General features: G+C 69.5%; 54 protein-coding genes and 1 pseudogene (1 of these 55 running past the window's edge). 17 read left to right on the forward strand and 38 right to left on the reverse strand.

All coding sequences use genetic code 11. The features are described 5' to 3' along the window. Nucleotides 1-27: 27 nt before the first annotated feature. The 4 genes from infB to rimP all read right to left on the reverse strand — a co-directional run bounded on the left by infB (nucleotide 28) and on the right by rimP (nucleotide 4,995). Nucleotides 28-2,886, reverse strand: a complete 2,859-nt coding sequence (gene infB / locus M4D77_RS03320) for a translation initiation factor IF-2 (protein WP_259935550.1) — start codon at nucleotides 2,884-2,886, stop codon at nucleotides 28-30. Between the two features lie 99 nt (nucleotides 2,887-2,985). Continuing rightward, on the reverse strand, nucleotides 2,986-3,270 hold the full coding sequence (locus M4D77_RS03325; RefSeq protein ID WP_058250131.1) for a YlxR family protein: 285 nt from the start codon (nucleotides 3,268-3,270) through the stop codon (nucleotides 2,986-2,988). Nucleotides 3,271-3,371: 101 nt separating this feature from the next. Next, nucleotides 3,372-4,382: a transcription termination factor NusA gene (gene nusA, locus M4D77_RS03330; protein WP_058250130.1), complete on the reverse strand. Its 1,011-nt coding sequence runs from the start codon at nucleotides 4,380-4,382 to the stop codon at nucleotides 3,372-3,374. A gap of 16 nt (nucleotides 4,383-4,398) precedes the next feature. Continuing rightward, nucleotides 4,399-4,995, reverse strand: a complete 597-nt coding sequence (gene rimP / locus M4D77_RS03335; RefSeq protein WP_259935551.1) for a ribosome maturation factor RimP — start codon at nucleotides 4,993-4,995, stop codon at nucleotides 4,399-4,401. A 96-nt stretch (nucleotides 4,996-5,091) separates the two neighbouring features. Between rimP and M4D77_RS03340 the strand changes: the two genes are divergently transcribed. Continuing rightward, nucleotides 5,092-5,655: a hypothetical protein gene (locus tag M4D77_RS03340; RefSeq protein WP_058250128.1), complete on the forward strand. Its 564-nt coding sequence runs from the start codon at nucleotides 5,092-5,094 to the stop codon at nucleotides 5,653-5,655. Further along, a complete protein-coding gene (locus M4D77_RS03345) occupies nucleotides 5,652-6,137 on the forward strand; it encodes a ferritin-like domain-containing protein (RefSeq protein ID WP_259935552.1) in 486 nt (161 codons plus the stop codon). Before M4D77_RS03340 ends, M4D77_RS03345 begins: the two co-directional genes overlap by 4 nt. Nucleotides 6,138-6,143: 6 nt before the next feature. Here M4D77_RS03345 and M4D77_RS03350 read toward each other — a convergent pair whose 3' ends face one another. Then, a complete protein-coding gene (locus tag M4D77_RS03350; protein ID WP_259935576.1) occupies nucleotides 6,144-7,874 on the reverse strand; it encodes a proline--tRNA ligase in 1,731 nt (576 codons plus the stop codon). Between M4D77_RS03350 and yaaA the strand changes: the two genes are divergently transcribed. Then, complete coding sequence (gene yaaA / locus M4D77_RS03355; protein WP_259935553.1) at nucleotides 7,873-8,655, forward strand: peroxide stress protein YaaA; 783 nt, start codon at nucleotides 7,873-7,875, stop codon at nucleotides 8,653-8,655. The two genes, M4D77_RS03350 and yaaA, sit on opposite strands and share 2 nt — an antisense overlap. Before the next feature lie 22 nt (nucleotides 8,656-8,677). On the opposite strand, the gene M4D77_RS03360 is transcribed toward yaaA, so the two are convergent. From M4D77_RS03360 to M4D77_RS03380, 5 genes are all read right to left on the reverse strand, one after another. Beyond that, entirely contained in the window at nucleotides 8,678-9,217 is a 540-nt protein-coding gene (locus M4D77_RS03360) for a pyridoxamine 5'-phosphate oxidase family protein (RefSeq protein WP_247451959.1), read from the reverse strand. Between the two features lie 29 nt (nucleotides 9,218-9,246). Continuing rightward, nucleotides 9,247-10,704, reverse strand: a complete 1,458-nt coding sequence (locus M4D77_RS03365) for a DHA2 family efflux MFS transporter permease subunit (protein WP_065629077.1) — start codon at nucleotides 10,702-10,704, stop codon at nucleotides 9,247-9,249. Between the two features lie 189 nt (nucleotides 10,705-10,893). Further along, nucleotides 10,894-12,198, reverse strand: coding sequence for a uroporphyrinogen-III C-methyltransferase (gene cobA, locus M4D77_RS03370; protein WP_247451958.1), 1,305 nt, complete (start codon nucleotides 12,196-12,198; stop codon nucleotides 10,894-10,896). Nucleotides 12,199-12,226: 28 nt separating this feature from the next. Continuing rightward, entirely contained in the window at nucleotides 12,227-12,493 is a 267-nt protein-coding gene (locus M4D77_RS03375; RefSeq protein WP_139104503.1) for a hypothetical protein, read from the reverse strand. 11 nt (nucleotides 12,494-12,504) lie between these two features. Next, nucleotides 12,505-13,512: an acyl-ACP desaturase gene (locus tag M4D77_RS03380; RefSeq protein WP_065628958.1), complete on the reverse strand. Its 1,008-nt coding sequence runs from the start codon at nucleotides 13,510-13,512 to the stop codon at nucleotides 12,505-12,507. A gap of 139 nt (nucleotides 13,513-13,651) precedes the next feature. On the opposite strand from M4D77_RS03380, the gene M4D77_RS03385 reads away from it, so the two are divergent. Next, on the forward strand, nucleotides 13,652-14,347 hold the full coding sequence (locus tag M4D77_RS03385; protein WP_065628959.1) for a response regulator transcription factor: 696 nt from the start codon (nucleotides 13,652-13,654) through the stop codon (nucleotides 14,345-14,347). Nucleotide 14,348: 1 nt separating this feature from the next. Here the strand turns inward: M4D77_RS03385 and M4D77_RS03390 are convergent, their stop codons facing one another. From M4D77_RS03390 to mqo, 6 genes are read right to left on the reverse strand one after another with little or no spacing between them, the layout of a single operon-like run. Next, the gene (locus M4D77_RS03390) at nucleotides 14,349-16,007 is read right to left on the reverse strand and encodes a GAF domain-containing sensor histidine kinase (RefSeq protein ID WP_065628960.1); all 1,659 of its coding nucleotides are present in this window, start codon (nucleotides 16,005-16,007) and stop codon (nucleotides 14,349-14,351) included. Continuing rightward, nucleotides 16,007-17,488, reverse strand: coding sequence for a cobyrinate a,c-diamide synthase (locus M4D77_RS03395; protein ID WP_259935554.1), 1,482 nt, complete (start codon nucleotides 17,486-17,488; stop codon nucleotides 16,007-16,009). The genes M4D77_RS03390 and M4D77_RS03395 overlap by 1 nt, the downstream gene beginning before the upstream one ends. Next, nucleotides 17,482-18,099, reverse strand: a complete 618-nt coding sequence (gene cobO / locus M4D77_RS03400; RefSeq protein ID WP_159370648.1) for a cob(I)yrinic acid a,c-diamide adenosyltransferase — start codon at nucleotides 18,097-18,099, stop codon at nucleotides 17,482-17,484. Before cobO ends, M4D77_RS03395 begins: the two co-directional genes overlap by 7 nt. 41 nt (nucleotides 18,100-18,140) lie before the next feature. Then, complete coding sequence (locus M4D77_RS03405) at nucleotides 18,141-20,114, reverse strand: VWA domain-containing protein (protein ID WP_259935555.1); 1,974 nt, start codon at nucleotides 20,112-20,114, stop codon at nucleotides 18,141-18,143. After that, nucleotides 20,111-20,614, reverse strand: coding sequence for a GNAT family N-acetyltransferase (locus tag M4D77_RS03410; protein ID WP_259935556.1), 504 nt, complete (start codon nucleotides 20,612-20,614; stop codon nucleotides 20,111-20,113). The genes M4D77_RS03405 and M4D77_RS03410 overlap by 4 nt, the downstream gene beginning before the upstream one ends. A 45-nt stretch (nucleotides 20,615-20,659) precedes the next feature. Further along, nucleotides 20,660-22,186, reverse strand: a complete 1,527-nt coding sequence (mqo, locus tag M4D77_RS03415) for a malate dehydrogenase (quinone) (protein WP_065628965.1) — start codon at nucleotides 22,184-22,186, stop codon at nucleotides 20,660-20,662. Between the two features lie 196 nt (nucleotides 22,187-22,382). Here mqo and M4D77_RS03420 point away from each other — a divergent pair, with 196 nt between their 5' ends. Both M4D77_RS03420 and mtr read left to right on the forward strand, forming a co-directional pair. Next, nucleotides 22,383-23,411 carry an alpha/beta hydrolase gene (locus tag M4D77_RS03420; RefSeq protein WP_068971265.1) on the forward strand — a complete coding sequence of 343 codons (1,029 nt, stop codon included), beginning with the start codon at nucleotides 22,383-22,385 and terminating at the stop codon, nucleotides 23,409-23,411. Next, nucleotides 23,408-24,805 (forward strand): mycothione reductase, encoded by a 1,398-nt coding sequence (mtr, locus tag M4D77_RS03425; RefSeq protein WP_159370646.1) that lies wholly within the window; start codon nucleotides 23,408-23,410, stop codon nucleotides 24,803-24,805. The genes M4D77_RS03420 and mtr overlap by 4 nt, the downstream gene beginning before the upstream one ends. A gap of 22 nt (nucleotides 24,806-24,827) precedes the next feature. Here the strand turns inward: mtr and M4D77_RS03430 are convergent, their stop codons facing one another. Both M4D77_RS03430 and M4D77_RS03435 read right to left on the reverse strand, forming a co-directional pair. Continuing rightward, entirely contained in the window at nucleotides 24,828-25,631 is an 804-nt protein-coding gene (locus M4D77_RS03430) for an alpha/beta fold hydrolase (protein WP_396266518.1), read from the reverse strand. Nucleotides 25,632-25,706: 75 nt separating this feature from the next. Further along, nucleotides 25,707-27,266, reverse strand: coding sequence for a cobyric acid synthase (locus M4D77_RS03435; RefSeq protein WP_259935578.1), 1,560 nt, complete (start codon nucleotides 27,264-27,266; stop codon nucleotides 25,707-25,709). A 155-nt stretch (nucleotides 27,267-27,421) separates the two neighbouring features. Here M4D77_RS03435 and M4D77_RS03440 point away from each other — a divergent pair, with 155 nt between their 5' ends. Beyond that, on the forward strand, nucleotides 27,422-29,647 hold the full coding sequence (locus M4D77_RS03440) for a protein kinase domain-containing protein (protein ID WP_396266505.1): 2,226 nt from the start codon (nucleotides 27,422-27,424) through the stop codon (nucleotides 29,645-29,647). A 42-nt stretch (nucleotides 29,648-29,689) separates the two neighbouring features. Here M4D77_RS03440 and map read toward each other — a convergent pair whose 3' ends face one another. After that, entirely contained in the window at nucleotides 29,690-30,553 is an 864-nt protein-coding gene (gene map, locus M4D77_RS03445; protein ID WP_058250111.1) for a type I methionyl aminopeptidase, read from the reverse strand. Nucleotides 30,554-30,673: 120 nt separating this feature from the next. On the opposite strand from map, the gene M4D77_RS03450 reads away from it, so the two are divergent. From M4D77_RS03450 to M4D77_RS03460, 3 genes are read left to right on the forward strand one after another with little or no spacing between them, the layout of a single operon-like run. After that, on the forward strand, nucleotides 30,674-31,696 hold the full coding sequence (locus M4D77_RS03450; RefSeq protein WP_065628969.1) for a hemin ABC transporter substrate-binding protein: 1,023 nt from the start codon (nucleotides 30,674-30,676) through the stop codon (nucleotides 31,694-31,696). Beyond that, the gene (locus M4D77_RS03455; protein ID WP_058250109.1) at nucleotides 31,693-32,829 is read left to right on the forward strand and encodes an iron ABC transporter permease; all 1,137 of its coding nucleotides are present in this window, start codon (nucleotides 31,693-31,695) and stop codon (nucleotides 32,827-32,829) included. The genes M4D77_RS03450 and M4D77_RS03455 overlap by 4 nt, the downstream gene beginning before the upstream one ends. Further along, on the forward strand, nucleotides 32,823-33,626 hold the full coding sequence (locus M4D77_RS03460; RefSeq protein ID WP_065628970.1) for a heme ABC transporter ATP-binding protein: 804 nt from the start codon (nucleotides 32,823-32,825) through the stop codon (nucleotides 33,624-33,626). The genes M4D77_RS03455 and M4D77_RS03460 overlap by 7 nt, the downstream gene beginning before the upstream one ends. 27 nt (nucleotides 33,627-33,653) lie before the next feature. Here M4D77_RS03460 and M4D77_RS03465 read toward each other — a convergent pair whose 3' ends face one another. The 5 genes from M4D77_RS03465 to dxr form a co-directional block, all read right to left on the reverse strand. Then, a complete protein-coding gene (locus M4D77_RS03465) occupies nucleotides 33,654-35,495 on the reverse strand; it encodes a penicillin-binding transpeptidase domain-containing protein (RefSeq protein WP_259935560.1) in 1,842 nt (613 codons plus the stop codon). A 57-nt stretch (nucleotides 35,496-35,552) separates the two neighbouring features. Beyond that, a complete protein-coding gene (locus M4D77_RS03470; protein WP_159370642.1) occupies nucleotides 35,553-36,389 on the reverse strand; it encodes a GNAT family N-acetyltransferase in 837 nt (278 codons plus the stop codon). A gap of 32 nt (nucleotides 36,390-36,421) precedes the next feature. Beyond that, nucleotides 36,422-37,609, reverse strand: a complete 1,188-nt coding sequence (gene ispG, locus M4D77_RS03475) for a flavodoxin-dependent (E)-4-hydroxy-3-methylbut-2-enyl-diphosphate synthase (RefSeq protein ID WP_078112440.1) — start codon at nucleotides 37,607-37,609, stop codon at nucleotides 36,422-36,424. 70 nt (nucleotides 37,610-37,679) lie between these two features. Beyond that, a complete protein-coding gene (locus tag M4D77_RS03480) occupies nucleotides 37,680-38,909 on the reverse strand; it encodes an RIP metalloprotease (RefSeq protein ID WP_259935561.1) in 1,230 nt (409 codons plus the stop codon). 51 nt (nucleotides 38,910-38,960) lie between these two features. Continuing rightward, a complete protein-coding gene (dxr, locus tag M4D77_RS03485) occupies nucleotides 38,961-40,136 on the reverse strand; it encodes a 1-deoxy-D-xylulose-5-phosphate reductoisomerase (protein ID WP_259935562.1) in 1,176 nt (391 codons plus the stop codon). Between the two features lie 140 nt (nucleotides 40,137-40,276). Here dxr and M4D77_RS03490 point away from each other — a divergent pair, with 140 nt between their 5' ends. Next, entirely contained in the window at nucleotides 40,277-40,579 is a 303-nt protein-coding gene (locus tag M4D77_RS03490) for a DUF2631 domain-containing protein (RefSeq protein WP_065628975.1), read from the forward strand. A gap of 101 nt (nucleotides 40,580-40,680) precedes the next feature. On the opposite strand, the gene rlmN is transcribed toward M4D77_RS03490, so the two are convergent. Then, on the reverse strand, nucleotides 40,681-41,787 hold the full coding sequence (gene rlmN / locus M4D77_RS03495) for a 23S rRNA (adenine(2503)-C(2))-methyltransferase RlmN (RefSeq protein WP_259935563.1): 1,107 nt from the start codon (nucleotides 41,785-41,787) through the stop codon (nucleotides 40,681-40,683). A gap of 30 nt (nucleotides 41,788-41,817) precedes the next feature. Between rlmN and M4D77_RS03500 the strand changes: the two genes are divergently transcribed. Next, nucleotides 41,818-42,225, forward strand: a complete 408-nt coding sequence (locus M4D77_RS03500; protein WP_058250101.1) for a lipopolysaccharide assembly LapA domain-containing protein — start codon at nucleotides 41,818-41,820, stop codon at nucleotides 42,223-42,225. Between the two features lie 25 nt (nucleotides 42,226-42,250). Here M4D77_RS03500 and M4D77_RS03505 read toward each other — a convergent pair whose 3' ends face one another. From M4D77_RS03505 to M4D77_RS03520, 4 genes and pseudogenes are all read right to left on the reverse strand, one after another. Then, nucleotides 42,251-43,102: a phosphatidate cytidylyltransferase gene (locus tag M4D77_RS03505; RefSeq protein ID WP_159370638.1), complete on the reverse strand. Its 852-nt coding sequence runs from the start codon at nucleotides 43,100-43,102 to the stop codon at nucleotides 42,251-42,253. Continuing rightward, nucleotides 43,099-43,656 carry a ribosome recycling factor gene (frr, locus tag M4D77_RS03510; RefSeq protein WP_058250099.1) on the reverse strand — a complete coding sequence of 186 codons (558 nt, stop codon included), beginning with the start codon at nucleotides 43,654-43,656 and terminating at the stop codon, nucleotides 43,099-43,101. The genes M4D77_RS03505 and frr overlap by 4 nt, the downstream gene beginning before the upstream one ends. Nucleotides 43,657-43,713: 57 nt before the next feature. Continuing rightward, a complete protein-coding gene (pyrH, locus tag M4D77_RS03515) occupies nucleotides 43,714-44,448 on the reverse strand; it encodes a UMP kinase (RefSeq protein ID WP_058250098.1) in 735 nt (244 codons plus the stop codon). Between the two features lie 99 nt (nucleotides 44,449-44,547). After that, a pseudogene (locus tag M4D77_RS03520) lies at nucleotides 44,548-44,838 on the reverse strand (esterase family protein); the annotation flags it as partial. A gap of 19 nt (nucleotides 44,839-44,857) precedes the next feature. On the opposite strand from M4D77_RS03520, the gene M4D77_RS03525 reads away from it, so the two are divergent. Next, nucleotides 44,858-45,655: a hypothetical protein gene (locus tag M4D77_RS03525; RefSeq protein ID WP_226513083.1), complete on the forward strand. Its 798-nt coding sequence runs from the start codon at nucleotides 44,858-44,860 to the stop codon at nucleotides 45,653-45,655. A gap of 54 nt (nucleotides 45,656-45,709) precedes the next feature. Here M4D77_RS03525 and tsf read toward each other — a convergent pair whose 3' ends face one another. Continuing rightward, complete coding sequence (gene tsf / locus M4D77_RS03530; RefSeq protein ID WP_058250094.1) at nucleotides 45,710-46,534, reverse strand: translation elongation factor Ts; 825 nt, start codon at nucleotides 46,532-46,534, stop codon at nucleotides 45,710-45,712. A gap of 55 nt (nucleotides 46,535-46,589) precedes the next feature. Further along, entirely contained in the window at nucleotides 46,590-47,411 is an 822-nt protein-coding gene (rpsB, locus tag M4D77_RS03535) for a 30S ribosomal protein S2 (protein ID WP_058250093.1), read from the reverse strand. Between the two features lie 337 nt (nucleotides 47,412-47,748). On the opposite strand from rpsB, the gene M4D77_RS03540 reads away from it, so the two are divergent. Further along, nucleotides 47,749-48,258 (forward strand): M23 family metallopeptidase, encoded by a 510-nt coding sequence (locus tag M4D77_RS03540; RefSeq protein ID WP_396266507.1) that lies wholly within the window; start codon nucleotides 47,749-47,751, stop codon nucleotides 48,256-48,258. A 6-nt stretch (nucleotides 48,259-48,264) separates the two neighbouring features. Here M4D77_RS03540 and M4D77_RS03545 read toward each other — a convergent pair whose 3' ends face one another. Both M4D77_RS03545 and M4D77_RS03550 read right to left on the reverse strand, forming a co-directional pair. After that, entirely contained in the window at nucleotides 48,265-49,149 is an 885-nt protein-coding gene (locus M4D77_RS03545; RefSeq protein ID WP_058250297.1) for a tyrosine recombinase XerC, read from the reverse strand. Between the two features lie 86 nt (nucleotides 49,150-49,235). Then, the gene (locus M4D77_RS03550; protein WP_137809347.1) at nucleotides 49,236-50,102 is read right to left on the reverse strand and encodes a siderophore-interacting protein; all 867 of its coding nucleotides are present in this window, start codon (nucleotides 50,100-50,102) and stop codon (nucleotides 49,236-49,238) included. Between the two features lie 172 nt (nucleotides 50,103-50,274). On the opposite strand from M4D77_RS03550, the gene M4D77_RS03555 reads away from it, so the two are divergent. Then, complete coding sequence (locus M4D77_RS03555) at nucleotides 50,275-50,853, forward strand: TetR/AcrR family transcriptional regulator (protein WP_065628982.1); 579 nt, start codon at nucleotides 50,275-50,277, stop codon at nucleotides 50,851-50,853. Between the two features lie 2 nt (nucleotides 50,854-50,855). On the opposite strand, the gene dprA is transcribed toward M4D77_RS03555, so the two are convergent. Continuing rightward, nucleotides 50,856-51,998: a DNA-processing protein DprA gene (gene dprA / locus M4D77_RS03560; RefSeq protein ID WP_137809372.1), complete on the reverse strand. Its 1,143-nt coding sequence runs from the start codon at nucleotides 51,996-51,998 to the stop codon at nucleotides 50,856-50,858. Next, nucleotides 51,998-53,506, reverse strand: coding sequence for a YifB family Mg chelatase-like AAA ATPase (locus tag M4D77_RS03565; protein WP_159370635.1), 1,509 nt, complete (start codon nucleotides 53,504-53,506; stop codon nucleotides 51,998-52,000). The genes dprA and M4D77_RS03565 overlap by 1 nt, the downstream gene beginning before the upstream one ends. Nucleotides 53,507-53,628: 122 nt before the next feature. Here M4D77_RS03565 and bluB point away from each other — a divergent pair, with 122 nt between their 5' ends. Further along, nucleotides 53,629-54,267 (forward strand): 5,6-dimethylbenzimidazole synthase, encoded by a 639-nt coding sequence (gene bluB / locus M4D77_RS03570; RefSeq protein WP_259935566.1) that lies wholly within the window; start codon nucleotides 53,629-53,631, stop codon nucleotides 54,265-54,267. Here the strand turns inward: bluB and M4D77_RS23820 are convergent. Further along, nucleotides 54,264-54,650, reverse strand: a complete 387-nt coding sequence (locus tag M4D77_RS23820; RefSeq protein ID WP_338857416.1) for a GIY-YIG nuclease family protein — start codon at nucleotides 54,648-54,650, stop codon at nucleotides 54,264-54,266. The two genes, bluB and M4D77_RS23820, sit on opposite strands and share 4 nt — an antisense overlap. Before the next feature lie 334 nt (nucleotides 54,651-54,984). Between M4D77_RS23820 and M4D77_RS03580 the strand changes: the two genes are divergently transcribed. Then, a complete protein-coding gene (locus M4D77_RS03580) occupies nucleotides 54,985-56,331 on the forward strand; it encodes a DUF4185 domain-containing protein (RefSeq protein WP_226513081.1) in 1,347 nt (448 codons plus the stop codon). Between the two features lie 9 nt (nucleotides 56,332-56,340). Here M4D77_RS03580 and M4D77_RS03585 read toward each other — a convergent pair whose 3' ends face one another. Together M4D77_RS03585 and M4D77_RS03590 are read right to left on the reverse strand one after the other, a co-directional pair. After that, the gene (locus tag M4D77_RS03585; RefSeq protein ID WP_058250086.1) at nucleotides 56,341-56,745 is read right to left on the reverse strand and encodes a YraN family protein; all 405 of its coding nucleotides are present in this window, start codon (nucleotides 56,743-56,745) and stop codon (nucleotides 56,341-56,343) included. Between the two features lie 100 nt (nucleotides 56,746-56,845). After that, nucleotides 56,846-56,924: the 3' portion of a DUF2469 domain-containing protein gene (locus M4D77_RS03590; RefSeq protein WP_004572292.1), read on the reverse strand. Its footprint extends 233 nt past the window's final position; only the last 79 of its 312 coding nucleotides appear in the window; its start codon lies beyond the right edge, outside the window; the stop codon is at nucleotides 56,846-56,848.

Genomic DNA, 56,924 nt, shown 5'->3' on the forward strand with positions numbered 1-56,924 from the left:
GTCGTACGAGGGTGGTCGTCGCCGCGATCAGTCGCGCGGCTTCTCCCGCAGCTCGTAGGTCTCGATCACGTCGTCCACCTTGATGTCCGAGTAGGTCAGCGTGAGACCACATTCGTAGCCTTCGCGAACCTCGGTGGCATCGTCCTTCTCACGCTTGAGCGACGACACGGTGAGGTTCTCGGCGACCACCACGTTGTCGCGCAGCAGGCGGGCCTTGGCGTTACGCCGCATGATGCCCGACTGCACGAGGCAACCGGCGATGTTGCCGACCTTCGACGACTTGAAGATCGCGCGGATCTCGGCGCGGCCGAGCTCCACCTCTTCGTAGATCGGCTTGAGCATGCCCTTGAGCGCGCTCTCGATCTCGTCGATGGCCTGGTAGATCACCGAGTAGTACCGGATGTCGACGCCCTCGCGGTTGGCCAGCTCGGTGGCCTTGCCCTCCGCCCGGACGTTGAAGCCGATGATGATCGCATCCGAGGCCGCCGCCAGGTTGACGTTGGTCTCGGTGACGCCACCGACACCGCGGTCGATGATCCGCAGCGAGACCTCGTCGCCCATCTCGATGTTCAGCAGGGCCTCTTCGAGGGCCTCGACCGTACCCGAGTTGTCACCCTTGAGGATGAGGTTGAGCTGGCTGGTCTCCTTGAGAGCCGAATCCAGGTCTTCCAGGCTGATCCGCTTGCGGCTGCGTGCGGCCAGCGCGTTGCGCTTGCGCGCGTTGCGCCGGTCGGCGATCTGCCGGGCGATGCGGTCCTCCTCGACCACGAGCAGGTTGTCGCCTGCGCCGGGGACCGAGGTGAAGCCGATGACCTGGACCGGACGCGACGGCAGCGCCTCGGGGACGTCGTCGCCGTGTTCGTCGACCATGCGTCGGACTCGTCCGTAGGCGTCGCCGGCGACGATCGAGTCGCCGACCTTCAGCGTGCCGCGCTGGACCAGCACGGTCGCCACCGGGCCGCGGCCGCGGTCGAGGTGCGCCTCGATGGCGACACCCTGGGCGTCCATGTCCGGGTTGGCGCGCAGGTCCAGCGACGCATCCGCGGTGAGCAGGACGGCCTCGAGCAGTGCGTCGATGTTCTCGCCCTGCTTGGCCGAGATGTCGACGAACATGGCGTCGCCGCCGTACTCCTCGGGGACCAGACCGTATTCGGTCAGCTGCCCGCGGATCTTCTGCGGGTCGGCGCCTTCCTTGTCGATCTTGTTCACCGCGACCACGATCGGCACGTCGGCCGCCTGGGCGTGGTTGACCGCCTCGACCGTCTGCGGCATGACGCCGTCGTCGGCCGCGACCACGAGGATCGCGATGTCGGTCGCCTTGGCGCCGCGGGCACGCATGGCGGTGAACGCCTCGTGACCCGGGGTGTCGATGAAGGTGATCAGGCGATCCTCACCGTTGAGGTGGGTGTTCACCTGGTAGGCACCGATGTGCTGCGTGATGCCGCCGGCCTCGCCCTCCCGGACGTTGGCCTTGCGGATCGTGTCGAGCAGTCGGGTCTTACCGTGATCGACGTGGCCCATGACGGTGACCACCGGCGGACGCTGTTCGAGGTCTTCCTCGCCGCCCTCGTCCTCGCCGTAGGTGAGGTCGAAGCTGTCGAGCAGCTCGCGATCCTCGTCCTCGGGGCTGACCACCTGGACGCGGTAGTTCATCTCCGAGCCCAGCAGTTCGAGCGTCTCGTCGTTGACCGACTCGGTCGCCGTCACCATCTCGCCGAGGTTGAACAGCGCCTGCACCAGCGAGGCCGGGTTGGCGTCGATCTTGTCGGCGAAATCGGACAGCGACGCGCCACGGGCGAGACGGATGATCTCGCCGTTGCCGCGCGGCAGCCGGACGCCACCGACGGCCGGCGCCTGCATGTTCTCGTACTCGGCGCGTTTCGCCCGCTTCGACTTGCGACCACGGCGCGGTGCACCACCGGGACGACCGAAGGCGCCTGCTGCGCCGCCACGTCCACGGCCGCCACCGCCACCGCCGCCGGGACGACCGCGGAAACCGCCACCGGGAGGTCCTCCCGGTGCACCGGCTCCGCCGCCACCGCCGCGGTAACCACCGCCGCCGCCGGGACCACCACGGCCTCCGCCGGCACCACCACGACCACCCGGACGGGCGTCAGGACGGGCCGCACGCGACGGCATGGCGCCGGGGCTCGGACGCGGGGGCATGTTGCCGGGATTGGGACGGGGACCGCCCTGGCCGGGGGCGGGACGACCGCCACCGGGACGCGGACCACCCTGGCCGGCGGCGCCGGGACGACCACCACCGGGACGCGGACCGCCCTGACCCGGTCCGGGACGGGCAGCCGGACGCGGCGCGGGCGCCGGTGCCGACGAATACGGGTTGTTGCCCACCCGCGGCGTGCGCGGGCCCGGCTTCGGGCCGGGACGCGGACCCGGGCTCGACGTGGGAGCAGACGGTGCTGCCGACGCGGCCGGGGCCTGCGGGGCCGGTGCCGAGGGAGTCGGACGCGGGCTGGGGCGTTCCGCCGCTGGGGCGGGCGCCGGCGCCGGGGTCTCCACCGGTGCGGGTGCGGGCTTGGGTGCGCCCGGCTTCGGCGCGTTGGTGCGCGGGCCGGGGCTCGGACGGTCGGCGACCGGCGCCGACGGGGTTGCGGGTGCACCGGGCTTCGGTGCGTTCGTGTTGCCGGACGGCTTGGGTCCGGGCTTGGCGCTCTGGCGCGGGCCGGGGGCCGGGGACGACTTGGAGTCCTTGGCTCCCCCGTCCTTGCCGGGGAACGATTCACGCAGTCGACGGGCCACGGGGGCCTCTACCGTCGACGACGCCGATTTGACGAACTCGCCTTGCTCCTTCAGACGCTCGAGCACCTGCTTGCTCGTGACGCCGAGCTCTTTGGCCAGTTCGTGCACGCGGGCTTTGCCTGCCACTGCTCTCCTCACTTGGAGGCCAAGCGGCTCACCCGCTACGGCCTCGATTTAAGTCCGGTACATGCTCATCGTGACTTCACGGTGTGCTCATGTCTTCTGCTACCTGTTCCGGCTCCGGGGAGCCATCCTCTGGTGGGTGATCGCGCCGAGCTGTTCGGTGAGATCGTCCGGGTCCACGGTCAGACCGGGGGTCCGGAGTGCCGCGGCGAAGGCCCGGCGTCGCGTCGCGGTGGAGATGCACTCCGACCGCGCGTGCAGCCACGCGCCTCGTCCCGGCATGGTCTTCGCGGGATCGACCACGACTGTCGGGGTGTCACCGCACAGCTGTGCGACGACACGGACCAACTCGCCGGCCTCTGCCCGCTGCCGGCAACCGATGCACATCCGGATGGGTGTGCCGCCGGCTGGCGAACGGGGGGCGGATCGCTGAACCATCGATCAGTCTAGCGCGAGCGGGCCCGGCGGGGACAATCGGCTGCTGCGCGTCACTCCGGCCCGCCCTCGGCCGCCGGCGCGGCGTCGGACCGGATGTCGATCCGCCACCCCGTGAGCCGGGCCGCGAGCCGGGCGTTCTGGCCCTCTTTGCCGATGGCCAGCGACAGCTGGTAGTCCGGCACGATGACCCGCGCGGCCTTGGCGGCGGCGTCGACGACCGTCACCGAGACAACCTTCGCGGGCGACAACGCATTCCCGACGAAGACCGCCGGGTCGGTGTCGAAGTCGATGATGTCGATCTTCTCGCCGGCGAGTTCGCTCATCACGTTCCGTACGCGCTGGCCCATCGGACCGATGCACGCGCCCTTCGCGTTGAGGCCGGCCACGCCGGTGTGCACCGCGATCTTCGACCGGTGGCCGGCCTCGCGCGCCACGGCGACGATCTCGACGCTGCCGTCCTCGATCTCGGGCACTTCGAGGGAAAACAGTTTGCGCACCAGGTTCGGGTGGGTCCGGGACAGGGTGATCTGCGGACCGCGCGGTCCGCGGCTCACGCCGACGACATAGCACTTGATCCGGTCGCCGTGGGTGTAGACCTCGCCGGGCACCTGCTCGGCGGGCGGGATGATGCCCTCGGTCGAGTTGGCGTCGCTGCCGATCTGGACGACGACCATCCCGCGTGCATTGGCGCGCGAGTCCTGCTGCACGACGCCGCCGACGATCTCACCCTCGTGGGCGACGAGGTCGCCGAAGTTCTTCTCGTTCTCGGCGTCGCGCAGGCGCTGGAGGATGACCTGCCGTGCGGTCGTCGCCGCGATGCGGCCGAATCCTTCGGGCGTGTCGTCCCATTCGTGGACGACGTTGCCGTCCTGGTCGACCTCCTGCGCCATCACGCGGACGGCGCCGGATTTGCGGTTGACGTCGACGCGGGCGTGCGGCGCGAAACCGTCGGTGTGTCGGTAGGCCGTCAGCAGAGCGGTCTCGATGGCGGTGATGACGGTCTCGATCGAGATGCCCTTGTCGGCCTCGATCATGCGCAGGGCGGCGATGTCGATGTTCATGTCGTCGGTCTCCTATTCACTTGTCGTGTTCATTTGTGGTGTTCAGTTGTCGCGCGGCCGCGGGGGCGCGGCGCGCTTCGATCTCGTCGGGTTCGAGGCCGCACAGTTCGAGCTCGCGGACGCTCGGCTGAGAGAAATCCACCTGCACCACGGCTTGGGTCACCGAGGCGAGGTCGACGGTCTCCACCGCGATCCGCCCCTTGTGGTTCGCGACCACCTCGACCGCCGGCGCCGGGTCGTCGAGCAGCCTGCCGATGCGTCCGGCGACGGTGCGCGGCTGCGACCCGGGTCCGCCGTCGACCTCCACGACGACGCGCCGACCGGTGTTGCGACGCCAGTGCCGGGGCAGGGTGAGCGGGCTGTCGACGCCGCGCGAGGTCACCTCGAGCACGTAGGCGAGGTCGGCGAAGTCGGGTGTGGCGTCGAGGAGGTCGGAGATCTCGGTGCTCAGTCCGGCGAGGACGTCGAGGTCGCTGCCACCGTCGCGGTCGACCACGATCGACAGTTCCTCCTGGCCGTCCCGGCTGCGCACCGTGATGTCCTCGAGGTCGAATCCCCGCTCGGCGACAAGCTTTTCGACGAGTTCGCGCACCTGCGTCGGGCTGATCGGCATGCCACTCCCCTCGTCTTCAGTTGTCGGGCCGTGCCGGGTCTCGCACGACGTTGCTCCGAACATCCTAGTGGATCGATCGCGCGGAGAACTGCTGGCATGATGTCCCGGGTGAGCATGCCCCCGATCGAGCGACGGACCCTGCGGCACCCGATCGACCGGCGCACCGCCTTGCGCGGCGGACTCCTCGCGGGCGCCGTCGTCGTCGGTGCCGGGGCGGCCGGCGTCGGACTGACCGGTTGCGATTCGTCGCCCTCCGCGGAGACCCTGCTGGCCGAGAGCCTGGTGCCCCTGGTGCGCTCGGCGTCCGCGGACGAGAGCACCGCGCGCGCCCTGGTCGCCGTCGAGCCCGCCTACGCCACCGCACTCGGTGTCGTGGCCGATCAGCGCGCCCAGCACGCTCGCGCACTGCGCGAGGAGATCATCCGGCTCGACCAGGAGGTGGCGGCGACACTCGACCGTCCCGCCACCTCGGCGACCGCCTCGACATCCCCGGCGGGTGCCCCACCGGCGGCACCGTCCCTGGCTCGACTGCGCGTCGATCTCGACGCCGCGGCCGGGCAGGCCCGCCGGGTCGCGCTCGGCGCCGCCGGGTACGCAGCCGGGCTGACCGGGTCGGTCGCCGCGGCCGTCACTTCGATGCGAGAGGTGCAACTGGCATGACGTCCCCCGTGAACACACCGGCGTCGAACTCACCGGCCGCGCAAGCAGATCCCGACGACCCGTTGGTCGTCGCCGCCGAGACCGAGAACGCCGCGATCTTCACCTACGGCGTCATCACCGCCTTCGTCGCCGCCTCCCGTCGACGCACCGTCGCCGAGTACGCCGACGCCCATCGCGCCCGACGCGACGAGATCGACCGGACGATCGAGGCGGCGGGGAACACACCGCCGCTGGCGGCAGCCGGCTACTCGCTGCCGATCGAGGTCACCGACCCGACCACGGCGGCCCGCGCCGCGCTCGGCGCCGAGATCGACTGTGCGAGCGCCTATCGCGCGTTGCTGGAGCAGGCCGACGACGAGACCGGACGCCGGATCGGCGCCGACGGGCTGTCGGACAGCGCGGTGCGCGCCGCGCGCTGGCGGGTGGCTCTGCAGGAGAGCCCGGTCACGGTGGCGTTCCCCGGCTCCCCCGCGGACGGCTGAGCCGCCTCAGCCGCGGGCGGCCGCCACCACCGCGTCGACCGCGGTGTCGACCGCGACCTCGGTGGCCTCACCGGTGAAGCGGTCGCGGATCTCGATAATGCCGTTGGCATATCCGCGACCGACGACCACCACGGTCGGCATCCCCAGGAGTTCGGCGTCCTTGAACTTCACTCCGGGCGACGCCTTCCGGTCGTCCAGGAGCACCTCGAGACCGGCCGCGTCGAGGTCGGCGGCGAGCTGCTCGGCGCCGGCGACGGCGGCCTCGTCCTTGTTGGCGATGACGAGGTGAACCGCGAACGGCGCCACCGACTTCGGCCAGCGCAGGCCCTTGTCGTCGTGGGACTGCTCGGCGATGACCGCGACGAGGCGCGACACCCCGACACCGTAAGAACCCTGGGTCAGGCGGACCGGCTTGCCGTTCTCGCCGAGGACGTCCACCTCGAAGGCGTCGGTGTACTTCTGGCCGAGCTGGAAGATGTGCCCGATCTCGATGCCCTTGGCACTCACCAGGGGTCCGGCGCCGTCCGGCGACGGATCGCCGTCGCGGATCTCGGCGGCCTCGACCGTCCCGTCGGGCGTGAAATCGCGGCCGGCGACGAGTCCGACGTAGTGCCGGCCCGGCTCATCGGCGCCGGTGATCCAGGAGGTCCCCTCGACCACCCGCGGATCGACGAGGTAGCGGATGCCGTTGTCGGCCAGCGCCTTCGGTCCGATGTATCCCTTGACCAGGAACGGGTTGGCGGCGAAGTCGGCGTCGGTGAGCAATTCGACCTCGGCGGGTTCGACGGACGCCTCGAGACGCTTGAAGTCGACCTCGCGATCGCCCGGAACACCGATGCCGGTGATCTCCCAGTCACCGCCCGGCACACGGAGTTTCACGAGCACGTTCTTGAGGGTGTCGGCGCCGGTGTACTGCCCGTCGAGCGTCGCGTTCGCCCAGTCGACCAGGCTGTCGATCGTCGGGGTACCGGGCGTGTCGTGGACGACCGCCGCGGGCAGGTCGTCGTAGGGCAGCGGGTCGGGCGCGCGGGTGATGACCGCTTCGACGTTGGCGGCGTAGCCGGATTCGACGCAGCGCACGAACGTGTCCTCGCCGACCGCCGACTCGGCCAGGAACTCCTCGGAGGCGCTGCCACCCATCGCGCCGGAGGTCGCGGCGACGATGACGTACTCGATCCGCAACCGCTCGAAGATCTTCTGATACGCCTCACGGTGCGCGTTGTAGGCGGTCTTGAGTCCGTCGTCGTCGAGGTCGAAGGAGTAGGCGTCCTTCATCACGAACTCACGTCCGCGGAGGATGCCCGCGCGCGGCCGTTCCTCGTCGCGGTATTTGGTCTGGATCTGGTAGAGGATGACCGGCATGTCCTTGTACGACGAGTACTCGCCCTTGACCAGCGTCGCGAACAGTTCCTCATGGGTCGGGCCGAGGAGCATGTCGGCACCCTTGCGGTCCTTGAGGCGGAAGAGCGAGTCGCCGTATTCGGTCCAGCGGTTGGTGGTGTCGTAGGGCTCGCGGGGCAGCAGGGCGGGCAGCAGGATCTCCTGGCCGCCGATGGCGTTCATCTCCTCGCGGACGACGTTCTCGATCGCCTTCAGCACGCGTAGACCGAGCGGCAGCCACGAGTACACACCGGGCGCGACTCGGCGGATGTAGCCGGCTCTGACCAGCAGCTTGTGGCTGGGGACCTCCGCGTCGGCGGGGTCGTCGCGCAGGGTCCGCAGGAACAGGGTCGACATGCGTGTGATCACGACCAACCAGCTTAGTTATGGTGTTGCGGTGCTCGTCATCCTGCCTCCCTCCGAAACAAAATCCGACGGCGGGCGCGGCGCTCCCCTGGATCTCGACACGCTGTCCTTCCCCGAGCTGAACCCGGTCCGCAAGCAGGTCGCCGACGCGCTCGTCGCCCTGGCCGACGACCTCGAGGCCAGTCGTACCGCGCTCGGGCTCGGCGCCACCCAGCTCGACGAGGTCGACCGCAACGCCGACCTGTGGCTGTCCCCCACCCGGCCGGCTCTCGAGCGCTACACCGGCGTCCTCTACGACGCCCTCGATCACCGGTCGCTGACTCGGGCAGGCAAGACCAAGGCCGCCGACCGGCTGGCGATCGGGTCGGCGCTGTTCGGTGTCGTGCGGGCACCGGATCCGATTCCCGCGTATCGACTCTCGGGCGGGTCCAAACTGCCCGGGATGCCGACCCTGGCGGCGCTGTGGAAACCGGACCTGTCCCCCGCGCTGGACGCGGTCGACGACTTCGTCGTGGACCTGCGCTCGGGCGTCTACCACCAGCTCGGTCCGGTGCGCGGCGCGGTGACGGCGACCGTGATGACCGAACAACCGGACGGCTCACGCAAGGTGGTCAGCCATTTCAACAAGCACTACAAAGGTCTGATGGCCCGCGAGCTGGTCCGCACGCGGCGTTCCGTACGCGACGTGAACGGTGTGGCCGCGGTCCTCGCCGACGCCGGGCAGCGGGTCGAGATCGAAGCGCCGGACCGCATCGTCGTACTGACCGACTGACCCGGCACCGAGGTCCGCGACGCTACTGCGCGTCGAAGTCGAAGAGGGTTGCGCCACCGGGCTCCACGGTCTGCAGGACGGTCGCCCGTCGCGGCGTCACCCGGTAGACATACCAGGGCGGCGGGCCGGCCGACGGCGCACTGAAGTCGGCGGTCAGCGCGGCACCCGACTCGTCGACGCGGCACGGCCACCCGTCGCCCGCCCACAGCTCCGCCATCTCGGCGACGACGGCGGGCTCGGTGACCAGGTTCGCGTCGCCCTCGACCACCAGGTCGGCCTCGTCGAGTGCCACCGACAGGGTGCAGCGCGGGTCGCGGGCGAGGTTGCGCGCCTTCCGGGTCGACGGACCGGTCTCCAGCCAGATCGCGTCCCGATGCCACAGCGCCCCGATTCCGGTGACGTGCGGGCTGCCGTCGGCGTTGATCGTGGCGATCCACCACGTGTGCCGGTCGGGACCACCGGTCCCCGGCGCCTGGGACACCCCGGCGGTCAATCGGGCCGCGACGGGCTGCCAGTCGAGTGTGCCGATGTCGTAGAGCTCAGCGAGATTCTTGGCGTCCATACCGGGACCGACCGTGCGTCCGCCGGAATTCATCGCCGGGTGTCGGACCCCGGGGTGTTCGGCTCGGCGTCGAGCCCGGCGTCGAGCCCGGCGTCGGCGGCTTCCTGGGCGGCCTGTCCCTCGGCGACCTGCTCGGGCGTGAACCGCATGAACAGCACGACGATCGCGGCGAGGACGGCGATGCCCGCGCAGGCGGCGAAGGCCAGCCCGTAACCCTCGGCCTGCGCGGCGAGCTGGGTGGGATTCATCGTCTCGACCGGCGCGGTGGTGCCGCCCTTCGACAGCGCGCGCGAGGTGACCATCGCACCGACGGCAACCAGGCCGACGGCCCCGCCGAGGTTCTGCGCGACCTGCGCGAGCGCGGTCAGGGGGCCGATCTCGGTGGTGCCCACCCCGGCCACCACGGACAAGGTAAGCGGGATGACTGCCAGACCGACGCCGAAGCCGATCACGACGACGGGGACGAAGATGCTCGGGAAGTAGTCCGGTGAGTCGGTCGCGATCGACGATGCGTAGAGGCAGCCGACGAGGATCACCGCGCCGCCGACCAGGACGAGCCAGCGCGGCTGGATCATCAGCGCCAGCTTCGACGCGATCGCCGCGGCGATGCCCAGCCCGAACGCGAACGGCACGACCGCGAGCCCGCTCTGGATCGGCGAGTACTGCAGGATGCCCTGCAGGTACAGCGAGATGAACACCGCCATGCACATCATGATCATGCTGGCGAGCAGGATGGCGAGCAGGGCTGCGACGCGGGAGCTGTTGTCGAAGAGGGAGAACGGCAGCAGTGGGTTCCGGGCGCGCCGTTCGACCACGATGAACGCGGCCAGGGCGAGGGCGCCGAGGATGAACGAGCCGACCACGACCGGCGCCGTCCAACCGTTGGGCCCCTCGTTCACCGCGAGCACCAGCAGGGTGCAACCGAGGGTGCCGAGGACCGCGCCGGGCACGTCGAGGGGCAGCCGCTCACCCTGGGATTCCCGCAGCGCAACGATCGCCCCGACGACGACGATCAGACCGATCGGCACGTTGATGAGGAAGACCAGGCGCCACGACAGCTCGGTCAGCACCCCGCCGAGGATGAGCCCGGCCACCGATCCCACGCCGGTCATGGCCGCGTAGACCGCGAAGGCCTGACTGCGCGGTTTGCCGGGCGCGAAGGTGGTGGCGACCAGCGCCATGGCGGTGGGCGCCGCGATCGCCGCCGACGCGCCCTGCAGGGCCCGGCCGGCGAGGAGGCTCGCCTCGTTCCAGGCCAGTCCGCACAGCAGCGAGGTGAGGGTGAAGGCGACCACGCCGACGATGAACATCCGTTTGCGCCCGAACGTGTCACCGAGTCGGCCGCCGAGGAGCATGAGACCGCCGAACGCCAGCACGTAGCTGCTGATGACCCAATTGGCGCTGGACTCCGAGAGCGTGAGCGCGTCGCGGATGCTCGGGAGCGCCAGCGCGGCCACGGTGCCGTCGAGCACGACGAGCAACTGCATCCCGGACAGCACCAGGATCGGCAGTCCGAAGACCGGACGGAACTGCTCGCTGTTCCCCGCTCCTGTGTTCACCGTTCCAGTGTTCACGGTTCCGGTGTTCGCAGCTCCGGGAGTCGACATAGAGAACGACCGTACCGGCCGACCGCCGGGACATGCCAATCTGCGTTGATCCGGTTTGGGTTGATCCGGTCAGGCGCCCTCGGTGAACGCGGCCACGTCGCCGATGACGACGATCGCGGGCGGACGCAGCCCCTCGGCCTCCGCGACCTCGCCGGCGTGGGCGAGATCGGTACGCAGCAGACGCTGGGTCGGCAGGGATCCGTTCTCGATCATCGCGACCGGGGTGTCGGGCCGCCGGCCGCCCTCGAGCAAGGCGTCGGCGAAGACCTCGACGCGTTCGACCGCCATCATCAGGACCAGGGTGCCGCGCAGCTTGCCCATGGCCGACCAGTCGATCAGCGAGTCGGGGTGGCCGGGCGGCACGTGGCCCGAGGCGATCACGACCTCGTGGGTGACGCCGCGGTGCGTCACCGGGATGCCCGCCGATGCCGGTGCGGCGATCGAGCTGCTGATCCCCGGCACCACGGTGACCGGGACCCCGGCGGCCACACAAGCCTGCAGTTCCTCGAAACCCCGCCCGTAGACATAGGGGTCGCCGCCCTTGAGGCGGACCACGAACTTGCCCTCCTTGGCCTTCTCCACGAGGACGTCGTTGATGGCTTCCTGCTTCATCGCGCGGCCGTAGGGCACTTTGGCGGCGTCGATCACCTCGACCTGCGGGCCGAGTTCGGCGAGCAGTTCGGGGGGCGCGAGCCGATCGGCCACCACCACGTCGGCCTCGGCGAGGAGCCGTTGGCCGCGGACGGTGATCAGGTCGGGGTCGCCGGGACCGCCACCGACGAGGGCCACGCCGGCGGCGTGCGGGGCGGCGTCGTCGACACTCAGCGACCCCTCGGCGAGGGCACGGCTCATCGCGGCGCGGAGTGCGGCCGACAGTTTGTGGTCGCCGCCGGCGAGGACGCCGAACTGGACGTCGCGGTGACGGCCGGATGCCGGGGTGACGGCGGTGCCGTGGCGGGCGTCGTCGGCCCGGACACAGAACGTGTGCCTGCGCTCGGCCTCGGCCACCACCGCCTCGTTGACGGCGGGATCGTCGGTGCAGGCCATCGCGTACCAGGCGCCCTCCAGATCACCGTCGGCGTAGCGGCGCTGGGTGACGGTGATGCCGGTGAAGGATTCGACGGCCGGGGTGGGATCGAGCGCGATGACGTGCACGTGGGCACCCGCAGCGACCAGATTGGGCAGCCGCCGCTGCGCCACCGACCCGCCGCCCACCACGACGACCTTGCGTCCGCGGAGGTCGAGGCCGACCAGGTAGTGCCCCTCGCCGGAGGGGAAAGCATCGGGCCCGGGGACGTTCGGGGGTCCTGGGACATTCGACCCCGATACATTCGACCCCGGGACATTAGACACGGCGGAGGCAGGCTCGGACATGGGAGCTGACCTTACCGGGACAGCTGATCTAGAGCGGCAACTCACCCGTCCGGCGGACGTGGGCCCACACATCGGCAGCCGGGACACCGAGCCGGTGGGCCGCGGACTGCAGGAGCGCCCCGAGCAGGCTCGACGTGCAGAACGCGGCATCCAGCGAGTCGTCGGCGTTGATCCGGATCTGGTTCCACCACAGCGGGTTCCGATCCACGGCGGCCTCGGCCATGGCGATCGCGGTGGCGAAGCCGGCAGGGGCGGAGGCGGACTTCCCAGCGCCGGTCCCCCTCACTTCGGTCACGGTCACGTCGGTCACCGGGCCCGCAGTTCTCGTGCGTGCTGGCGCTGCAGCGCCCGCTCCCGCGACTCCTCGAACTTGCGCACCTTGACGTCCATCTCCTCCAGGAACTCCGCGAGGCGTTCGCGGTAGTGCTCGCCGACCGGCCCGAAGTCGTCGCGCTCGAAGATGCGCCACTTCCGCAGCACGGGCATGACGACGTCCGACATGTGTTGCGGCAGATCGTAGATGCCGCCCTTGGCGATCAACACGGCGTTGCGCCGGAAGTTCGGCATGGTCGCGCCGGGCATCTGGAAGTTGGTCACGATCGCGTGGATGGCGGCCATGGTCTCGTCGGGAACGAGGTCGAGCGCGCCGGCGACGATGTTGCGGTAGAAGAGCATGTGCAGGTTCTCGTCGGCCGCGACACGCTGCAGCATGCGGTCGGCGATCGGGTCCCCGCATGCCTTCCCGGTGTTGCGGTGCGAGACCCGGGTGGCCAGTTCCTGGAAACTGACGTACGCGACCGCGAACAGCATGTCGAAGCTGTGGTCGCGCTGCCCGTCGTCGTCGGGCAGGGGGTTGAACCCCGACGTCATGTGCGCCATGCGGATCTCTTCGAGTTCGACCGGGTCGACACCGCGGGTCACCACCAGGTAGTCGCGCATCACGATCGAGTGGCGGTTCTCCTCGGCCGTCCAGCGCCCCACCCACCAGCCCCAGGCATCGTCGAGGGTGAAGTTGTCGGCGATCACCCGGTGGTACGACGGCAGGTTGTCCTCGGTGAGCAGGTTGGTGATCATCGCGGCCTTGGCGACGTCGGAGAGCCGGGACTGTGCCGGATCCCAGTCGAGTCCGCCGAGAGCCGCGAAGTTGCGTCCGTCGTCCCAGGGCACGTAGTCGTGCGGGTGCCAGTCGCGCGTCATCTTCATGTGCCGCTCGACCTCGGTCTCGCACACGGGCAGCAGTTCACGCAGTAGATCCGAACCGGTCATGCCGCGGTCGGCGGGTTCGGCGTCGGGGGGTCCGATGAGGGTGGTCACGTGCTCTCCTGATCACAGCGGGGGTCGTACCATCCACTCTGCGCGGCGGGACGGGTGGTGCTCGTGAGGCGAAGGTCCCGCCTGTATGGGGTCCGACGTCGCGACTTCCCGGCGCCGCACATCCGGTACTTTCAGACCCATGTCCCCTGCCACGACCGATTCGGCCACCGCCGATCCGACCCCGTCCCCGAATCCGGTCCGCGCCTACCTCGTCGACGACCACGAACTCGTCCGGCGCGGTCTGCGCGACCTACTCGGGACCGCCGGCGACATCGAGGTGGTGGGCGAGGCGGCCTCGGTCGGCGAAGCCCTCGTCGGCATCCTGGCGACCAAGCCCGATGTCGCCGTGCTCGACGTCCGGTTGCCCGACGGCAACGGGGTCGAGCTGTGCCGGGACGTCCGCGCGGCCGAACCGGGGATCAAGTGCCTGATGCTCACGAGCTACGCCGACGACGATGCACTGCTCGCCGCGGTCCTCGCCGGCGCCTCGGGTTTCGTGCTCAAACAGATCCTGGGGCACAACCTGGTCGCCGCGGTCCGGACCGTCGGTCGGGGCGGTTCACTGCTCGACGATCGGTCCACGGCGGCCCTGCTCGCCAAGCTGCGCAACGAGAAGCAGACCGAGAAGGATCCGCTCGCCGAGCTCACCCATCAGGAGCGCGAGGTGTTCGCCCTCATCGGCGAGGGCCTGACCAATCGGCAGATCGCCGGCCGGATGTTCCTGGCGGAGAAGACGATCAAGAACTACGTGTCCCGCATCCTGGGCAAATTGGACATGCAGCGACGCACCCAGGTCGCCGTGATGGCGACCAGACTCCGCGACGGCAAGGAGTGAGTCAACCCACCAGCGGCACCGACCAGGTGAGCGTCGTCCCGCCGCCGCTGGTCCGGCCCTCGCTCGTCCCGCCCCCACTCGTCCCCCGCGGGCGGGTGACGATGCTGAACGTCCCGTCGCAGTCCTCGGCGCGGCGCGTCAGGTTCTCGAGACCCCGATAGGTGACGTCGGCGCCGATGCCGACCCCGTCGTCGCTGATCTCGACGGTCAGGACGTCGTCGGCGGTCACCGACACCGCGATGTGGTCGGCCCGCGCGTGCCGGAGCGCGTTGCTCAAGCCCTCTCGCAGGACGGCGTCGATGTGTGGTCCGAGGGAGTCCGGGACCACCGTGTCGACGGGGCCGTCGAACTCCACGCTCGGCGAGATCGACGCGTGCCCGGACAGTTCGGAGACAATGTCGAGCACCCGCCGCCGCAGCGTCGGGCCGATGTCGGTTCCGTAGGGCGTCTGCAGGTCGAAGATCGAGGTGCGGATCTGCGCGATCGTGCGGTCGAGGTCGGTCATGATCTGCTCCAGGCGCGCGGCCGCGGCGGCCGGATCGGTGGTCCCGGCCAGCAACGTCTGTACCGACATCCCGACCGCGAAGAGTCGCTGGATCACATGATCGTGCAGGTCGCGGGCGATGCGGTGCCGGTCTTCGAGGACCTCGAGATCGCGGGCGATCTGTTGCTGCTCGGCGTAGACGACCGCCAGCGAGGCGACCTCGGCGACACCGGCGAGCCCGGCGATCTCCTCGTCGTCCCAGTAGGGGCGGTTACGGTGGGTGATGAGCATCCAGCCGAACGCCCCCGATGCGCGCTGGAGGGGTTGCACCGAGGTCCAGCGGGCGCCGCCCCGTATCAGCGACTCGGCGATCTGGCCGGAACGCTGCACCCGCAGCGCCGTGGCGTCCGGCGGGATGAAGTTCTCGATCTCCACCGGATCGCCGGTGTGCCCGCGTAGTTCCACCTCCCCCGCCATCTCGGTGAGCAGGTAGACATCGACCGCGCCGACGAGACCGGCGACATCGGCGCACATCCGGGACATGGTGTCCGACAGCGCGATTCCGGCCAGCGGCTCCGACCCACGCCGGGCCAGGACCTGCATCCAGCGGTGGCGGGTGCGGGCCCGTTCGAAGAGACCCGCGTTGTCGACGGCGATCCCGGCGGCCACCGCCAGCACCGCGACGACGGTCTCGTCGACCTCGGAGAAGTCCTCCGCGGACCGCTTCTCGGTCAGGTAGAGACTGCCGAACACCTCGCCGCGCACCATGATCGGAGCACCGAGGAAGGTGTGCATCGGCGGGTGGTTGGGCGGGAACCCGACCGACGTCGGATGAGCGCCGAGGTCGTGGATGCGGTGCAGGCGGGGGTCGTCGATGAGCAGGCCGAGGACCCCGCGGCCGACCGGCAGATGACCCATGGTGGCGCGTTGCGCGTCGGTGATGCCGATGTGCACGAATTCACTCAGCCCGCCGTCCGGTCCGCGCACGCCGAGGGCACCGTACTGGGCATCCACGAGTCCCGCCGCGACCTCGACGATGCGCTGCAGCGCGCGGTCGAGTTCGACCCCCTGCCCGACCACCAGCACCGCCTCCAGCAGTTCCCGGAGCAGGGCGGGATCGTCGGCACCGTGATCGGCGAGCGCGTCGAGCGTCTCGCGGAGCCGGTGCGCCAGCATCAGGACGCCCCGGGGGCGTCGCCGACGGACTGGGGCGTCGGCACCCGCCCACTATCGGCGGATCGGGACACGAAGCGGCACAACGCTTCCGGGATCGCGGCCGGATGCAGATGCAGGTACGAGGCGTGCACTGCGGCCGTCGCGACCCCGTGCATCGACGCGCGGCCCGCCGAATCCCGCCAGGCCCAGGCCGGGGCGAGCGCGCCGTCGCCGACCCCGCTGCGGTGGAACTCGTGACCGGTGACGCGTTCGCCGGTCCGGAACAGGGCCGAGTCGCCCACGGCCACGGCATGGCGGTATCCCAGCGTCAGGGTCGGGCCGAAGTGGCCGGGGATGTCGAGGACGCCGCTCATCGGGTGCCCGTCGAGTTCGGTGCACAGGTACAGCAGGCCCGCGCACTCGGCGTGGATCGGCCGACCCGCCGCGGCGTGCGCCCGGAGGTCGGCGCGCAGGAGATCGTTGGCGGCCAGCGCCTCGGCGTGTTCTTCCGGGAATCCGCCACCGATCACCACGCCGGCCGCTTCCGCGGGCAACCGGTCCACGAGCGGGTCGAAGACGACGACGCGCGCGCCGGCGGCGGTCAGCATCTCGGCGTGCTCGGCGTAACCGAAGGTGAACGCCGCGCCCCCGGCGACCGCGATCACCGGCGAACCGGCCGACGCGGCGGGACGATACGGCGCGACGGCTTCCGCAGCCGACCAGGCCGCGGCGTCGGGGACCGCACGTCCGCGGGCGGCGGCCACGATCGCCGGCAGGTCGAGGGCGCCGCGCAGGTGCGCGGTCATCGCGTTCACGGCGGCGACCGCGTCGGCGTTGCGTTCGGCGGCCGGGATCAGGCCCAGGTGCCGGGAGGGCACCGTCAGCGACGGGTGGCGCCGCAGCACACCGAGAACCGGCAGTCCCACCCGCGCGGCGGCCTGTCGCAGCACCATCTCGTGGCGTGGCGAACCGACCCGGTTGAGGATGACGCCCGCGATCGACACCGAGGGGTCGTAGGAGAGGAACCCGTGCAGCACGGCGGCCAGCGACTGGCTGTGGCCCGCGGCGTCGACGACGAGGATCACCGGCGCACCGATGATCGACGCGACGTGCGCGGTGGAGCCGACGCCGAGTGAACCGGCATCGCCACCTGGACTGCCACCCGTGCCGTTGCCGCTGTCGCGCTCCACGATCCGGCCGTCGAAGAGGCCCATCACGCCCTCGACGACCGCGATGTCGGCGCCCGCGGCGCCGTGGGCGAAGAGCGGCGCAATGCGTTCGGCGCCCACGAGATTCGGGTCGAGATTGCGTCCGGGTCGTCCGGCCGCGACGGCGTGGTAGCCGGGGTCGATGTAATCGGGGCCGACCTTGAACGGCGCCACCCGGTGTCCGGCCGCCCGCAGTGCGCCGATGAGGCCGGTCGTCACGGTGGTCTTGCCGCTGCCCGACGACGGCGCGGCGATCACGACGGCGGGCGTCGACGCCCGCGCGGAGATCACCATTCGATCCCCTTCTGCCCCTTGCGTCCGGCGTCCATCGGGTGGGCGATCTTGTGCATCTCGGTCACGAGATCGGCAGCGTCGACGAGGGCCTGCGGGGCGCGCCGGCCGGTGATGACCACGTGCTGGCGTCCGGGTCGGCGGGCGAGGGTGTCGAGCACCTCGGCGGTGTCCACCCAGCCCCAGTGAAGCGGATAGGTGAACTCGTCGAGGACGTAGAAGTCGTGTTCGCCGGCATCGAGACGGCGTGCGATCTCCGACCACCCGGCCCGGGCGGCGGCCGCGTGGTCGTCGTCCTGGTCGTCGTTGGCCCGCAACCAGGACCAGCCCTGACCCATCTTGTGCCATTCCACCGGCCCACCAGCGCCGGTCTCCGCGTGCACCCGGTCGAGGGTGAGCATCGTCGACTCCTCCCCCACCTTCCATTTCGCACTCTTCACGAACTGGAACACCGCGACCCGCATACCCGCGTTCCACGCGCGCATCGCCATCCCGAAAGCGGCGGTCGACTTGCCCTTGCCGTCGCCGGTGTGCACCGCGAGGACGGGCTGATTACGGCGCTGTCGCGTCGTCAAGCCGTCATCGGGGATGCTGACCGGAACTCCCTGGGGCACTCGACTTCTCCTCTGGTCTCAGTTCGGGGTGGCGGGGGCGGTCAGGCCGCTCCACGCGCGGGTGCGTGTCCCGTCAGCGCGGTGGCGGACAGTTCGTCCATCGGGATCAGGCTCGCGCCGAGATGGGCCGCGAGATCGCCGGCGAGTCCGAGCCGGACCATCCCCTGTTCGCAGTCGACGACCACGGACGCGATGCCGCGCCGACGGATACCGTCCGCGGCTTCCCGCGCCCGTGCCATCGCGCCTCGTCCTGAGGTGGCACGTCCGTCGGTGAGCACCACCAGCAGCGGCCGCCGGTCGGGCTCGGCGCGGCGACACCGCTGCACGACATCGGCGGCGAGCTGCAGGCCCTCGCCGAGCGGTGTCCGGCCGCCGGTACGGATCTCCTCGAGGCGGCGCACCGCGATCTCGACCGATTTGGTGGGCGGCACCGCAAGCGTCGCGGAGGAACCCCGCGCCACGACCACCGCGACGCGGTCGCGCCGGGTATACGAGTCGCGCAACATCTCCACGCATAGTTCGGACACCGCGGCCAGCCGACGCCGGGCGGTCATCGACCCGCTGAGGTCGACCACGAAGACGACGAGGTTGGCCTCCTGGCCGACCCGCTGCGCCGACCGCAGGTCGGGGGCCGCGATCCGCACACCGCGCTCGGACCCGTCCCCGCCGCGACCGGCCCGGCCCGCGGCGGCGAGCACCGTGCCGAACAGATGCACCGGTCGGCCGGCATCGAAGTTCACGGCATGGGTGGTGTGTCCGCGACGGCTCCGCGCCTTAGAGCGGCGACCCGGGTCACCGTCGCCGAGTCCGTCGACGCGCAGGGTCGGCATACGGCGAGCCGTCGAGGTCGGCACGGACCCGAACGCCGGTCCGGGAGCGTGCTGCGGGGCGTCGGCGTCGCCGGTCTCGGGAGCCGCATCGGGGTCGGTGTCGGGCGCCGGGCCGGTGTCGGATGCGGAGTCCGGGGCCTCGCCGCCGCCACCGGGCGGTGGTGTCTCGGGCGGTTCCGGGTCGTCATCGGGTGAGTCGGGTCCGGCCGCGTCCTCGCCCGCCGACATCGCCTCGTCGAGCTGGTCGCGGCTGAGCCCCGACTCGTCGAAGGGGTTGCGGCGGCGCCGATGCGGCAGCGCGAGCTCGACGGCCGCCCGGACGTCGACGTCCTCGACGGCGGTGGCCCCGCGCCAGGCGGCATGAGCGAGCGCGGTCCGGGCCACCACGATGTCGCCGCGGAGTCCGTCGACGTCGAGGTGGGCGCAGATCCCGGCGATACGGCGCAACTCCCGGTCCGGGAGGGCCACCGCACCCACGGCGGCTCGTGCGCTCGCGATCCGTTGTGTCAGTTCGTGTTCGGCGGCGGCGTGGGCGGCGACGAACGATGCCGGGTCGGCGTCGTATGCCATGCGGCGGCGCACCACCTCCACGCGTTCGTCGACCTCGCGGTCGGCGGCCACGTCGACGGCGAGTCCGAACCGGTCGAGCAGCTGCGGGCGCAGCTCTCCCTCCTCCGGGTTCATGGTGCCGACCAGTACGAAATCGGCCGCCTGGGTGTGTGACACACCATCGCGTTCGATCGTGACCCGTCCACTGGCCGCCGCGTCCAGCAGCACGTCGACGAGGTGGTCCGCGAGCAGGTTGACCTCGTCGATGTACAGCACCCCGCGATGCGCCCGGACGAGCAGACCGGGAGTGAACTCGGCACGGCCGTCCCGCAGCACCGACGTGAGGTCGAGCGAGCCGATCACGCGGTCCTCGGTCGCACCGATGGGCAGTTCGACCACGCGGCCGGCGGTGTCCTCCGTGGCACCGGGGACGCTGAGCAGCGGGCCGAGCCCGCGCACGATGGTCGATTTCGCGGTGCCCTTCTCCCCGCGGATCAGGACACCCCCGATACCCGGCGATATGGCCGACAGGATCAGTGCGAGCTTGAGCTGCTCCTGCCCGACGACGGCGCTGAACGGATAGCGCACGTCAGCGTGCGAGTCCACGGAAGCGGGGAGTTCACCGAGGGTCGTCATCGTGACCCGGCGCGGAGCATCGACACGTGGGGGATCCCGTCCTCGAGGTAGTCGTCGCCGTCGCGGACGAAACCGAACTTGCCGTACATCTCGGTGAGGTAAGTCTGCGCCTCGATCCGGCACGGGCGCTCCCCGACCTCGGCGAGCGCGGCGGTCATGAGGGTCGCCACGAGGCCATGACCCCGATGGTTGCGTTCGGTGCAGACGCGGCCGATCCGGAAGACCTGTCCGCCGTCGGCCTCCGGTTCCTCGAGCAGACGCAGCGTCGCCAGTACCGCCCCCAGGTCGGGCCCGTCCTCGTCGCCTCCGTCGGTCCGGTCCCCACCGTCGGTGATCCAGAACTGGCGCGTCGTCGATTCCAGGTCTCGGCCGTCGAGTTCGGGATACGGACAGGCCTGCTCGACGACGAAGACCTCGACCCGCAGCCGGAGGACCCGATAGAGCGTGGCTGCGTCCATGTCGTCGGCCAGGGCGCGGTGGACCCGCGGTTCAGGGATCATGTGTCGTGGTTAGCACACAAGGCGACCGGACTTCACCTCGCGCGATCAGCCGGCAGTGGCGGGCGCGAGCCGGCCGGTCTCGGCCGGGACCTCGTTCCGGTCGGTCAGCTGCAGCGTCTTGTTCGTCCAGTCCCACACCTGGCGGTACAGGTCGCGGTTGTCGTTGAGCTTCTGACCGAAGGACGGGATGATCGCGGTCAGCTTCGACGACCAGCCCGCGTACTCCTTCGGGAAGCACTGTTCGAGCACCGAGATCATCGCCGGCACGGCGGTCGAGGCGCCTGGGGACGCACCGAGGAGCCCGGCGATGGTGCCGTCGCCGGCCGCGACGACCGCGGTGCCGAACTCCAGCTGACCACCCATCCCGGTCTTGCGTATGACCTGCACGCGCTGTCCGGCGGTGATGAGCTCCCAGTCGGCGCCGAGCGCGCGGGGGACGAATTCCGACAGCGTCTTCACCCGGTCGGCCGGCCCGGCGGCGAGCTCGCTGATGAGGTACTTGAGCAGCCCGAACTCCTTGGGAGCGATCGACACCATGGGGAGCAGGTTGCCCGGCTTGATCGAGGCGGGCAGGTCGGTGATCTTGCCGCTCTTGAGGAACTTCGGCGACCATCCGGCGTACGGGCCGAACAGCAAGCCCGGCTTGTGGTTGATGACGCGGGTGTCGAGATGCGGCACCGACATCGGCGGGGCACCGACGGCGGCCTGCCCGTAGACCTTCGCGTGATGCTCGGCGACGAGATCGGGGTTGGTGCAGCGGAAGAACTCACCGGACACCGGGAACCCGCCGAACCCCTTGGCTTCTTTGATGCCCGACTTCTGCAGCAGGTGCAGCGCACCGCCGCCGGCGCCGACGAACACGAACTTCGCATGCACGGACAGCTTCTGCCCGGTCCGGCCGTTACGGACCTTCACGATCCAGCTGCCGTCGGACTGCTTGGACAGATTGGTGACCGAATGACCGAAGTAGATGTCGGCGCCCTGGGCGACATGATTGAGGAGCTGCTGGGTGAGCGCGCCGAAATCGACGTCGGTGCCCTGGTCGAACCAGTTCAGCGCGACCGGGTCGGCGAAGTCGCGTCCCTCCGACATCAGCGGCAGTCGCGCGGTGAACTCGGCCGGATCGTCGATGAACTCCATGCCCTCGAACAGGGTCTGGGTCGCGAGATTGTCGTAGCGCTTGCGGAGGTACTTCTGGCCTTCGGCGCCGTGGGTGAAGGCGACGTGCGGGATGGGGTTGATGAACTCCGACGGGTCACCGAGGATGCCGTTGTCGACGGCGTGGGCCCAGAACTGGCGCGACACCTGGAACTGCTCGTTGATGGTGAGCGCCTTGTCGATGTTGACGTCGCCGTCGGCGGTCTTCGGCGTGTAGTTCAGCTCGCAGAGTGCCGAGTGTCCGGTGCCGGCGTTGTTCCACGGGTCGCTGCTCTCGGCGGCGGCGGCGTCGAGCTGCTCGAACAGGCTGATCGACCAGTCGGGCTGAAGCTGTCGGAGCAGCGCTCCGAGCGTCGCACTCATGATTCCCGCACCCACCAACGCGACGTCGGTCGTGATCACCGTTTTCGACACCTGGACTCCACTTCACCTGGAGGGACACTGTGACCGGTGTTCGTCGCGGCACGTCGTCCCGGATGGCAACTTGTCGACCGGGCACTTCTCACCCGGTCCTTCTCAACCGTCATTGTCCAGCATGGCACGTCCAGCACGAGAATCGACCTTCGCAACTGTGTGCTGCACGACATCCGGGCAGTCCTGACCTGTCACTATGCTGGTCGCCGTGAGCGCATCCGCAGCCGCCGACTGGCAGCCCGACCGATTTCTCGAGGACTACCGGCAACGCGTCCTCCCCCTGGGCCCCGATCCCGACGGTGAATCGCCGATCACCGCGACCCTGGTGCGACGCGCCGAGTCGTCACCCGCGCGCGGCGCAGTGCTCTACGTCCACGGGTTCACCGACTACTTCTTCCACGAGCCGCTCGCCGACTTCTTCGTCGACCGCGGGTACGCGTTCTATGCTGTCGACCTGCGAAAATGCGGGCGATCGTGGCAATCGCACCACACGCCGCACTTCACCACCGACCTCGCGATGTACGACGAAGAGCTCAACGCGTCGCTGCGGATCATCCTCGACGAGCTGGGACCCGACTGCCGGGTCGTGGTGGCCGGGCATTCGACGGGCGGCCTCATCACCGCACTCTGGCTCGACCGGTTGCGGCAGCGCGAGCCGGCGCTGCACGCGGCAGTTGACGGACTCCTGCTCAACTCACCCTGGTTCGATCTGCAGGGCGACGCGGTGCTCCGCACCCTCCCGGTCACGCTGCTCGTCAAGGCGATCGCCGCCGTCGCGCCGACCAGGGTGATACCGAAGGAACTCTCGCAGGCCTACGGCGAGAGCCTGCACGACAGCGCTCACGGCGAATGGAACTACGACCTGTCGGCGAAACCGCTGGGCGGATTCCCGGTCACCTTCGGTTTCCTCGACGCGGTGCGCAGCGGTCAGCGTCGCCTGCACCGCGGCATCGACGTCGGTGTTCCCGCGCTCGTGTTACGTTCGGACAAAACGCATTTCGCCAGGACCTACTCGGCGTCCACCGATCATGCCGATGCCGTCCTCGACGTCACCCACATCGCCCGCTGGAGCGGGTGCCTCGGCGGCCGCGTGACCGCGGTACCGATCCCCGACGCCCGGCACGACGTCTTCCTCTCCGTCGCACACGCACGCGAGCACGCCTATCGCGAGGTCGACCACTGGCTGTCCGCCGTCCTCTCAACCGAAAGCGAGAATCCTCTATGACCGCCACGCAGGTCGTCGACCTGGCCATCATCGGCTCCGGCAGCGGCAACGCCATTCCCGATGACCGCTTCGCGGACAAGACCCTCGCGATCTTCGAGGAGGGCGTCTACGGCGGCACCTGCCTCAACGTGGGGTGCATCCCGACCAAGATGTTCGTCTACGCCTCCGAGGTGGCCGAGATCGCCAGGCACGGTGCTCGCCTGGGCGTGCACTCGAAGGTGGACTCGGTCGACTGGCCCGGCATCGTCGAGCGCGTGTTCGGCCGCATCGACCCGCTGTCGCAGGGCGGCAAGGAGTACCGGGTCGATCGGTGCGAGAACATCACCGTGTACGACTCCCATGTCGAATTCGACGGGCGCGACGACGACGGCCGGTACCGGTTGGTCACGCGAGACGGCGACACCGTTCTCGCCGACGAGGTCGTGCTCGCCGCCGGATCGCGCGCGGTCATCCCCCAGATCATCGCCGACTCGGGGGTCACCTACTACACCAACAACGACGTCATGCGTCTTCCCGAGCTGCCCGAACGCCTGATCATCGTCGGGAGCGGTTACATCGCAGCGGAATTCGCACACGTCTTCGGCGCGCTGGGCTCACATGTGTCGATCATCGCGCGCGGCCCGGGTCTGCTCCGCAAGCAGGATGCCGACATCTCCAACCGCTTCACCCAGGTGGCCCGGGAGAAGTGGGACGTGCGGCTGGAGACCACGATCACCGAGGCCGAGGATCTGCCCGACGGCGGTGTGCGGGTCGGGCTCTCCGACGGCGCGACACTCGAGGCCGACGTCCTGCTGATCGCGACCGGCCGGCAGCCGAACGGCGACCGGCTCAACCTCGACTCCGTCGGTATCGAGCTCGACGACGAAGGTCGCGTGCGCTGTGATCAGCACGGTCGCACCGCCGCCCGCGGAGTGTGGACGCTGGGCGACGTCAGCTCGCCGTACCAGCTCAAGCACGTCGCCAACCACGAACAGCGGGTGGTGCAGGCCAATCTCCTGAAAGGCTGGGACGCAACCGATCTGGACGCCTTCGACCACCGGTACGTCCCGGCGGCGGTGTTCACCCACCCGCAGATCGCCGCGGTGGGCCTCACCGAGGACGAGGCTCGCGAGGCCGGCCACGACATCGCCGTCAAGGTCCAGGCCTACGGCGATGTCGCCTACGGCTGGGCGATGGAGGACACCACCGGATTCTGCAAGCTGATCGCCGAACGCGGCACCGGCCGGTTGCTGGGCGCACACCTCATCGGCCCGCAGGCACCGACGGTCATCCAGCCGGTCATCCAGGCGATGCACTTCGGCCAGACCGCACACGAACTTGCCCGCGGCCAGTACTGGATCCACCCGGCGATGCCCGAGGTCCTGGAGAACGCGATCCTCGGCCTGGAGATCTGACGGCCAGGCCCGCCGCGCGAGCTCAGAAAATCGTTGAGCGCAGGGCGATCTCGCTGGCGAGGGCCGGGGCCGCGCGCTGCGGAATCCAGTGGTCCACGCCCGCGAGTTCGCAGTAGCGGAAGTCGCCGTAGACGTACCGGCCGCTGCCCTGCGCCTGTTCGCGACCCAGGGCGGTGTCGGCGTCGCTCCACAGCAGCGTGGTCGGGATCTCGACCGGCGGGCACGCCATCGTCGCCTTGATGTCGCCGGTGAAGTTCGCGCGGTACCAGTTCAGCGCGGCGGTCAGGGCGCCCGGTTCCCTCAGCGGGGCGAGTTCGTCCTCGGAGATCCCCACCGCCTGCAGCTCGGCGGCATCGTCGGCGAGCAGCCTCTCCTCGGCCCCGTCGGCCACGAAATCGAGGATGTACGAGGAACGTTCACGCTGGTCGCTACCGACGAGCGCGTCGCGCATGGCCGACGGATGCCCGGTGCTGGCGACGACGAGACCGGTGAACCGGTCGGGGTACTTCCCGGCGAGATGCCACGCGACGATGCCGCCCCAGTCGTGCCCGACGAGGATCGCGTAGCCGATGCCGAGGGCGTCGAGAACCCCGATCACATCGGACACGAGGTGGGTGAGCCGGTAGTCGTCCACCCCGGGCGGCCGCGCGCCGGGGCTGTACCCGCGCTGATCGATGACCAGTGTCCGCAGCCCCGACTCGTGCAGGCGCGGCAGGACGTCGTCGTAGCAGCTCCCGTTCACCGGGAACCCGTGCAGCAGCAGAACCCACGGACCGGTCTCCGGTCCCCCGATCCGGACGTCGAAGGTGAGGCCGCCCACGGTCACCTGACGTCGGTCGTCGATCATGGGGCGGTCTTCAGTCATGGCGCCCACGATAACCCGTCTCCACGACCCCGGCGTCTACAAGTCCTCGAGGTGGTGACGGATGACCTTGGGGTGGCGTGGCGGTCCTTGTCGGATCAGCCGCATGATGGCGTCGAGGTCGAGGTGTTCGGTGACGAGGTCGGCCATTTGGTCGACCTGCCGGCGGCGTACCTCGTCGACGTCGGTGTCGGACGCCACGCGGAACCCACGGACCCCGGCCTCGGCCGCGACGTCGGTGAGGAGACGACGCCGGAAGTCGTTGCACGCCAGCAGTCCATGCCAGTGGGTACCCCGGACCGCCCCCCGCACCGCGCCCTCCGGACCGTGCCGGTCGTCGACGATCCACGTGTCCTCGGCCGAGCGGGTCACCCGGCCGTGATGGATCTCGTAGCCGCTGATCGCGACGCCGGACGAGTCGCCGCCGGTCCCGGTCACCTGCCGCACGGTTTTCTCGGCGTGGAACTCGATGTCGAGGTCGAACAACCCCAGCCCGGGCACCCGCCCGCGACCGGACTCCACCCGGTCGTCGAGGGTGCGGCCCAGCATCTGGAATCCGCCGCACACGGCGACGATCGGACGTCCGCGGGCGGCACGTTCGGTGAGCGCCTCCCCGAGACCGCGCGCCCGCAGCCACTCGAGGTCGGTCACGGTGGCGCGGGTGCCGGGCAGCACGACGAGGTCGGCGGCCGCCACCCCGGCCGGGTCGTCGACCCAGGTGACGTCGACACCGGGTTCGCAGGCCAGCGCCTCGACATCGGTCGAATTGGAGATCCGGGGCAGGCGGATGGCGGCGACCCGCAATCGGGGTCCTCCGGTCGCGGAGGATTCGGTGAACGAGCGCGGCGGCCCGACCCGCCGCCCGACCGGCGCCGCGAGCGAGTCCTCGGCGTCGAGCCACAGGTCGTCGGCGAAGGGCACCACCCCCAGTGTCGGCCGTCCCGTGATCGCCTCGACCTGCCGCAGTCCCGGCTCGAGGATCGACGGGTCACCACGGAACTTGTTGACCACGAACCCCGCCATCAGCCGCTGATCGGCGTCGTCGAGGACCGCGGTGGTACCGAACAGGTGGGCCAGCGACCCGCCGCGGTCGATGTCGGTGACCAGCACCACCGGGAGGTCCGCCGCCTGTGCGAGACCGAGATTCGCGATGTCGTTGGCGCGCAGATTGATCTCGGCGACCGAACCCGCACCTTCACAGATGACGACGTCGAAGTCGCGTCGGAGACCGGCCAACTCGTCGGCGACGACGGCACGCAGCCGCGCCCGCCAGTGCAGGTAGTCGGCGGCCCCGACGTCTCCGGCGGGCCGACCGCGGAGGATCACGTGCGAGCGACGGTCACTGCCCGGTTTCAGCAGCACCGGGTTGAACCTGGTGGAGGGTTCGAGGCCACAGGCGAACGCCTGCAACGCCTGGGCACGACCGATCTCGCCGCCGTCGAGGGTGACCACCGAGTTGTTGGACATGTTCTGCGCCTTGAACGGTGCGACCCGCACACCGGTGCGCCGCAGCGCACGGCACAGCCCGGCGACGATGAGGCTCTTCCCGGCATCGCTGCTGGTACCGCCCACGAGCAATGCGCCACCTAGTCCGTCCACCCGGAACAGACTAGAGGCCGAACCCGAGGCCGCGACCACGGTGGCGTCGTTCACAAGTCCCACCGTTGCGCTCGCGGTCGTGCGGGTCTGGATACAGTGACCCGGACGAACAGGTCGACAGCCGGTCGTTCGGAGTCAAGGGGGGGTCATCGGACGTGGAGGTCGTGAAGCCCGGGTCCGTGTTCGCCGGATATCGCGTCCTCTCGATGCTCGGGCGCGGCGGCATGGGACAGGTCTGGCTCGTCGAACACCCCACCCTGGGCCGCCGCGAGGCCCTCAAGATCATCTCGCCGAACCCCGCCGATCCCAGTTTCGCCGAGCGGTTCCGCAACGAGGCCCGCACCGCCGCGGCCCTCGATCACCCCGGCATCGTCACGGTCTACACCCACGGCGTGGAGAACGGCAGCCCGTGGTTCTCGATGTCCTACCTCGAAGGCGAGGACCTCGCCGCCGCGTCGGCCCTGCCGGTCGACGACGTGGTGACGGTCGTCGGCAAGGTCGCCGACGCGCTCGACTACGCCCATACCCGGCGCGTCATCCACCGCGACATCAAACCCGCGAACATCGTGGTCGCCCGCGGCCCCGACGGCCGGATCACCCGGGTCACCGTGCTCGACTTCGGCATCGCCCGCCTGATGGACGGCGCGAAGATGACCGCGATGAACCTGTTCGTCGGCACCCTCGCCTACGCCGCACCCGAGATCCTCACCGGCGAACCGGCGATCCCGGCGTCGGACCAGTACGCGCTCGCATGCACGACGTTCCAGCTGCTCACCGGATCGCAGCCCTACCCCGGGCAGACCCCGATGGCCCTGATCGCCGGCCACGTCAACACGCCCGCACCGCGGATCTCCGAGCGCCGCCCCGACCTCGTCCACGTCGATGCCGTGTTCGCGCGCGCCCTCGCCAAGAACCCCGCCGACCGGTTCGCGTCCTGCTCCGAGTTCGCCGCGGCGCTCGCCCGGGCGGTCGAGATCGGGTCGACAGCGCCCTCCGTCGTCGCGGCGCAGGCACCCGGCCGTCCGTTCTCACCACCACCGCCGCCCACCCAGCAGGCGCCGGTGCACCCGGTGGCCCACCGCGCTCAGCCACCCGGCGGTCACCCACCGTTCCCGGCGTACGGTCCCGGCGGACCGCCGCCGGGCCCACCGCCCGGATATGTGACCGGGCCCGGCGGACCCCACGGCCCCGGCCCAGGATCACGGGGAACGGGCTCACGCACCGCGTGGATCGTCGCCGCGGTACTCGGCGTCGTCGTCCTCGTCGTCGGTGTCGTCGGCGCCGCGATCGCCCTCAGCGGATCGGGATCCGATCCCGGGACGGCGCCGGTCGCCGGGTCATCGACGACGGCGCCGAGCAGTTCCGGCGGATCCTCCACCGGCAGCGATGAGTTCGAGTCCATCGCTTCCAGCGGCGACAGCACGTGTGCGGTGCGCGAGGCCGAGCTGTACTGCTGGGGCGACAACGAACGGGGCACGCTGGGCGACGGTACGACCACCGACCGCCCGCGCCCGGTCCCGGTCACCGGCATCTCCGACGTCTCGGCGGTCAGCATGGGCGGCCTCGGCACGACCTGCGCGATCAGTTATGGAGACCTCTACTGCTGGGGTTACGGGATCGGACCGCCCGGGCAGAACGTGCCGCTGCCGACGAAGGTGTCCGGCCTGTCCCGGGTGTCGGCGGTGTCGGTCGGGCTGACGATCTGCGCGATCAGCGACGGCGACGCCTACTGCTGGCGCAACAACGCGAGCGGCCAGGTCGGCAACGGCAGTACCGGGTCGGTGGACGTGCCCACCCGCGTCGCCGGTCTCTCGGACGTGACCGCCGTGTCCACGTCGCACACCACGAGTTGCGCCATCGCCGGCGGTTCGGCGTACTGCTGGGGCAACAACCGGGAAGGCCAGATCGGCGACGGCACCACACTCGACCGCCTCACCCCGACCCGGGTCCTCGGACTCGACTCGCCCACGTCGATCAGCACGAGCCTGTACTCGACGTGTGCGGTCGCCGGCTCCGGCGGCGTGTTCTGCTGGGGCCAGAACACCAGCGGCCAACTCGGCGACGGTACCGAGCAGAACCGGCGGACCCCGACCCGCATCGACGTCCGCGGGGCCACCGAGGTGTCCACGGCGGCCTATGGCGGATGCGCCGCCGCGGGCAGCTCCGCCTACTGCTGGGGTTCGCGCAGCGATCAGCCGGACAAGAGCCCCGACCGCGTCAACGGACTGTCGGGGGTCACCGAAGTCACCACCGGTTCGGCGAACGTGTGCGCGGTCGCGGACGACGAGATGTACTGCTGGGGCCTCAACGGCCAGGGTCAGCTCGGCAACGGGACGACCACGACGAGCAGCGAACCGCAACCCGTCCGCTTCCCCGCCTGAACGTCTCGGCTGTCGGCCGAACCTCAGTTGTCGGGCCCGATGTCAGTTGTCCGGCACAGTGAGGATCTCGGCGCCGTCGTCGGTGACGACGAGGGTGTGCTCGAATTGCGCGGTCCACCGGCGGTCGGCGGTCACCACGGTCCAGCCGTCGTCCCACATCTCCCACGGCAGTGCGCCGAGATTGATCATCGGCTCGATGGTGAAGACCATCCCGGGTTCGAGGACCGTGTCGACGTTCGGCTCGTCGTAATGCAGCACGATCAGTCCGTTGTGAAAGGTCTCACCGATGCCGTGGCCGGTGAAATCGCGCACGACCGTATAGCCGAACCTGTTCGCGTAGGACTCGATGACCCGACCGATGACATTCAGCTCGCGACCCGGCTTCACGGCCTTGATGGCCCGCTCGGTCGCGATCCGCGTCCGCTCGACGAGATCGGCGGCCTCCTGGTCCACGTCGCCGGCGAGGAAGGTCGCGTTGGTGTCGCCGTGCACGCCGTGGATGTAGGCGGTGACGTCGATGTTGACGATGTCCCCGTCCTCGATCACCGTCGAATCCGGGATGCCGTGGCAGATCACCTCGTTCAGCGAGGTGCAGCACGACTTCGGAAAGTCCTTGTAGCCCAGGGTCGACGGGTAGGCACCGTGGTCGATCATGTACTCGTGCGCGATCGCGTCGAGTTCGTCGGTGGTCACGCCCGGGGCGACGGCCTTGCCCGCCTCGGCGAGTGCGTTGGCCGCGATCTTGCTCGCGATGCGCATCTTCTCGATCGTCTCGGCGGTCTGCACCCAGGGCTCATGGCCCTCGTTCACCGTCGGCTTCCACACGTATTCGGGACGTTCGATGGAGTCGGGCACGGACCGGATGGGCGACACGATCCCCGGCGTGAGGGCACTGCGAACTGGCATGCGACCAGACTATCCCGGCCCGTCGCGGCGAGGCCCGTGGGCGGACACCGCGGCGAACGTCACTAAGCTCGCCGGGAGGAGCCGATGGGAGGGCATCGGAGTCGACGATGGAGGTGTGCGGTGCGGACGAGGGGGTTACCGGCGGCGCTGGTGATGGTGCTGACCGTGCTGAGCCTGTCGGCGTGCTTCGTCACCCCGATCGAGCAGGAGCGGCACTCGCCGGGCGCGCATCTGCGCGACGGCCCGCAGACTGCGACGCTCGCGGAGTCCGACGTCACCCCCGTCGTCGAGAACCCCGCACCCCGGCTGCCCGCCACCGTCGACTCGCTCCGGTACGGGGACGTGACCGTCGCCGATGCCGACCGGATCATCGCCGTGGACATCAACGGAACCCTCGGCAACATCGTGTACGCCCTCGGACTCGGGTCCCACGTGGTGGGGCGCGACACGTCCACCGCCTTCCCGTCGGCGAGATCGCTGCCGGTGGTGACCAACCGCGGACACAGCCTCAGCGCCGAATCCGTTCTCGCCCTTGACCCGAGCGTCCTGCTCGTCAGCGAGTCCACTGTGCCCACCGCCGCCGTCGACCAGATCCGCGACTCCGGCGTCGCGGTCGTCGTGTTCCCGGCCGCCCGCAATCTGGAGTCGAACGACACCCTGATCCGCTCGGTCGCAGCCGCACTTGGTGTCGCCGATGCCGGCGAGAAGCTCGTCGCCCGGACCGACGCCCAGATCGAGGAGGCGCGCGCGCTGGTCCCGGATCCGTCCGGAGATCCCACCATGGCGTTCCTCTACATCCGCGGACGCAACCTGCTGCTGCTGGCCGGGCCCGGATCGGGTGCCGACGACCTCATCGAGGCGCTCGGCGGCCGGGATGCCGGCGCGGCAGCCGATCTCACCGGCGCGTTCACCGCGATCAGCGCCGAGGCCATGATCACGGCCGACCCGGACGTGATCCTCGTGATGACCCAGGGTGCGGCCACCGTCGGCGGACCCGAGGGAGTGCTGACCCTGCCGGGTGTGGCCGACACCGAGGCCGGCCGCAACGGACGGGTCGTGCAGATGGACGAGAGTCAGATCCTGGCGTTCGGCCCCGAGGTCGGACTGGTGCTGGGTGCGCTGGCGAGGTCGATCTACGCATGACCGACCCAGCGCGGACCACGACGGACCCGGCGACCGAGCCGACTACCCCGTCGGCCGTCGTCGCTCCCCCGGCCGGCACGTCGCATCGGGTCCGTGACCTCACGGTGGTGGCGGTGATGCTGGTCGCCTTGGTCGTGCTCGTCATCGTGTCCGCGGGCACCGGAAAGGTGTCGGTGCCGCCGCTCGAGGTGCTCGGCAGCCTCGCCCACCATTTCCACCTCGATCTCGGACCGCTCCCCTCCCACCCGAACGGCGAAGGCGCGCTGTGGAATGTGCGCTTCCCGCGCATCGTGCTCGGACTGTTCGTCGGAGCCGCGCTCGGCGCCGCGGGTTGCCTCCTGCAGGGAGTGCTGGCGAACCCGCTGGCCGAACCGGGGATCATCGGCGTCTCCTCCGGCGCCGCGGTCGGCGCCTGTCTGATGATCGTGCTCGCCGGCGGGACCGCCGGAGCCGGTGGCGCGGCGGGCAATTGGGCTCTCGCCGGGGCCGCCTTCGTGTTCGGCCTCATCACCGCGGCGGCGGTGTACGTGTTGTCCCTTCGCGACGGGTCGTCGTCGGCGATCATGCTGGTGCTCACCGGTATCGCGGTCAACGCGTTCGCGGCCGGGATCATCGCGTTCCTCACCTTCGTGGCCACCACCGCCGCCCGCGAGCAGATCATCTTCTGGCAGCTCGGCTCGCTCGCCGGACGCACCTGGAGCGAGATCTGGGTCGTCGCACCGCTCGTCGTCGTGGGTGTCGCGGCCTGCCTGTTCCTGGTCTCGAAGCTCGATCTGCTCGCGCTGGGCGACATCCAGGCCGCCTCCCTCGGCGTGAACGTGGAGGCCGTCCGCCGGCAGGCGATCGTGCTCACCGCGGTGCTGACCGCCGCGGCGGTCGCCTTCGCCGGGATCATCGCCTTCGTCGGCCTCATCGTGCCGCACGTGATGCGCCTCATCGTCGGACCGCGCCACGCGATCCTGTTACCCACCAGCGTGATCGGTGGAGCGCTGGTCATCACCGGTGCCGACCTCGCCGCCCGGACGATGCTCGGTGACGCCGACCTCCCGCTCGGCATGTTCACGTCCCTGATCGGTGGCCCGGTCTTCTTCATCCTGTTGCGTCGCAGCCGTCACGCGGGTGCCGGATGGTGACCGAAACCGCCGTGACGACGACCCCGGGCATCCACGCACGAGACGTCTCGGTCGTGCTCGGCGGACGCGAGGTGGTGAGCGAGGTGACCCTCGACGTCTCCCGTGGTGAACTCGTCGCCCTCGTCGGTCCCAACGGATGTGGCAAGTCCACGCTGCTGTCGGCGCTGTCCGGTACCCGCACACCGCAGCGCGGCCACATCGAGGTCGACGGCCGGGACGTCGCGACGACCTCGATGCGCGAACTCGCCCGCCACCGCTCGCTGGTGACCCAGCAGAACCGGGTGGACACCCCCTTCACCGTGTCCCAGGTCGTCGCGATGGGCCGCTACCCGTGGCTGCGGACACCGCGCGCGGCGAACTCCCCCGCCGTGATCGCCGACGCGATGGCACTGTGCGAGCTCGGCGACATCGCCGACCGCCCGTTCGGACAACTCTCCGGCGGCCAGCAGGCACGCGTCTCCCTGGGTCGTGCCCTCGCCCAGGACACCCCCGTCATGATGCTCGACGAGCCGACCGCGGCACTCGACATCCACCATCAGGAGCAGGTTCTCGACATCCTGCGCGTCCACCGCGATGCCGGGAACGCCGTGCTGCTGGTGGTGCACGACCTCACCCTCGCCGCCGCCTACGCCGACCGGGTGGCCGTGATGAAGGACGGCCGGCTGCTCGCGATCGGGCCGACGTCGGAGGTGATGACGGTCGACCTGCTCAGCCACACCTACGACCACCCCGTCGAGGTGATCGAGCATGCCGGGCGACGGGTGATTCTCCCCGTCCGGACACCCGGTAGCGCCTAGAAGATGGTGCGCACTGGTGAGGGCGTCTCAGGAGAGAGGGCGCACCGCGTAGCCCGGACCGAGACCGGCGAAGAAGTCGCGGGTGACGGCCACCGCGTTGTTCGAGTCACCGCCGCCCACGACGAGGGTGGCGAACGCGATGTCGCCGCGGTAGCCGGCGAACCAGGCGTGTGACCCGCCGGCGAACTCCGCCTCACCGGTCTTGCCGAACACCGCACCCTGGCCGTCGATCACCGACGCCGTACCGCTCGTGATGACCTCACGCATCATCGGGCGCAGCTGGGCGAAGACCTCGGGTGCCATCGTGGGCGTCGGTCCCTCGACCTTCGTGGGCTTGTCCAGGATGAGTTGCGGCACCGGGGCCTTCCGACCGTTCGCAACGGTGGCGGCCACCAGAGACAGACCCAGCGGCGAGACGAGGACCTTGCCCTGCCCGAAGCCGTCCTCACTGCGGGCGACGAGTTCGTTCTCGATCGGCACCGAGCCGGACACGGCATCGAGGCCGGCGATCTCGTAGTGTTGTCCGACGCCCATCGCGGCCGCGGCGTGCGCGAGATCCGACGGCCCCATCTCGCTGGCGAGTTTGGCGAACGTGGTGTTACAGGACTGCGCGAACGCCCGCAGCATCGACACCGTCCCCAGCGAGAACCCGTCGTAGTTCGGGATCAGGCGCGGACCGATCTGGATCGCGCCGGGACATCCGACGGGGGTGTCGGGGGTGGCCATCCGATGGCTGATCGCGGCCGCGGCGGTCACCATCTTGAAGGTCGACCCGGGCGGGTACAGACCGGTCGTCGCGATGGGCCCCGACCGGTCGGCCGCGGGATTCTGGGCGACCGCGAGGATGCGCCCCGTGGACGGCTGCACGACGACCAGCGCGATCTGGAACCGGTTGGTGGCGTTGACCGCTCGCTGGGCCGCGTTCTGCACCGTCCGCGACAGACTCAACGAGACCGCCGGCGCGGGGTCCGGGTCGTGGTCGGCGAGGACGTCGGCGTCGAGGCCGTTGGGGTTGACCGTCACCACCCGCCAGCCCGCCCGCCCCGACACCTCGGAGTCGACGACCTTCTTGACCTCGGTCAGCAGGGCGGGCGCGAATCTCGGGTCCTCGGGGACCAGTTCGGCCTGTTCGTTGGTCACGACGCCGGGGATCGCCAGTTGGTCGCGCAAGCGGTCGAACTGGTCGTGGGACAGCCGGGCGAGCGGGTACTGCTGCCGGTTCGCGGTGACCTGCTCGATGATCGTCTGCTCGTTGAGCGAGGGACTCAACCGGCGCAGTACCGCGACCGCACCGGTCACCGACTCGGCGACCGACGCGCCCTGTTCCGCGGCAGCGGTCGCATCGAAGTTGACGCCCACGACGGTGCCGTTGACCATCACCTCCGAGCCGTCGGACTCATTGACCGTCGCGCGCGGCGCCTCGACAATCTGGAGCGAAAGGCGTTGATCGGCACCGAGTTTCGGATGGATGTTCGTTGACGCCCAGCGCACCGCCCAGCCGTCGTCGGACCGGCCCATCCGCAGGGTGGCGTCGTAGGCCCAGTCGCGGCCCCGCGGCAGCGCCCACGTGTAGTCGACGTCCACCTCGGCGGTGTCCCCGGTGACGCGGACCCGCCCGGCCTGCGACTCGAGTGCCTCGGCGTTTAGCCCGGCCCAGGCCGACTCCATCGCGGACTCCGCGGCAGCGGGGGTGTCGGTCAGCGCCGCCGCGGACGCGACCTCACGATCGGCGTAGGCCTGCAGGAAGCGCTCCGCGGCGCGGCGCGGGCCGTCGTCCTCGGAGGCCGAGCAACCGACGGTGGCCACCGTCACGGCAGCACACACCGCGACGATCACCGCCGGGGTCCATCGAGTTCGCATGCGCCACATCGCGGTCGAGTCTAGGGTGGCCCGGCCGGAATCCCGCGACGCCACGCGGGGCGGCACTCAGTCGACGAGGACGGTCGCGAAGGTGCCGACCTCGGTGAACCCGATGCGGTCGTACACCGCGCGCGCGGTCACGTTGAAGCTGTTGACGTACAGACTCGGAATGCGGCCGTGAGCGGCGACGGCCTCCGCGACGGCCGCGGTACCACCCAGTCCCAGTCCCTCACCGCGCCGGTCGGGATCCACCCAGACTCCCTGGATCTGGCCGACCCGGCGGGACAGCGAGCCGATCTCGGCCTTGAACACGACGTCGGGGCCGTCGAACCGGGCGAACACCCGCTGCGCGGTGATGAGCGAGGCGAGGCGTCGTCGGTAGGAACGACCGCCGTCGCCGGCCGTCGGATCGACACCGACCTCGCCGATGAACATGTCGATGGCCGCGGGCATGTACGCGTCGAGGTCGTCGAGGGTCACCAGCCGCACGAGCGGGTCGGCGGGTACCGCCGAACAACACGTGAGGGCGAGCAGCGGTTGCACCGGCCGGACCTCACGCGCCGGACCCCACACCGGCTCGATCTGTTCCCACATCTGCATCACGAGGTCGGCGCGGCCGACGATGGAGGAGCATGCCCGCGGTCCGGCGATGGCGCGGTCGGAGAAGTAGTCGAGATCCTCGGGCGAACCGGTGAGCGGGATCAGGTTGGCGCCGGAGAAGCAGAGGGACGACGCGGGATTCTGCGCGGTCCACAGCTCGCCGCCCAGCAGCCGAGGGTTGATCCCGTGCGTCTCGAAGCGGGCCGCGACCATGCACATCGCCACCGGGTCCGAGGTGAGGACACGTTCGACAGCGGCCGCATCACGAGCGCCGAGCGGCTTGTCGCCCAGTAGCTTCAGCAACGCCGCTCCTCCCTCTCGAGCCTGCCGCCGACCTAGGAAACGGTCACCACGGGCGGGCCCACGTGAGTACCGTCTCCAGTTTCTCCTGATTCCTCGGCGATCCGCAGCGCTTCTTCGATCAAGGTCTCGACGATCTGCGCCTCGGGAACCGTCTTGATGACCTCACCCTTGACGAAGATCTGCCCCTTGCCGTTTCCGGACGCCACGCCGAGGTCGGCTTCCCGGGCCTCCCCGGGGCCGTTGACGACGCACCCCATCACGGCCACGCGCAGCGGGACCTCCATGCCCTCGAGTCCGGCGGTGACCTCGTCGGCCAGCTTGTAGACGTCGACCTGGGCGCGGCCGCACGACGGGCACGAGACGATCTCGAGTTTGCGCGGGCGGAGATTCAGCGACTGCAGGATCTGGTCGCCGACCTTGATCTCCTCGGCCGGCGGGGCCGACAAGGACACCCGGATGGTGTCGCCGATGCCCTCGCTGAGCAGCGCGCCGAAGGCGACGGCGGACTTGATCGTGCCCTGGAAGGCGGGCCCGGCCTCGGTGACCCCGAGGTGCAGCGGGTAGTCACAGGCGGCGGCGAGCTGGCGGTAGGCCTCCACCATGATCACCGGATCGTTGTGTTTCACCGAGATCTTGATGTCGCCGAAGCCGTGCTCCTCGAACAGCCCGGCCTCCCACAGCGCCGACTCGACGAGCGCCTCCGGGGTCGCCTTGCCGTACTTCTGCAGGATCCGCTTGTCGAGGGACCCGGCGTTGACGCCGATCCGGATCGGGATCCCGGCGTCACCGGCTGCCTTGGCGACCTCCTTGACCCGGCCGTCGAACTCCTTGATGTTGCCCGGGTTGACGCGCACGGCGGCACAGCCGGCGTCGATCGCGGCGAAGATGTACTTCGGCTGGAAGTGGATGTCGGCGATCACCGGGATCTTGGACTTCTTGGCGATGATCGGCAGCGCCTCGGCGTCTTCGGGACGCGGGCACGCGACGCGCACGATGTCGCACCCCGAGGCCGTCAACTCCGCGATCTGCTGCAGCGTGGCATTGATGTCGTGGGTCTTGGTGGTCGTCATCGACTGCACCGAGATCGGGTGGTCGCTGCCGACGCCGACCGAGCCGACGAAGAACTGCCGGGTCTTCCGACGCGGGGCGAGCACCGGCGGTGGTCCGGCGGGCATGCCGAGTCCGATCGGCACAGCGGTCGCGGGAGTCGGGGCGTTCATCTCGTTCACCTCTGGGGGTTTCGGTTCTCTGGTGGTATTCGGCGCCAGACGGCGACCCGGATCGTCCGGGTCACTGCCACGGGTTGATCGGGTTGATGATGTCGGCGGTGAGCGTGAGCACCATGAAGCCGGCCATGATCACCACGGCGGCGTAGGTGATCGGGAGCAGTTTGTAGTAGTCGACGGCCCCACCCGGTGCCCGGCCGAACCAGCGCCGCACGGTGTCGCGGCCCTTCTCGTAGCCCACGATCGCCATGTGGCCGCCGTCGAGCGGGAGGAGCGGGACCAGGTTGAACAGTCCCAGGAAGAAGTTGATGCTGATCAGGAGCATCCAGAACATGTCCCACAGACCACGCTCGACGGCCTGACCGCCGAGCACCGAGGCGCCGTACACGCTGACCGGGGTGTCGAGGGCGCGCTCACCGCCGGTGACCGCCGTCCACAGCGCACCGATCTTCGACGGCAGGGACAGCAGCGCGTTCCAGGTCTCGACCGCCAGTTCGCCGGTGAATCCGATCGCGCCGGGCACGATCTCGAGGCCGCTGTAGGTGATGACGTTCGGCGGGACGTCGTAGGCGATGCCGACCATGTTGTAGGTCTGGGTTTCGGAGGTGCCGTCGGCGTTCCGCGCCGTCACCGTGGTGGGCTCGGGGGTCATCGTCAGGTCGAGTCGCTGACCGTCGCGGTCGACCGTCAGCGCGACCGGGCCGGTGGACTCGCGGATCACCGGGGTCAGATCCGACGCCTGCCCGACCGGCTGACCGTTGATCGCCACGATGTCGTCACCGGGGAGCAGCCCGGCGGCACCCGCGGGTCCGGTACCGCCACAGGGCGCGTCGGTCTGTTTGTTGCCCTCGATGGTGATGGTCGACGGGACGCATTGCGTTTTGCCGACTGTCGCCGGGGTCGACCCCGGGTTGAGGTTCGGCAGTCCGAACGTCAGGCCGACGATGATGATGAGGACGAAACCGAGCAGGAAGTTCTGGGCCGGTCCGGCGAACAGCACGACCAGGCGCTTCCAGGCCTTCTGCTTGTACATCGCCCGGTCCTTCTCGTCCCAGGCCAGTTCCTCGTGCGGGGTCATCCCGGCGATGTCGCAGAAACCGCCGAGCGGCAGCGCCTTGATCCCGTACTCGGTCTCGCCGCGCCGGGTGGACCAGATCGTGGGACCGAAGCCGACGAAGTACCGCCGGACCTTCATGCCCGTCGCCTGCGCGGCCCACATGTGGCCGCACTCATGCCAGGCGACCGACAGCAACAGCGCCACGGCGAACAGCGTGACGCCGATCGCGAAACTCACGTACCTACTCCATCCGGATCACGGGGCGCACCCGCTCACGACAGCCGCCGATCAGACGGATGCGGCCGCGACCAGCTGCGCAGCACGATCCCGGGCCCACCGATCGGCGGCGAAGACCTCTTCCACAGTACCTGGCGTCCGGCGCCACTGATCTGCCTCGCCGAGCACGTCCTCGATGACCTCGACGATGCGTGGGAACCGGATCGCACCTGCGAAGAACCCGGCTGCGGCGGCCTCGTTGGCGGCGTTGTACACGGCCGTCAGGCTGCCTCCCGCCGCACCGGCGCGTCGAGCCAGGTCGATCGCCGGGAACACCGCGTCGTCGACAGGCTCGAACGTCCACGACGACGCCGTCGAGAAGTCGCAGGCCGTCGACGATCCGGGCACCCGGTCCGGCCATCCCAGGGCCAGGGCGATGGGCAACTTCATCGACGGCGGTGAGGCCTTCGCCACCGTCGCCCCGTCGACGAAGGTCACCATCGAGTGCACGATCGACTGCGGGTGGACGGTGACGTCGATGCGGTCGTAGTCCACGTCGAACAGCAGGTGCGCCTCGATGACCTCGAGGGCCTTGTTGACCAGGGTCGCGGAGTTGAGCGTGATCATCGGGCCCATCGACCACGTGGGATGTCGGCCGGCCTGCTCGGGCGTGACGTCCTCGAGTTGCGCACGGGTCCATCCGCGGAACGGGCCACCCGACGCGGTGAGGACCAGTCGGTCCACCTCGGCGGCCGTCCCCGCTCGCAGACACTGTGCGATCGCGGAATGCTCGGAGTCGACCGGGACGATCTGCCCGGGCGCAGCGGCGTCGAGGACCAGTGCCCCGCCCGCCACGAGCGACTCCTTGTTGGCCAGCGCGAGCCGAGCACCCGATCGGAGTGCGGCGAGGCTGGGCGCCAGACCGATCGAGCCGACGACGGCGTTGAGGATCACATCCACCCCGGTGTCCGCGGCGACGGCGTCGATCAGATCGCACATCGCGTCGGCACCGCCGAGGACCCGGTCGCCGAGGCGTTCGGTGAGCTCGTCCGCCCGCGTGGCGTCCGCGACGGCGATTCGCGAGGCCGGCACGCCGAACGCGGCGGCCTGATCGGCGAGCAGATCGGGATTCGACCCGCCGGCACCCAGACCGGCGACCTCGAAACGATCCGGATGCTCGGCGATCACCTCGAGAGCCTGGACGCCGATGGAACCGGTGGAGCCGAGAATCAGCACGCGTGTGGGCACGCACCCATTCTGGACCATCCTCGTCGACGAACCGCCGCCGGTGACACCGGACCGACCTGCGCGCGGGGGGTGCCGCTATGCTGCTCGGAGAACTACTACCGATCGTCAGACATCTGACGTCCGCGCTGTGAGGAGTGGCTGTGGCAAGCACCGATGTTGAGCACACTGTGGGGCACGGCGATGGAGGGCATGGCGAAGTCGAGGTCATCGACACCGGCTGGCGTCGCGAGCCCGCCGATGCCCCGTCCGCCCGGTTCGGCTGGCACGGAGCGGCAACCAAGACCTTCTACGGTGCGGCCATCTTCTTCGCGCTGTTCCTACTCGCGATGATCATCGGCAACCACACCGGACGCATCGAGGACCTGTATCTCATCGCCTTCGCCGCGGGCACCCTGTTCTTCGCCGTGCGCGGATGGTGGATGAACCGCGGAAAGTGGTCCTGACCGGCCACCTCGCCACATCTACGACAAACGCCGAGCGGTGATCCGCTCGGCGTTTGTCGTCTGCGCCGTCTGAGCCGGTCCCTGTCCGGCACATCGAGGTCTCAGCGCTCTTCGGCCGCCAGCTGTCCACAGGCAGCGGCGATCTCCTGCCCGCGCGTGTCGCGAACGGTGCACGAGACCCCTTGTTCGCGGACCCGGCGTACGAACTCGCGTTCGACCGGTTTGGGACTGGCGTCCCATTCCGAACCCGGCGTCGGGTTCAGCGGGATGAGATTCACATGAACGAGTGACCCGAGGGCCCGGTGCAGCTTCTCCCCCAGCAGGTCGGCCCGCCAGGGCTGGTCGTTGACGTCGCGGATGAGTGCGTACTCGACGGAGACGCGCCGTCCGGTGGTGTCGGCGTAGTAGCGGGCCGCCTCGAGCACCTCGGCGACCGACCACCGGTTGTTGACCGGGACGAGGGTGTCGCGCAGTTCGTCGTCGGGCGTGTGAAGCGAGACGGCGAGCGTCACCGCGAGCCCCTCGTCGGCGAGACGGCGGATCGACGGCGCGAGACCGACGGTCGACACGGTCACCGAGCGGGCGGAGATCCCGAGGCCCTCCGGCGCCGGCGAAGTGATCTGCCGGACGGCGCTGACCACGCGCTTGTAGTTGGCCAGCGGCTCACCCATACCCATGAACACGACGTTCGACAGGCGTCCGGGCTCGCCGAGTTCCCCGTCGCGCAGCGCGCGGGCCGCGGCCCGCACCTGATCGACGATCTCGGCGGTCGACAGGTTGCGGTCCAGTCCGCCCTGCCCGGTGGCACAGAACGGGCAGGCCATGCCGCAGCCCGCCTGGCTCGAGATGCACAGCGTGTTGCGATCGGTGTAGCGCATGAGGACGCTCTCGAGGAGCGTGCCGTCGTGCAGGCGCCAGAGCGTCTTGCGGGTGGAGTCGTCGTCGCAGGAGATGTGCCGGACCGGGGTGAGCAGCTGCGGGAAGAGCTTGTCCCGCACCGATTCGCGCGACGCCGCCGGCAGATCCGTCATCTCGTCGACGTCACCGTTGAGGCGCGCATAGTACTGGCGGGCCAGTTGATCGGCCCGGAACTTCGGCAGCCCCAGGTCGGCCAGCGCCGCGACGCGACCGGCGGGGTCGAGGTCGGCGAAGTGTGTCGGCGGCCGCCCACGCTTGGGCGCGTCGAACACAAGTGGCAATGAGGTCATTTCGCCATTGTCGCATGTCATGATGAAGTGATGACGACACCCGAGGACCGACGGCACACGGGTTCGGTACCGGCGTGGGGCGAACAGCCCGCCGGGTCACCGCCACCGGCGACCGGTCACGCGCACACCCCGGAGCAGCACGCCCCTGACCCGGACCATCGCGATCGTCTCCGCCGCACGGTCGCCGACGTGGAGCACACGCGGACGCGCGCCACCTGGTTCGGCGTGGTGATCGGCGCGATCATCCTGGTCCTGTTGCTCGTCTTCATCGTGCAGAACCTCCAGTCGCAGACCATCGACTTGCTGTTCTGGGAGGTCAACCTGCCCCTCGGGGTCAGCCTGCTGATCGCGGCCATCGCCGGTGCACTGGTCGTCGCGCTCGTGGGCGGCCTGCGGATGCTGCAACTGCGGCGCGCGCTGAAGAAGGCAGCCAAGTAGCGTTCGGCGCCGCCGTGGCCCGTGCTCAGAGCAGCGCGGTGAGCACGACCCACACCACGAACGCCGACGGCAGCAGGCTGTCGAGCCGGTCCATGATGCCACCGTGGCCGGGCAGCAGCGTGCCCATGTCCTTGATCCCGAGATCGCGCTTCACCTGGGATTCGACGAGATCGCCGAGGGTCGCGCAAACCACCAGGACCGGCCCCAGGATGATGCCGATCCACCAGTGGCTCTCGAGCAGGAACACCACGCAGCCGACGGCACCGACAGTGCCGACGACGAGCGAGCCCACCATGCCTTCCCAGGACTTCTTCGGACTGATCGCCGGCGCCATTGGGTGCTTGCCGAACATCACGCCCGCGGCATAGCCGCCGACGTCGGAGCACACCACGACGACCATCAGCGTGGCCACTCGGGCAGCCCCGTCGTCCTGTACCACCAGGTGGGCGCCGAACGACGCGAGCAGCGGCAACCACGCCAGCACGAACACGGTGACGGCGAGGTCGCGGAGGTAGTTGACCGGCGCCTTGTCGATGCCCTGCCCGAGGAGCTTCCACACCATCGACACCAGGGCCGTCGCAACGAAGGCGACGAGGGCTCCGGTCGGACCCCAGGGCCAGCTCGCCCAGATGATGGCCTGGCCGCCGATGAGCAGCGGCCAGAGGGCGACGTCATAGCCACCGGTGCGGAGGCGCTTGATGACCTCCCAGGTGGCGACCGCGAACGCTACCGCCACGAGGCCGTACCAGACCTTCGGGACGAAGATCAGGATCGCGATGATGCTGATACCGAGCGTGCCGCCGACCGCGATCGCGGCCGGCAGGTCGCGGCCGGCGCGCGACTTCTTCTCACCGCCCCGTTGCGGAACCTCGTTCACACCTCGAGCAATTCGTCTTCTTTGTGCTTGACCAAGTCGTCGATCTGGTGCACGTAGGTCGCCGTGGTCTTGTCCAGTTCCTTCTCGGCGCGCGACACCTCGTCCTCGCCGGCCTCGCCGTCCTTCTGGATGCGCTTGAGCTCGTCGGCGGCCTTGCGGCGCACGTTGCGGATCGCGACCTTCGCGTCCTCGCCCTTGCCCTTGGCCTGCTTGACCAGATCGCGGCGACGCTCCTCGGTGAGCTGCGGGACGGCGACCCGGATGATCGTGCCGTCGTTGGTCGGATTGACCCCGAGGTCGGAGTTGCGGATCGCGGTCTCGATGTCGCGCAGCGTCGACGCCTCATACGGCTTGATCACGACGAGTCGCGGTTCGGGCGTGTTGATGCTCGCGACCTGGGTCACGGGGGTCATCGAGCCGTAGTACTCGATGTTGACCTTGTTGAACATGGCCGGGTTCGCCCGCCCGGTGCGGATGGAGCCCATGTCCTCCTTGGCGACGTTGACCGCCTTCTCCATCTTCTCCTCGGCGTCGAGCAACGCGTCGTCGATCATCTTCGTCCTTGTTCCGTTCGGTCGGTGTTCTCGTCGATCTCGGGGTCAGGCGCCGGTTCAGGTGCTGACCAGGGTGCCGATGCGGTCGCCTGCGACCGCACGGGCGATATTGCCCTGCTGGAGCAAATTGAACACCAAGATCGGCATCTTGTTGTCCATACACAGGCTGAAGGCCGTCGCGTCGGCGACCTTGAGCTCCTTGTCGAGCACCTCGCGGTGAGTGATCTCGGTGAAGAGGGTGGCGTCGGGGTTGGTGCGCGGGTCGGCGTCGTACACGCCGTCGACCGCCTTGGCCATCAGGACCACCTCGGCCTTGATCTCCAGCGCACGCTGGGCCGCGGTGGTGTCGGTGGAGAAGTACGGCATCCCCATGCCGGCGCCGAAGATGACGACGCGGCCCTTCTCCAGGTGCCGCTGGGCACGCAACGGGAGATACGGCTCGGCGACCTGCCCCATCGTGATGGCGGTCTGCACCCGGGTCGAGATCCCTCGCTTCTCCAGGAAGTCCTGCAGCGCAAGGCAATTCATGACCGTGCCGAGCATGCCCATGTAGTCCGAGCGGCTTCGGTCGAGCCCTCGTTGCTGGAGCTCGGCGCCGCGGAAGAAGTTGCCACCGCCGATCACGACGGCGACCTGGACACCGGAATTGACGACGTCGGCGATCTGGTCGGCGACGGTACCCACGACGTCGGGGTCGAGCCCGACTTCGCCGCCACCGAACATCTCGCCGCCCAACTTCAGCAAGACCCTACGGAATCCATCCCGCCGGATGGGGTCGGACGCTTCACTCATCGGCTTCCTCACTCGTCGGTTCGGTGAACTATCGTACGTCGTCACCGGAACCGACCCGCGATACGCGTCGTGCGCGCCGCGCGAGGGTGCCCTGGGGATTCAGCCGCGTAGGGCCGCCTCGAACTGCGGCCAGGCACGATGCAGTTCGTCCTGCCAGTACGGCCACGCATGGGTCCCGCCCTCGTAGAGGTGGAACGTCGCCGGCACACCGATGTCGCGCATCCGCCGCTGGAGGTTCCTCGTGCACTGCGCCGTGGCGGTCTCGATCACCGCCCCGACCGCGATCTGGTCGAACAGCTTGGAGCCGTTACCCTCGATGCCGGGGCCGTCGAGGGTGTCGTACCGGCCCGGCATCCCGGATCCGTTCGAGACGTAGATCGGGCTTCTCCTGTCGCTCCTGTTCTTCAGCGTGTTCGCCGGGTTCTTCTTCACCGTGTCGATCTCGGCTCAGTTCGGACTCGGCTACTCGGCATTCCGGACCGGGATGCTGGCCCTGCCCTTCGCGATCGGCGCCGCGGTCGGCTCACTCGCCTCACCACGCGTGGTCGCCCGCGTCACCGCACCGCACACCCTGATGGCCGGATCCGTCGCCGTCGGAGCCGGATTCGTCTGGCTCGCGATGATCATCGAACCGGCTGCGGAGACCCTGCCGGTGCCCGGCATCCTCGGTCCCCTCGTACTCGGCGGTCTGGGGACGGGTGTGTTCATCGCACCGCTGCAGGCCGTGATCCTGTCCGACACGACCGAAGCCACGGTGGGCACGGCAACCGGGACGATCCCCACTGTTCAGCAGATCGGCGCCTCGATCGGGCTGGCGGTCGTCACCCTCTTCTTCTTCGGTCAGGTCGCCGGCCAGACGAGCGAGACGGTTCCGGCGGTGAGAGCCGAACTCGTTGCGTCGCTGTCGGAGTCACCGGTTCGCCCGGTGCTGCACGGGGCGGTCGCCGATCGTTTCGCATCCTGCGCGAGCGATCAGCTGCGGTCCGCACATCCGGAGCGACCGGCGCCCGCCTGCGCGGGCGGACCGACGTCGCCGGCGGTCGCCGCGGTCGCCGCGCAGGCACGGCCCTGGACTCAGGATGCGGCCCGGTCGGTGACCGCTCGGACTTTCCTGGCCGCGCTGAAGACGACCTTGATGATGCTGGGTCTCGTCGCCGTGGCGATCGGGGCACTCGCCGCCGCTCTGCGGACGCGACGGACCCCGTGAACGCACATCGCCCCGTCTCCTGGACGGAGACGGGGCGATGTGGAACGCGTTCGATCAGGCCTGGCCGACCTCGAACCGGGTGAAGGCCTTGACGGTCACACCGGCGTCGTCGAGCAGGGCCTTGACGGACTTCTTCGAGTCCTGGACCGAGGCCTGGTCGAGCAGCACGACGTCCTTGTAGAAGCCGTTGACGCGACCTTCGACGATCTTGGGCAGGGCCTGCTCGGGCTTGCCCTCCTCCTTGGCCGTCTGCTCGGCGATACGACGCTCGTTCTCGACGACGTCCGCGGGGACCTCGTCGCGGGTGGCGTAGCGCGCCTTGAGCGCGGCGACCTGCATCGCGGCGCCGCGAGCGGCCTCCTCGGCGGCCTCGCCCTCACCGGTGTAGGACACCAGCACGCCGACGCCCGGAGGCAGATCAGAGGCACGCTTGTGCAGGTACACGGCCACCGGGCCGTCGTAGTAGGCCACGCGACGGAGTTCGAGCTTCTCGCCGATCTTGGCCGAGAGAGCCGCCACGGCCTCGTCCACGGTGCCGTCGCCGAGCGGAGCCTTCTTCAGCTCGTCGAGGTCGTTGGTCTTCGCCGCGGCCGCCGCGTTCACGATGTCATCGGCGAGCTGCTGGAACTCACCGTTCTTCGCGACGAAGTCGGTCTCGGAGTTGATCTCGATGAGCGCGCCGCCCTTGGCCGCGACCAGGCCCTCGGCCGTGGAGCGCTCGGCGCGCTTGCCCACGTCCTTGGCGCCCTTGATACGCAGCTCTTCGACGGCCTTGTCGAAATCGCCGTCGTTGTTGGCCAGCGCGTTCTTGCAGTCGAGCATTCCAGAGCCGGTGAGCTCACGGAGACGCTTCACATCAGCTGCGGTGTAGTTCGCCATCGTCGGCGAGCCTCCTTAGAGAAAGTGTTGGGGACCGGACTGCGAGCAGTCGGGACTACTGAGCAGCCGGGGCGTCGGTCGCGGCGGCGTCGCCGGCCGGTGCCGCAGCCTGGGTCAGCAGTTCCTGCTCCCACTCTGCCAGCGGTTCGCCACTGCCGGCCTCGGGCTTGGCGTCGCCACTGGCGGCGCCGGCACGGGCCTGGACACCCTCGGCCACGGCCGAGGCCACGACGCGGGTGAGCAGTGCTGCGCTGCGGATGGCGTCGTCGTTGCCCGGGATCGGGTAGTCGACGAGGTCGGGATCGCAGTTGGTGTCCAGGATCGCGATGACCGGGATGTTCAGCTTGCGCGCCTCGCCGACGGCGATGTGCTCCTTGTTGGTGTCGACGACCCACACGGCCGACGGAACCTTGGCCATGTCGCGGATACCGCCGAGGGTGCGCTCGAGCTTGTTCTTCTCACGCGTGAGCATGAGGATTTCCTTCTTGGTGCGTCCCTCGAAACCGCCGGTCTGCTCCATGGTCTCGAGCTCCTTCAGGCGCTGCAGGCGCTTGTGGACGGTCGAGAAGTTGGTGAGCATGCCACCGAGCCAGCGCTGGTTGACGTACGGCATGCCGACACGGGTCGCCTCCGCCGCGATCGATTCCTGTGCCTGCTTCTTGGTGCCGACGAAGAGGATGGTGCCGCCGTGGGCGACGGTCTCCTTGACGAACTCGTACGCCTTGTCGATGTAGGTCAGCGTCTGCTGCAAATCGATGATGTAGATGCCGTTGCGGTCGGTGAAGATGAATCGCTTCATCTTCGGGTTCCAACGGCGGGTCTGGTGCCCGAAGTGTGCGCCGCTGTCCAGCAGCTGCTTCATGGTCACGACAGCCATGATCGTCCTTTTCTCGCAGTTGTCGTCGGTACCGTCGGTACCGACCCTGGCGCCTGCGGCCGAGTGCCACCCGAGACGGCATGGGCCGTTCCGGGACTGCTGACTTGGCGTGTGTTTCTCGACTGCGCTGGTCAGGGCGTCAAAGCCCGGAGCGTCACAGACCTGAGTGCAGGCGCGCGAAGTCACCTCATCAACGGGCGATGAGGTGCGTGGGAGAGTTTACGCCGCGACGGATGGAACACCAAAACGCCTTCGACCACGTCGGAGACGGTTGTGGTGATGCAGTCGGAGACGGTTGTGGGCGGATCCCATCCGGCTTCCGCTGCGTCCAATCAGCGTGCCATCCCGATCACCGCGTGTCCTCGCCGCGTTCCTGCCGACTGTCCTCTGCGTCGTCGGTCCGGTCCCCGCCGCTGCGTCCGTCGGTGGGTACGCGGCGCCGTTGTCGCCCCGGCCCACCGTGGTGACCGCCTACGACGAGCCCGAGAAGCGATGGCAACCCGGCCACCGGGGCGTCGACCTCGCGGCCGGGCCCGGCCAGACCGTCCGCGCGGCGGGCGCCGGTCGCGTGCGCTTCGCGGGAACGGTCGCCGGCCGGCCGGTGGTCTCGGTGTCCCATCCGGACGGCGTGACCACGACGTACGAGCCGGTGGAGGCGAGTGTCGACGCGGGTGATCACGTCTCGCGGGGTGAGGTCATCGGGACCGTGACGACCGGTCATCCGGGATGCCCGGTGCCCGCCTGCCTGCACTGGGGCGCCCGACGCGGCAGCGGACGTGCGGCGGACTACCTGGACCCGCTGGGTCTGCTCGGGGCCGTGCGCGTCCGGCTCAAACCGGTCGACTGACGGCGGTCACGCTCGCGGGTGCGCCTGTCGATGGACGGCACGCAGACGTTCGACGCTCACATGCGTGTAGATCTGCGTCGTGGCGAGCGACGAGTGTCCGAGCAGTTCCTGGACGACGCGCAGGTCGGCACCACCCTCGAGCAGATGAGTGGCGGCGCTGTGCCGGAGTCCGTGTGGCCCGGTCGCCGGGCCTCCGCTCGCCTCGACCGCGCGTGACACGACCGAGCGCGCCATCCGCTGGTCGAGCCGTCCCCCGCGGGCACCCAGCAGCAAGGCTGGTCCGGACGCGTCGGTCACCAGGGCCGGGCGTCCGGAACGCAGCCAGGCGTCGATCGCGCGTGCGGCGGGCTCTCCGTAGGGGACCGACCGTTCCTTGTCGCCTTTGCCGATCACCCGCACCACCCGTCGCCCGGCGTCGACGTCGCCGACGTCCAGCCCGCACAACTCCCCCACTCGAACTCCGCTGGCGTACAACAACTCCAGGATGACCCGGTCCCGCAGGGCGATCGGGTCGTCGGGGGCACGATCCACTCCGGTGGCCGCGATCGCGGCTTCTGCCTGGGCGGGGGCCAGTACGGCGGGCAGGGTCCGGTGCGCCTTGGGAGCCTTCAACCGCTGTGACGGGTCGGCCGCCAGGTAGCCCTCGCGGACCGCCCACGCGCAGAACGTCTTCGCCGCGGAGACCTGCCGGGCCACGGTCGTGCGCGCGGCGCCGCGCCGGGTCAGTTCCGCGAGCCAGGCCCGCAGCAGCGGGAGATCGATGTCGGCCACCGCGATTCCGCGGGCACCGGCGAACGAGACGAGGGCGCGAGCCCCACCGACATAGGCGCGGATCGTGTGCTCGCTGCGCCCTTTCTCCAGGCGCAGGTGATCGGCGAAGTCGTCGAGCATGGTCACGACCTCACCCCGTCGGGCACCCGAGTGCAACCGCACACGCGGCGTCGTGGCCGAATCGGTGCCTGTCCGGCCTGTGGGCCTCAGCCCTGGGCGCCGACGGCCTCCTCCTCGGCCCGCAGGTCGGCCTTCCATTGCCGGAACCCCTCCTCGGTCCGGCCGCGCCGCCAGTACCCGGAGATCGAGGCGTTGGCCGCACTCACGCCGCGTTCCTTGCGGATGTAGGCACGCAGGTTGTGCATGACCGCCTGCGCCTCTCCGTGGATGAACACGTGCGGTTCGCCGTCGAGCCATTCCGTCGCGCGCACGGCCGCGATCAGCGGGCCGTTGTCACCGGCGAGCGAATCGTCGACGTCCGCCGCGGGTCCGCCGCGGTGCACCCAGGAGACCTGCGCCCCGGCGGGTGCGTCGAGGTCGAGTTCGTCGTCGGGGCCGGCGACCTCGATGAAGACCTTGGCGACGGCGTCGGCGGGAAGGGCTTCGAGTGCGGCGGCCACCGCGGGGAGACCCGCCTCGTCGCACGCCATGAGATGCCAGGGGGCATCGGATCGCGGACGGTAGCCACTGCCCGGCCCGATGAAGCGGATCGTCTCGCCCGGCTCCACCGAGGCCGCCCAGGGGCCGGCGATGCCCTCGGTGCCGTGCACGACGAAGTCGACGACGAGCTCGCGGGCCTCCGCGTCGATCCGGCGCACCGTGTAGGTACGCAACACGGGTTGCCGCTCGGGCGCCTCGTTCGTACGGATCTCCTGGAGATCGAACGGTTCGGGATAGCTGACACCCGGCGGGGCGAAGACGAACTTCACATACATGTCGGTGTCGGGTTCCCCGGACTTGCCCAGCGCCGGTAGGAAGTCGTCGAACCCCTCCCCGCCCAGGTACAGGCGTACGAAATGCGGGCTGATCCGCTCTCTCCGTAGCACCGTCATCGTGTTCACGCGTTTCGCCATCGAACCTCCCTTTCGGGTCAACCCTACGCCTACGAGATTAGGCCACCCTTAGCTTTAGAGCGGCGAACCACCCATCCGCGGTTGTAAGGTTTTCTATCGATCAAGCGATGTGAATTCGAGACTTTGCCATTCCTAAAGTCAGACGTCGCGAGACCCGACCAGAGGTGACTCCATGCCGGATCAGCCCGTGGACCAGTCCACCCCGCGCCGCGGCTCGCGGCTCAGTGTGGACGACTGGCTGGAGGCCGCGACCCAGATCCTGGTCGACGACGGGATCGACACCCTCAAGATCTCGCGCCTCAGTGCGCGCCTCGGTGTGACCAAGGGCAGCTTCTACTGGCACTTCACCGACATCGGGGCGCTGAAGACCGCGCTCGCCGAACACTGCCGACGGGCACAGTCGGCGGCGGCCGACCGGATCGAGGCACTGGAAGCCCTACCACCGGTCGAACGGGTCGAAGGGATGGCGCGCCTGCTGTCGGATCCTCGCCGCTGGGCGATGGAGTCCGCCCTGCGCCGCTGGGCCCAGACGGACGAGTCGATCGCGAACTCGGTCGATGCACTCGACTGCCGGATCTTCTCGATCGCGATCTCGGCCATGCGCGAACTCGGGTTCTCGGAGGCCGAGGCACACGCTCGCGCGACGACGCTTCTGTACGCGGGAATCGGTTACGTCCATGCTCATGGCCGTCTGAACGAGGCGACGGTCGAGGATCTGCATGTCATCATCGACGTCCTCACCCGCCGCTGAGGTCACGCCAGCCGCCATCGTCCGTCCACGTTCTCCACATACCCCTTGATGTCGAGGTGCGCGAGCGCCGCGCGGACGGTTCCGATGTCGAGGCCGGCGGCGAACGCGATCTCGTCGATCCCCACTCCACCCCGGCCGGGAATGGCGTCGTGGACCCGTAGTTGCTCGGCGTCGAGCGCGTCGGTCGGTTTCGCGCGGCCGCGGCCGATGTCGCCCCCACCGTCGGGTCGTACCAGGTTGACCACCGACGCGACGTCGGACACCAGCACGGCGAGCTCGTCGGCGATCATCCGGTGGCATCCCACCGAGGTCGCCGAGGTGACGGGACCGGGAACGGCTCCCAGCGGCCGGCCGAGCTTGCGCGCCCATGCCGCAGTGTTCGCCGCGCCGGACCGTCGCCCGGCCTCGATGACCACGGTCGCGCCGCTCATCGCGGCGACCAGTCGGTTCCGGGTGAGAAATCGATGTTTCGCCGCTGTCGTCCCGGGCGGGTACTCGCTGATCACCGCGCCCGTACGCGCGATCGCGGTCAGCAGCGACGAGTGTGACGCCGGATAGTCGCGGTCGATCCCACACGCCATCACCGCCGCGGTCACCCCGCCCGCCGCGACGACCGCGCGGTGAGCGGCGCCGTCGATGCCGAACGCCCCGCCGGACAGCACCGCGAAACCCTGGGCCGACAACCCCGACGCGAGCGTCTGCGTGACGTGTTCGCCGTACGACGACGCGGCACGGGACCCGATCAACGCGACCGACGCAGCGGCGAGGTCGTCGAGCCGGGCCGGACCGCGCACCCACAGGGCGAGCGGTTCACCTCCACGAGCGGCCGTGTCGGCCTGCCCCAGCGCCAGCAGCGACCAGGCCGGCCACTCCGGATCGGCACGGGTCACCAGGCGCGCACCGATCCGCTCGGCGGTGTCCAGATCATCGATCGCACAGTCGGATTCGCTCCGGGCATCAGTGGCGGCGAGCACCGCCTCGTGGCCGCCGGGCACGGTGCGTCGGCGGATCGCCGCGGCCGCCTCGACCGGACCGATGTCGTCGACGAGCGCGATGACCGCGGCGCACGGCGGTTCGGCGACCCGCGCCAGATAGGCCCAGGCGATGGATTCCGGCGACCGGGGTTCCGACGGATGGGCGGAGATCACCAGGTCGCTCCTCGGTCTCGGTACAGAAGTGCTTGTGCGACATCGTCTTCGACGGGACGCCCGGACCCGCTCAGATCGCTGAGGGTCCATGCCAGCCGCAGAGCGCGATCGGCACCGCGGGCGGTCACGCGGCCGTCTCGGAGGAACAGTTCGATGGGCCGCAGCACGTCGGGCGGCAGCCGGAACCGCTGCCGCAGCGCGGACCCGGGAACCTCGGCATTGGTGCGCCACCCGAATTCCGACCACCGCTCGATCGCGGTGGCGCGTGCGGCGGTGACGCGGGCGCGGACGTCGGCACTCGACTCCCCGGCACCGCTCATCAGCGCGGTGTTGCCCGGTGGGTCCATCCGCACGCGGATGTCCACGCGGTCCAGCAGCGGTCCGGACAGCTTGCCCAGATAGCGCCGCCGCACGACGGCCGTGCAGACGCAGTCGACGTCGTGGGCGGGCGCGCACGGACACGGGTTCGCCGCGAGGATCAGCTGAAAGCGCGCGGGATAGACCGCCATGCCGTCACGCCGGGGCACCCGGACCTCGCCGTCCTCGAGGGGTTCCCGCAGGGATTCGAGCGACTTGACACTCATCTCGGCGCACTCGTCGAGGAACAGCACTCCTCGATGCGCCTTGGACGCCGCGCCCGGCCGGGCGAAACCGGTACCGCCACCGAGCAGGGCTGTGATCGATGAGCTGTGGTGCGGGGCGACGAACGGCGGTTCGGTGATCAGCGGACGTCCGGGCGACAACTCCCCCACCAGGGAATGGATCGCCGTCACCTCCAACGAGTCCTCCAGACCCAGCGACGGCAGAATGCCCGGCAGCCGCCGCGCGAGCATCGTCTTGCCGATCCCCGGCGATCCGGTCATCAGGACGTGATGAGCTCCCGCGGCGGCGATCTCCAGCGCGTGCCGGGCCTCGTGCTGCCCGACCACGTCGGCCATGTCGGGAACCGGCGGCGCGTGCGTCGTCGCCGCCGCATGCACCGTGTCGAGCACGTTGTCACCCGCCAGCCACTGCGTCACCTCTTTCAGACTGCTCGCTCCACCGACGTCCATCCCCTCGACGAGCGCCGCCTCGGCGACGGTCTCGATCGGCACCACCGCCCGTCGATACCCCTCCTGCCGCGCCGCGATCACCGCCGGCAACACCCCGCGGATCGGCCGCACGGTGCCATCCAGACCGAGCTCGCCCAGAAAAACCGTCGACGACAACTTCTCCGCCGACACCTGTTGCGTGGCAGCCAGAATGGACACGGCCATCGACAGATCGAACCCCGGACCGATCTTCGGCATGTCCGCCGGCGACAACGCCACCGTCACCTTCAACTCGGGAAAACTGAACCCGGAGTTCTTGATCGCAGCCCGCACCCGATCCCGCGCCTCCCGAACCGACGAATCCGGATTACCCGTCACCGCGAACCCCGGCAGACCCGAACTCACACTCGCCTGCACGTCGACGACCTGCGCGACAAAGGCATTGAGCCCCACCGCCTGTGTTTGCCCCAACATGGGCACAGTCTCGCCGGGAACACGCGTGGCGCGCGGCGCCGAACCACTCACACAGCCGATCTGTGGATGACCTCGCGGTTGTGCACCACCGTTCACAGCAGCCCGACTAGGCTCGACAACCGATGGACGACGGAACATTCGACGATGCGTTCGTCGGCGATCTCGACCGACTACTCCGATGGCGACGCGACGTCCGTTGCTTCCGCCGCGAACCACTCGAACCCCACGTGCTCCCCGACATCCTCGACGCAGCCGAACTGGCTCCGTCCGTGGGCAACAGCCAACCGTGGCGCTGGGTCGAGGTCCGGTCCACCGAAGCCCGGCAATCGGTGCGCGACAGCTTCACTCGCTGCAATGCCGACGCGCTGGACGGTTATCCGGCCGAACGCGCACAGCTGTATTCGTCGCTCAAGCTAGCCGGTCTCGACGATGCTCCCGTCCACCTCGCCGTATTCTGCGAGCCCGGTGTCGAGCAGGGCCGGGGACTCGGCCGACAGACAGTGCCTGAGACGCTGGAGTATTCGGTCGTCACCGCGATCTCCACACTCTGGCTGGCGGCGCGGGCCCGAGGCGTCGGGGTGGGGTGGGTGTCCATCCTCGAACCCGAGGAGGTTTCCGAGGCACTTGCGGTACCGCCGGCCTGGAAGCTTGTCGCCTACCTGTGTGTCGGCTACCCCGCCCACGACTCCGAGACACCGGAGCTCGAACGTGTCGGCTGGCAGTCACGGACGAGGTCCGAGAAGCGGTTCTTCGTGCGCTAGGACGTCGCCGAAGCTGCAGCCCGAGCCCGGGCCAGCTTGAGGTCGCGGTAAAAGGGGTTGTGCGAGTTACCTTCTAGATTCGGCGGCACATCCAGCTGGCGGATCAGTGCTTCCTCGACCAGCCAAGGTTCGTCGACTGCCAACCACGAGACCCGGGTGTTGTCACCCATCCACTCACTGAGGACCGGCTCGCCGACGCCGAAATGCCTTTTCGTCCCGTGTAGGGCGAGCTGGATGCCGAGCTCATCAGCCAGGAGAACACCGAGACTGAGGCGCGGAGTCGACGTCGACGCTCGTCCTCGGTAGTGCGTTCGCAGCCGACGACGGAGATTCTGCCGACTGACCGCCCGACGCGGAGGGTCTCCTGGGGCTGATGCCGACATATGGGAGTGTCATGCCATCTCGGCTCCGGCAGTACGACACGTCCATGAGGTGGGAGGGCGGGCGTTGGAACCACCAGCCATATACGCCTGGCGACGCAGGGACCACAGAACCGGCATGGAGGACCTCGCCGCGGTCATACATCGGCGCACCGAGAAGTTGGCCGACACGGACGTTCGTACCTGCCGAATCGGAGGGTCCCAACGTGCTCCCATCCTGCGGACGAACGCCCCTCGACACCAGATCGTGACCCCGCGGACCGCGCGATCCGCATGTAACTCCAGTAACAATAGTCACGTCAATCACTTCTGTCGCAAGAGTAACTGGAGGACGCGCGTGTCTAGCCGTCTCACCACGAGTGTCCGACTGGCCCTCGCCGGGGTCATCGCCTTCAGCGGCACCGCGGTCGCGCTGACGACCGGTGCCGGCGTCGCGCACGCCGCGCCGTGCGGCAACGCGAGCACGGGCTCGAGCTTCCTGGGCTTCGGGTCCAGCGGTTCCAGCGGCTCGAGTGGCTCCAGCGGGTCGGAGGGCTCGTCGGGCAGCTCGATTCCGAACCCGGGACCGCAGCGGCCGTTGATCCCCTATGTCGGTTCCAAATCCCGCACCGTCGGATGGGTCACGGGCCCGCTCAGCGCCAACCGCACATTCAGCCGGTTCGGTATCGGCGGCACCGATCTCGGCGTCTCCTGGGACAACGGCCGCGGCCAGACGCTGATGGCCTTCGGAGACACCTTCGGCAACTGCAACGAGCCGGGACAGCAGTGGCGGCACAACGTGCTGCTCCGCACCGACGACGACAACCTCGCGAACGGACTCTCCGTCCCGGCCGGTCGCGCCGGCGACGTGACGTCGGGTTCGGTGATCGCGCCCGGTCAACCGAACTACGCGCAGGAACTGATCCCGTCGCTCGGCATCTCCAACGTCGAGGTCACCACGATCCCGACGGCGGCGATCTCTCTCCCGCACGGCGACGGCTTCCGCCAGTACATCAACTACATGTCGGTGCGCTCGTGGGGTTCGCCGGGCAACTGGGTCACCAACTTCTCGGCGATCGCCCATTCCGACGACAACGGCCAGACCTGGGTCACCGATCAGGACACGATCCTCATCAATGCTCCGGTCTCGCTCCGACTGCCCGGCGAGTTCCGGCCGATCGAGTTCAACAACGGCAAGTTCCAGCAGAACGCGTACGTCCGCGGCCGGCCCGGGACACCCGAAGCCGAGTACGTCTACCAGTTCGGTACCCCGAACGGACGATTCGGCGCCGCCTTCCTCGCGCGGTTCAAACCCACGGACATCCTCGACCTCGACGCGTACGAGTACTGGGCCGGGAAGAGTCGCGGCTGGGTGGACGACATCGCCGCGATCCCCGACGACGGCTCGGCGGTCGTCGTCCGACAACCGGTCACCGAACTCTCGGTCGCCTGGAGCCCGTACCTCGAGAAATACGTCATGCTCGATGGCGACAACGACATCACGCTGCGCACCGCCGATCATCCCGAAGGCCCGTGGAGTGCACCGAAGACCATCGTGCCCCGAGGTGCGCTCGTCGTCTACGGACCGATGATGCTCCCCAACTCCCCCGCGCTGCAGGGGGATTCGAAGGAGCTCTACTTCAACGCGTCGCGATGGAGCGACTACAACGTGATGCTGATCCGGACCGATCTGAGCAAGCTCTGACACCCGGGCTCACACGTGCACACCCTGGTGATGCCGCACCTGCGCGCGAGCCAGATCGTCGGGAGCGGCCTGGTCGAGGCGCACGCTGACGACGTCGAACCGGATCTGCGACCATCGTCGGTCCTGCGCCGCCAGCCACATCCCGGCGAGTCGGCGCATCCGGGCGAGCTTCGTCGGCGTGACCGCCATGACCGGATCGTCGTACGTGCGGCTCGCGCGAGTCTTGACCTCGACGATCACCAGGACCGACCCATCCGCGGCCACCAGATCCAGTTCGCCATAGCGGGTACGCCAATTGCGCTCCAGGACAGTCCAGCCCAGCGATATAGCGTAATCCGCGGCCACGTCCTCACCGAGCCGGCCGATATGACCGCGGCGATCGGGGCGAGGATGGTCGCGCGCTTGTGCACTCATGCCGATCAGATTCGCGCAGAACCGATTTCGTCGACCGTCCGAAAGCGAGCAACGCCCTGATCTGTGAACGATCAGGGCGTTGTCAACAGATTGCGCGTGGTCAGGGCTCGTCGGGCAGGCGGAGTTCCGACTTCTCGAGTTCCTCGATGTTGACGTCCTTGAACGTGATCACGCGGACC

It is taken from the genome of Gordonia sp. p3-SID1431, assembly GCF_025143765.1.
Taxonomy (GTDB): domain Bacteria; phylum Actinomycetota; class Actinomycetes; order Mycobacteriales; family Mycobacteriaceae; genus Gordonia; species Gordonia hongkongensis.

Coding starts and splice junctions, on each gene's coding strand:
- M4D77_RS03325 (WP_058250131.1), bottom strand. CDS start 3,270: ATGTGCATCGGTTGCCGGCAGCGGGCAGAGGCCGGCGAGTTGGTCCGT.
- nusA (WP_058250130.1), bottom strand. CDS start 4,382: ATGAACATCGACATCGCCGCCCTGCGCATGATCGAGGCCGACAAGGGC.
- rimP (WP_259935551.1), bottom strand. CDS start 4,995: ATGCCGATCAGCCCGACGCAGGTGCGCGAACTCGTCGAAAAGCTTGTC.
- M4D77_RS03340 (WP_058250128.1), top strand. CDS start 5,092: ATGATGTCCCGGGTGAGCATGCCCCCGATCGAGCGACGGACCCTGCGG.
- M4D77_RS03345 (WP_259935552.1), top strand. CDS start 5,652: ATGACGTCCCCCGTGAACACACCGGCGTCGAACTCACCGGCCGCGCAA.
- yaaA (WP_259935553.1), top strand. CDS start 7,873: ATGCGTGTGATCACGACCAACCAGCTTAGTTATGGTGTTGCGGTGCTC.
- M4D77_RS03350 (WP_259935576.1), bottom strand. CDS start 7,874: ATGTCGACCCTGTTCCTGCGGACCCTGCGCGACGACCCCGCCGACGCG.
- M4D77_RS03360 (WP_247451959.1), bottom strand. CDS start 9,217: ATGGACGCCAAGAATCTCGCTGAGCTCTACGACATCGGCACACTCGAC.
- M4D77_RS03365 (WP_065629077.1), bottom strand. CDS start 10,704: ATGCAGTTGCTCGTCGTGCTCGACGGCACCGTGGCCGCGCTGGCGCTC.
- cobA (WP_247451958.1), bottom strand. CDS start 12,198: ATGTCCGAGCCTGCCTCCGCCGTGTCTAATGTCCCGGGGTCGAATGTA.
- M4D77_RS03385 (WP_065628959.1), top strand. CDS start 13,652: ATGTCCCCTGCCACGACCGATTCGGCCACCGCCGATCCGACCCCGTCC.
- M4D77_RS03390 (WP_065628960.1), bottom strand. CDS start 16,007: ATGCTGGCGCACCGGCTCCGCGAGACGCTCGACGCGCTCGCCGATCAC.
- M4D77_RS03395 (WP_259935554.1), bottom strand. CDS start 17,488: ATGGTGATCTCCGCGCGGGCGTCGACGCCCGCCGTCGTGATCGCCGCG.
- M4D77_RS03405 (WP_259935555.1), bottom strand. CDS start 20,114: ATGACGACCCTCGGTGAACTCCCCGCTTCCGTGGACTCGCACGCTGAC.
- M4D77_RS03410 (WP_259935556.1), bottom strand. CDS start 20,614: ATGATCCCTGAACCGCGGGTCCACCGCGCCCTGGCCGACGACATGGAC.
- M4D77_RS03420 (WP_068971265.1), top strand. CDS start 22,383: ATGCTGGTCGCCGTGAGCGCATCCGCAGCCGCCGACTGGCAGCCCGAC.
- mtr (WP_159370646.1), top strand. CDS start 23,408: ATGACCGCCACGCAGGTCGTCGACCTGGCCATCATCGGCTCCGGCAGC.
- map (WP_058250111.1), bottom strand. CDS start 30,553: ATGCCAGTTCGCAGTGCCCTCACGCCGGGGATCGTGTCGCCCATCCGG.
- M4D77_RS03455 (WP_058250109.1), top strand. CDS start 31,693: ATGACCGACCCAGCGCGGACCACGACGGACCCGGCGACCGAGCCGACT.
- M4D77_RS03460 (WP_065628970.1), top strand. CDS start 32,823: ATGGTGACCGAAACCGCCGTGACGACGACCCCGGGCATCCACGCACGA.
- M4D77_RS03465 (WP_259935560.1), bottom strand. CDS start 35,495: ATGTGGCGCATGCGAACTCGATGGACCCCGGCGGTGATCGTCGCGGTG.
- ispG (WP_078112440.1), bottom strand. CDS start 37,609: ATGAACGCCCCGACTCCCGCGACCGCTGTGCCGATCGGACTCGGCATG.
- rlmN (WP_259935563.1), bottom strand. CDS start 41,787: ATGACCTCATTGCCACTTGTGTTCGACGCGCCCAAGCGTGGGCGGCCG.
- M4D77_RS03500 (WP_058250101.1), top strand. CDS start 41,818: ATGACGACACCCGAGGACCGACGGCACACGGGTTCGGTACCGGCGTGG.
- frr (WP_058250099.1), bottom strand. CDS start 43,656: ATGATCGACGACGCGTTGCTCGACGCCGAGGAGAAGATGGAGAAGGCG.
- pyrH (WP_058250098.1), bottom strand. CDS start 44,448: ATGAGTGAAGCGTCCGACCCCATCCGGCGGGATGGATTCCGTAGGGTC.
- tsf (WP_058250094.1), bottom strand. CDS start 46,534: ATGGCGAACTACACCGCAGCTGATGTGAAGCGTCTCCGTGAGCTCACC.
- rpsB (WP_058250093.1), bottom strand. CDS start 47,411: ATGGCTGTCGTGACCATGAAGCAGCTGCTGGACAGCGGCGCACACTTC.
- M4D77_RS03545 (WP_058250297.1), bottom strand. CDS start 49,149: ATGCTCGACGACTTCGCCGATCACCTGCGCCTGGAGAAAGGGCGCAGC.
- M4D77_RS03550 (WP_137809347.1), bottom strand. CDS start 50,102: ATGGCGAAACGCGTGAACACGATGACGGTGCTACGGAGAGAGCGGATC.
- M4D77_RS03555 (WP_065628982.1), top strand. CDS start 50,275: ATGCCGGATCAGCCCGTGGACCAGTCCACCCCGCGCCGCGGCTCGCGG.
- M4D77_RS03565 (WP_159370635.1), bottom strand. CDS start 53,506: ATGTTGGGGCAAACACAGGCGGTGGGGCTCAATGCCTTTGTCGCGCAG.
- bluB (WP_259935566.1), top strand. CDS start 53,629: ATGGACGACGGAACATTCGACGATGCGTTCGTCGGCGATCTCGACCGA.
- M4D77_RS23820 (WP_338857416.1), bottom strand. CDS start 54,650: ATGTCGGCATCAGCCCCAGGAGACCCTCCGCGTCGGGCGGTCAGTCGG.
- M4D77_RS03585 (WP_058250086.1), bottom strand. CDS start 56,745: ATGAGTGCACAAGCGCGCGACCATCCTCGCCCCGATCGCCGCGGTCAT.